At 71.8% G+C, this 57,671-nt stretch carries 48 protein-coding genes and 1 pseudogene (2 of these 49 only partly in view); 15 read left to right on the top strand and 34 right to left on the bottom strand.

Annotated features, from left to right (window positions below; translation table 11 throughout):
* The 7 genes and pseudogenes from ACIBG4_RS06575 to ACIBG4_RS06545 form a co-directional block, all read right to left on the bottom strand.
* Positions 1–6,032: the 5' portion of a LamG-like jellyroll fold domain-containing protein gene (locus ACIBG4_RS06575; RefSeq protein WP_397200971.1), read on the bottom strand. Its footprint begins 1,276 nt before the window's first position; the window shows 6,032 of its 7,308 coding nt (coding positions 1–6,032); the start codon lies at positions 6,030–6,032; the stop codon falls past the left edge of the window.
* A gap of 548 nt (positions 6,033–6,580) precedes the next feature.
* Positions 6,581–6,781: pseudogene (locus ACIBG4_RS06570) on the bottom strand (mismatch-specific DNA-glycosylase); the annotation flags it as partial.
* A gap of 73 nt (positions 6,782–6,854) precedes the next feature.
* Positions 6,855–8,255, bottom strand: coding sequence for a sugar porter family MFS transporter (locus ACIBG4_RS06565; protein ID WP_397200970.1), 1,401 nt, complete (start codon positions 8,253–8,255; stop codon positions 6,855–6,857).
* 81 nt (positions 8,256–8,336) lie between these two features.
* Complete coding sequence (locus ACIBG4_RS06560; RefSeq protein WP_310710969.1) at positions 8,337–8,936, bottom strand: response regulator transcription factor; 600 nt, start codon at positions 8,934–8,936, stop codon at positions 8,337–8,339.
* Between the two features lie 118 nt (positions 8,937–9,054).
* Positions 9,055–10,245 (bottom strand): sensor histidine kinase, encoded by a 1,191-nt coding sequence (locus ACIBG4_RS06555; protein WP_397200969.1) that lies wholly within the window; start codon positions 10,243–10,245, stop codon positions 9,055–9,057.
* Positions 10,242–11,432 (bottom strand): sensor histidine kinase, encoded by a 1,191-nt coding sequence (locus ACIBG4_RS06550; RefSeq protein ID WP_397200968.1) that lies wholly within the window; start codon positions 11,430–11,432, stop codon positions 10,242–10,244. The genes ACIBG4_RS06555 and ACIBG4_RS06550 overlap by 4 nt, the downstream gene beginning before the upstream one ends.
* Before the next feature lie 109 nt (positions 11,433–11,541).
* On the bottom strand, positions 11,542–12,669 hold the full coding sequence (locus ACIBG4_RS06545) for a hypothetical protein (RefSeq protein WP_397200967.1): 1,128 nt from the start codon (positions 12,667–12,669) through the stop codon (positions 11,542–11,544).
* Between the two features lie 116 nt (positions 12,670–12,785).
* Between ACIBG4_RS06545 and ACIBG4_RS06540 the strand changes: the two genes are divergently transcribed.
* The 3 genes from ACIBG4_RS06540 to ACIBG4_RS06530 are packed head-to-tail and all read left to right on the top strand — an operon-like array spanning position 12,786 to position 17,664.
* Positions 12,786–13,700, top strand: coding sequence for an LLM class F420-dependent oxidoreductase (locus tag ACIBG4_RS06540; protein WP_397200966.1), 915 nt, complete (start codon positions 12,786–12,788; stop codon positions 13,698–13,700).
* Between the two features lie 42 nt (positions 13,701–13,742).
* The gene (locus ACIBG4_RS06535) at positions 13,743–15,221 is read left to right on the top strand and encodes a 3' terminal RNA ribose 2'-O-methyltransferase Hen1 (protein ID WP_397200965.1); all 1,479 of its coding nucleotides are present in this window, start codon (positions 13,743–13,745) and stop codon (positions 15,219–15,221) included.
* Positions 15,205–17,664: a polynucleotide kinase-phosphatase gene (locus ACIBG4_RS06530; RefSeq protein WP_397200964.1), complete on the top strand. Its 2,460-nt coding sequence runs from the start codon at positions 15,205–15,207 to the stop codon at positions 17,662–17,664. Before ACIBG4_RS06535 ends, ACIBG4_RS06530 begins: the two co-directional genes overlap by 17 nt.
* Positions 17,665–17,726: 62 nt before the next feature.
* On the opposite strand, the gene ACIBG4_RS06525 is transcribed toward ACIBG4_RS06530, so the two are convergent.
* The 7 genes from ACIBG4_RS06525 to ACIBG4_RS06495 form a co-directional block, all read right to left on the bottom strand.
* Positions 17,727–18,338 (bottom strand): dihydrofolate reductase family protein, encoded by a 612-nt coding sequence (locus ACIBG4_RS06525; protein WP_397200963.1) that lies wholly within the window; start codon positions 18,336–18,338, stop codon positions 17,727–17,729.
* Between the two features lie 74 nt (positions 18,339–18,412).
* Positions 18,413–19,255 (bottom strand): DUF6597 domain-containing transcriptional factor, encoded by an 843-nt coding sequence (locus ACIBG4_RS06520; protein WP_397200962.1) that lies wholly within the window; start codon positions 19,253–19,255, stop codon positions 18,413–18,415.
* 24 nt (positions 19,256–19,279) lie between these two features.
* Positions 19,280–19,690, bottom strand: coding sequence for a DUF732 domain-containing protein (locus tag ACIBG4_RS06515; protein WP_397200961.1), 411 nt, complete (start codon positions 19,688–19,690; stop codon positions 19,280–19,282).
* A gap of 168 nt (positions 19,691–19,858) precedes the next feature.
* Entirely contained in the window at positions 19,859–20,017 is a 159-nt protein-coding gene (locus tag ACIBG4_RS06510) for a hypothetical protein (protein WP_310710959.1), read from the bottom strand.
* 219 nt (positions 20,018–20,236) lie between these two features.
* Positions 20,237–21,142, bottom strand: coding sequence for a class I SAM-dependent methyltransferase (locus ACIBG4_RS06505; protein ID WP_397200960.1), 906 nt, complete (start codon positions 21,140–21,142; stop codon positions 20,237–20,239).
* A gap of 43 nt (positions 21,143–21,185) precedes the next feature.
* A complete protein-coding gene (locus ACIBG4_RS06500; RefSeq protein ID WP_397200959.1) occupies positions 21,186–21,857 on the bottom strand; it encodes a DUF6461 domain-containing protein in 672 nt (223 codons plus the stop codon).
* Between the two features lie 134 nt (positions 21,858–21,991).
* On the bottom strand, positions 21,992–22,135 hold the full coding sequence (locus ACIBG4_RS06495) for a hypothetical protein (RefSeq protein ID WP_397200958.1): 144 nt from the start codon (positions 22,133–22,135) through the stop codon (positions 21,992–21,994).
* A 124-nt stretch (positions 22,136–22,259) separates the two neighbouring features.
* On the opposite strand from ACIBG4_RS06495, the gene ACIBG4_RS06490 reads away from it, so the two are divergent.
* Positions 22,260–22,904, top strand: a complete 645-nt coding sequence (locus tag ACIBG4_RS06490) for a suppressor of fused domain protein (protein WP_397200957.1) — start codon at positions 22,260–22,262, stop codon at positions 22,902–22,904.
* Between the two features lie 13 nt (positions 22,905–22,917).
* On the opposite strand, the gene ACIBG4_RS06485 is transcribed toward ACIBG4_RS06490, so the two are convergent.
* Positions 22,918–24,180: a class I SAM-dependent RNA methyltransferase gene (locus ACIBG4_RS06485; RefSeq protein WP_397200956.1), complete on the bottom strand. Its 1,263-nt coding sequence runs from the start codon at positions 24,178–24,180 to the stop codon at positions 22,918–22,920.
* 57 nt (positions 24,181–24,237) lie between these two features.
* Positions 24,238–26,280, bottom strand: a complete 2,043-nt coding sequence (locus ACIBG4_RS06480) for an APC family permease (RefSeq protein WP_397200955.1) — start codon at positions 26,278–26,280, stop codon at positions 24,238–24,240.
* Positions 26,281–26,381: 101 nt separating this feature from the next.
* Here ACIBG4_RS06480 and ACIBG4_RS06475 point away from each other — a divergent pair, with 101 nt between their 5' ends.
* Together ACIBG4_RS06475 and ACIBG4_RS06470 are read left to right on the top strand one after the other, a co-directional pair.
* A complete protein-coding gene (locus tag ACIBG4_RS06475; RefSeq protein WP_310710948.1) occupies positions 26,382–27,047 on the top strand; it encodes a TrkA family potassium uptake protein in 666 nt (221 codons plus the stop codon).
* Positions 27,047–27,706: a TrkA family potassium uptake protein gene (locus ACIBG4_RS06470; RefSeq protein ID WP_310710947.1), complete on the top strand. Its 660-nt coding sequence runs from the start codon at positions 27,047–27,049 to the stop codon at positions 27,704–27,706. Before ACIBG4_RS06475 ends, ACIBG4_RS06470 begins: the two co-directional genes overlap by 1 nt.
* 60 nt (positions 27,707–27,766) lie before the next feature.
* On the opposite strand, the gene ACIBG4_RS06465 is transcribed toward ACIBG4_RS06470, so the two are convergent.
* From ACIBG4_RS06465 to valS, 6 genes are all read right to left on the bottom strand, one after another.
* Positions 27,767–28,432, bottom strand: a complete 666-nt coding sequence (locus ACIBG4_RS06465) for a DUF3159 domain-containing protein (RefSeq protein WP_397200954.1) — start codon at positions 28,430–28,432, stop codon at positions 27,767–27,769.
* Between the two features lie 4 nt (positions 28,433–28,436).
* Positions 28,437–28,820, bottom strand: coding sequence for an OB-fold nucleic acid binding domain-containing protein (locus ACIBG4_RS06460; RefSeq protein ID WP_310710945.1), 384 nt, complete (start codon positions 28,818–28,820; stop codon positions 28,437–28,439).
* A 29-nt stretch (positions 28,821–28,849) separates the two neighbouring features.
* Positions 28,850–29,491 carry a DUF3710 domain-containing protein gene (locus ACIBG4_RS06455; protein WP_397200953.1) on the bottom strand — a complete coding sequence of 214 codons (642 nt, stop codon included), beginning with the start codon at positions 29,489–29,491 and terminating at the stop codon, positions 28,850–28,852.
* 56 nt (positions 29,492–29,547) lie between these two features.
* Positions 29,548–29,979 (bottom strand): dUTP diphosphatase, encoded by a 432-nt coding sequence (gene dut / locus ACIBG4_RS06450; RefSeq protein ID WP_310711011.1) that lies wholly within the window; start codon positions 29,977–29,979, stop codon positions 29,548–29,550.
* A 226-nt stretch (positions 29,980–30,205) separates the two neighbouring features.
* Positions 30,206–31,441, bottom strand: coding sequence for an AI-2E family transporter (locus tag ACIBG4_RS06445; RefSeq protein ID WP_397200952.1), 1,236 nt, complete (start codon positions 31,439–31,441; stop codon positions 30,206–30,208).
* Between the two features lie 81 nt (positions 31,442–31,522).
* Positions 31,523–34,042 (bottom strand): valine--tRNA ligase, encoded by a 2,520-nt coding sequence (gene valS / locus ACIBG4_RS06440; RefSeq protein ID WP_397200951.1) that lies wholly within the window; start codon positions 34,040–34,042, stop codon positions 31,523–31,525.
* A 79-nt stretch (positions 34,043–34,121) separates the two neighbouring features.
* Here valS and ACIBG4_RS06435 point away from each other — a divergent pair, with 79 nt between their 5' ends.
* On the top strand, positions 34,122–34,406 hold the full coding sequence (locus ACIBG4_RS06435) for a DUF4235 domain-containing protein (protein WP_310710941.1): 285 nt from the start codon (positions 34,122–34,124) through the stop codon (positions 34,404–34,406).
* Here ACIBG4_RS06435 and ACIBG4_RS06430 read toward each other — a convergent pair.
* Together ACIBG4_RS06430 and paaN are read right to left on the bottom strand one after the other, a co-directional pair.
* Entirely contained in the window at positions 34,339–35,772 is a 1,434-nt protein-coding gene (locus ACIBG4_RS06430; protein ID WP_397200950.1) for a trehalose-6-phosphate synthase, read from the bottom strand. The genes ACIBG4_RS06435 and ACIBG4_RS06430 overlap by 68 nt on opposite strands.
* A 228-nt stretch (positions 35,773–36,000) precedes the next feature.
* Complete coding sequence (paaN, locus tag ACIBG4_RS06425; protein ID WP_397200949.1) at positions 36,001–37,653, bottom strand: phenylacetic acid degradation protein PaaN; 1,653 nt, start codon at positions 37,651–37,653, stop codon at positions 36,001–36,003.
* 142 nt (positions 37,654–37,795) lie between these two features.
* On the opposite strand from paaN, the gene ACIBG4_RS06420 reads away from it, so the two are divergent.
* Positions 37,796–38,470, top strand: a complete 675-nt coding sequence (locus ACIBG4_RS06420) for a TetR/AcrR family transcriptional regulator (protein ID WP_397200947.1) — start codon at positions 37,796–37,798, stop codon at positions 38,468–38,470.
* Here ACIBG4_RS06420 and ACIBG4_RS06415 read toward each other — a convergent pair.
* From ACIBG4_RS06415 to ACIBG4_RS06395, 5 genes are all read right to left on the bottom strand, one after another.
* Positions 38,467–38,844: a nuclear transport factor 2 family protein gene (locus ACIBG4_RS06415; protein ID WP_397200946.1), complete on the bottom strand. Its 378-nt coding sequence runs from the start codon at positions 38,842–38,844 to the stop codon at positions 38,467–38,469. The two genes, ACIBG4_RS06420 and ACIBG4_RS06415, sit on opposite strands and share 4 nt — an antisense overlap.
* An 84-nt stretch (positions 38,845–38,928) precedes the next feature.
* Complete coding sequence (locus ACIBG4_RS06410; RefSeq protein ID WP_355440644.1) at positions 38,929–39,801, bottom strand: hypothetical protein; 873 nt, start codon at positions 39,799–39,801, stop codon at positions 38,929–38,931.
* A gap of 88 nt (positions 39,802–39,889) precedes the next feature.
* Positions 39,890–40,189 (bottom strand): DUF4193 domain-containing protein, encoded by a 300-nt coding sequence (locus ACIBG4_RS06405; RefSeq protein ID WP_020542847.1) that lies wholly within the window; start codon positions 40,187–40,189, stop codon positions 39,890–39,892.
* A gap of 283 nt (positions 40,190–40,472) precedes the next feature.
* On the bottom strand, positions 40,473–41,741 hold the full coding sequence (locus tag ACIBG4_RS06400; protein ID WP_397201238.1) for a sensor histidine kinase: 1,269 nt from the start codon (positions 41,739–41,741) through the stop codon (positions 40,473–40,475).
* A 121-nt stretch (positions 41,742–41,862) separates the two neighbouring features.
* Positions 41,863–42,516 (bottom strand): response regulator transcription factor, encoded by a 654-nt coding sequence (locus tag ACIBG4_RS06395; protein ID WP_397200945.1) that lies wholly within the window; start codon positions 42,514–42,516, stop codon positions 41,863–41,865.
* Between the two features lie 229 nt (positions 42,517–42,745).
* Here ACIBG4_RS06395 and ACIBG4_RS06390 point away from each other — a divergent pair, with 229 nt between their 5' ends.
* On the top strand, positions 42,746–42,910 hold the full coding sequence (locus tag ACIBG4_RS06390; RefSeq protein WP_310710934.1) for a hypothetical protein: 165 nt from the start codon (positions 42,746–42,748) through the stop codon (positions 42,908–42,910).
* 126 nt (positions 42,911–43,036) lie between these two features.
* Here the strand turns inward: ACIBG4_RS06390 and ACIBG4_RS06385 are convergent, their stop codons facing one another.
* Together ACIBG4_RS06385 and ACIBG4_RS06380 are read right to left on the bottom strand one after the other, a co-directional pair.
* The gene (locus ACIBG4_RS06385) at positions 43,037–43,825 is read right to left on the bottom strand and encodes an inositol monophosphatase family protein (RefSeq protein ID WP_355440639.1); all 789 of its coding nucleotides are present in this window, start codon (positions 43,823–43,825) and stop codon (positions 43,037–43,039) included.
* Positions 43,825–45,825 carry an alpha/beta fold hydrolase gene (locus ACIBG4_RS06380; protein ID WP_397200944.1) on the bottom strand — a complete coding sequence of 667 codons (2,001 nt, stop codon included), beginning with the start codon at positions 45,823–45,825 and terminating at the stop codon, positions 43,825–43,827. Before ACIBG4_RS06380 ends, ACIBG4_RS06385 begins: the two co-directional genes overlap by 1 nt.
* Before the next feature lie 99 nt (positions 45,826–45,924).
* On the opposite strand from ACIBG4_RS06380, the gene ACIBG4_RS06375 reads away from it, so the two are divergent.
* The gene (locus tag ACIBG4_RS06375; protein ID WP_397200943.1) at positions 45,925–46,887 is read left to right on the top strand and encodes a ferrochelatase; all 963 of its coding nucleotides are present in this window, start codon (positions 45,925–45,927) and stop codon (positions 46,885–46,887) included.
* On the opposite strand, the gene ACIBG4_RS06370 is transcribed toward ACIBG4_RS06375, so the two are convergent.
* Entirely contained in the window at positions 46,878–48,077 is a 1,200-nt protein-coding gene (locus ACIBG4_RS06370) for a lytic murein transglycosylase (protein ID WP_397200942.1), read from the bottom strand. The two genes, ACIBG4_RS06375 and ACIBG4_RS06370, sit on opposite strands and share 10 nt — an antisense overlap.
* Positions 48,078–48,171: 94 nt before the next feature.
* Here ACIBG4_RS06370 and ACIBG4_RS06365 point away from each other — a divergent pair, with 94 nt between their 5' ends.
* Genes ACIBG4_RS06365 through ACIBG4_RS06355 form a run of 3 tightly spaced genes read left to right on the top strand, consistent with a single transcriptional unit; the run spans position 48,172 to position 51,518 of the window.
* On the top strand, positions 48,172–49,374 hold the full coding sequence (locus tag ACIBG4_RS06365) for an MFS transporter (protein ID WP_397200941.1): 1,203 nt from the start codon (positions 48,172–48,174) through the stop codon (positions 49,372–49,374).
* Between the two features lie 53 nt (positions 49,375–49,427).
* Positions 49,428–50,195, top strand: coding sequence for a polysaccharide deacetylase family protein (locus tag ACIBG4_RS06360; protein ID WP_355452768.1), 768 nt, complete (start codon positions 49,428–49,430; stop codon positions 50,193–50,195).
* Positions 50,196–50,237: 42 nt separating this feature from the next.
* A complete protein-coding gene (locus ACIBG4_RS06355) occupies positions 50,238–51,518 on the top strand; it encodes a D-arabinono-1,4-lactone oxidase (RefSeq protein WP_397200940.1) in 1,281 nt (426 codons plus the stop codon).
* A gap of 28 nt (positions 51,519–51,546) precedes the next feature.
* Here the strand turns inward: ACIBG4_RS06355 and ACIBG4_RS06350 are convergent, their stop codons facing one another.
* Entirely contained in the window at positions 51,547–52,656 is a 1,110-nt protein-coding gene (locus ACIBG4_RS06350) for a hypothetical protein (protein ID WP_397200939.1), read from the bottom strand.
* A gap of 344 nt (positions 52,657–53,000) precedes the next feature.
* Here ACIBG4_RS06350 and ACIBG4_RS06345 point away from each other — a divergent pair, with 344 nt between their 5' ends.
* Positions 53,001–54,026, top strand: a complete 1,026-nt coding sequence (locus tag ACIBG4_RS06345; RefSeq protein ID WP_397201237.1) for a protease inhibitor I9 family protein — start codon at positions 53,001–53,003, stop codon at positions 54,024–54,026.
* A gap of 161 nt (positions 54,027–54,187) precedes the next feature.
* Positions 54,188–57,052 carry a septation protein SepH gene (sepH, locus tag ACIBG4_RS06340; RefSeq protein WP_397200938.1) on the top strand — a complete coding sequence of 955 codons (2,865 nt, stop codon included), beginning with the start codon at positions 54,188–54,190 and terminating at the stop codon, positions 57,050–57,052.
* A 71-nt stretch (positions 57,053–57,123) separates the two neighbouring features.
* On the opposite strand, the gene ACIBG4_RS06335 is transcribed toward sepH, so the two are convergent.
* Positions 57,124–57,671, bottom strand: partial view of a PH domain-containing protein gene (locus ACIBG4_RS06335; protein WP_397200937.1) — the 3' portion only. 1,087 nt of this gene lie beyond the right edge of the window; only the last 548 of its 1,635 coding nucleotides appear in the window; its start codon lies beyond the right edge, outside the window — the gene reads right to left on this strand; the stop codon is at positions 57,124–57,126.

Genomic DNA, 57,671 nt, shown 5'->3' with positions numbered 1-57,671 from the left:
CCGGTCTGGGCAGTGACGATGCCGAACGGGTCGTAGGCGGTAGAGGTCTGCAGGCTGGTGATAAAGGTTGCTACCAGGTCGCCGTGCAGGTCGCTCAGCGCCGCCACCGCCGCACCGGTGCCCTCCTTCAAGCCCAGCAAGCCACCGCTGACGTCACGGGCGTACTTAGCCTGGACAGTGCCACCGCTGTCGCTGATCGCGGCCAGGTCATTGCCGAGCCCTGCGTAGGAGAAGGTCTGCTTGACGGTGCCGCTGATGCGGGAAGTGACGCGGTCGAGGGAGTCGTAGCTGTAGAGGCTGTCGCCGTCGGCGATGAGGCGGTCGAAGGCGTCGAAGGTGAGCTGAGTCGTCGCACCCTTCTTGGTCTCCGTGGCCAAGGTGCCGCGCGGCGTATAGGTGTACGTCGACCCGTCGCCTGAGGTGAGGCGGTTACGTTCGTCGTAGGTGTAGGTCTTGTCGCCAGCCTTGGTGCGGTTGCCGGCCGCGTCCCACTCGTACAAGGTCTTCGCGCCGCCGGGGGCGGTCCATGAGGTGAGCCGTCCGGCGTGGTCGTAGCCGTAGGTGTTGGTGCCCGCCCCGGCCAGGCCGGCGGTGGTCTTGGTGGTGAGGTTGTCGTCCTTGTCCCACCCGTATGTGATCTGCGCCAGCTGAGCGCCCGTACTCAACTTGAGGGTGTGGGTCTCGAGGCGGTCCATGTCGTCATAGGTGAAGACCTGGGTGTCGGCGCTGGTGGTGCCGACCTTGGCGGTCATCGTCTTGATCCGGTTGGCCTGGTCGTAGTCGTAGGTGATCTTACGAGCGGTGACCGGGTCGGTCGCGGTCCACAGACGGCCTGCGTTGTCCCAGGTGAAGGTGGCTGTGCCTGCCGCGTCCACGCGCTGGGTCGGGTTGCCCAGCTCGTCGTAGGAGTAGCCGGTCTGCTGGGCGGCGCCTCGCTTGATCGACAACGGGAGGGTGCGGTCGTTGTAGTCGACGGTCAGGTCGCCGATCGTGGTCTGCCGGCCTGCCAGGTCGTAGCCGAAGCTGCGCTCGGCACTGGCCGCCCCGCCACCGCCGCCGGTCTCCTTGGTCAGCCGGCCGAGATGGTCGAAGGTGCGGTCGATGCGCACCCCGCCCGGCTGGATCAGCGCGGTCGGATTGCCGGCCCCGTCGTAGACAGCGGTCCAGGTGCGGTCGGCCGCGTCTGGGTGGGCGGTGGTGGACGGCTCGGTCACCGTCTCGACCAGGCCGAGGGTGTTGTAGGTGGTCCAGGTGGCGTTGCCCCGCCCGTCGGTCAGGCGGGTGCGGGAGCCGGTGGCGTCGTAACCGAACGACGTGCTGATGGTCTCGCCGTCCTTGACCGGCTCGATCAGGCCGGTGAGCCGGTTGAGCGCGTCGAAGGTCTGCTTGGTGACGTGCCCCTCGCCGGAGGTGAGGGTGGTGGGGTTGCCCGCCGGGTCGTAGCCGGTGCTCATCGTGCGCAGCACCGTCGCGCCCTTCAGGTCCTTGACAGCGATCTTGCGGCCGGCCAGGTCGTACTCGGCCAGCGTCGCCGTGGTGAGCGCCACGTTGGTGCTCCTGGTGAGCCGGCCTGCCGGGTCGTAGTTCATTGTCGTGGTGTTGGCGGCCGGGTCGATCTGCTCGGTCACCTCACCGGCCGCGTTCACCTTGTACGTGGTGGCCCGGTTGCCCGGCGCCACCGTCTTGGTCAGGCGGCCGGCATCGTCATACTCCAGCTTCGTGGTGTACGCCGCTGCCGATGGCTTGCGCTCCACCTGCGTCTCGGTGATCTTCCGCCCGAGGTCGTCGTAAGTCGCCTCAGTCCGGGCACCGGTCGGGTCCACGGCCGCGCGCTGCTCGCCGGCCAGGTCGTACTCGGCCACCCACCGGCCCGGCGTCTCACCCTCCGGCGCCGGGTCCGTCACCCGCACCTGACGACCGAGCTGGTCGTACTCGAAGGTGCTGGTGTAGCCGCGCGGATCGGTGGTTCGGATCAGCTGTCCGGCCTTGTCATAGCCGTGCGCGGTCGTCGGTGTGATCGTCGTCCCGCCCGGTGGCGTGTACGGTGGGGCGGTCTTGCTCGCCAGACGGCCCGCCTTGTCGAACGTCGACGTGACCGTACGACCCTCGGCATCCCGCTCATGGGTCGTGGCACCGAACGTGTCATAGCCGTAGCGGGCCGACGGGCGGACGTCGCTGGACGAGCCGGCCTTGTCCACCTTCACTTTCGGCCCTGTGGTCTCCACCAACTGGCCGAGCGCGTCGTAGCGCAGCGTCGAGGTAAACGCGGCCTTGTCCTCCCCAGTCGCATTGCCTCGCGGGTCCGTGGCCGCGATGACGAGGCCGCGGTCGTCATAGTCAGAGGTGGAGACGAGGTCGTCGGCGCCGTTCTCCACGGTCGTCTTTGTGGCCAGGTTCATCTTGTCGTAGACGTACTCGGTCACCTCCGTGCGCGATGTGCCAGCGCCGGTCAGCGTCTTGCGCAGCACATTGCCATTCGCGTCGTACACGAACGCGGTCTTGCGAGCGAGCTTGTCCGGGTCCAGGATCTGATCGATGAGCCGGCTGGCGGCGTCGTAATCATAGATCGTGGTGGTGAGGCCGCCGCCGGTGGTCTGCTCGACCAGGTTGCCGGCCGCGTCGTACTCATGCGCCTCAAGGACGACGTCGCCGGTCGTGGTGGCGCCGTTCAGCTTGGCGTCGTCGGCGATCTTCTGCTTGAGCCGGTTGTCCATCCAGTACACGTTGGTGGTCTTGCGCCCCATCGCATCGACGGTGGAGGTGAGTCTCCCGGCGGGGTCGTAGCCGCGGGACTCCAGCACCACGTCCTTGGCTGGCTGCGGATTGACCGGACTGTCCGTCCATCCCTTCAGCGTGCGCGTCGCCAGCTCCCCGCGATCGGTGTAGCCATTCTCGATGACAGCGCCACGGGCGTCGGTGACGCGGGTCACCCACCCGCGCTGGTTCCAGTCCTGCCGGACAACGCCGCCCTCGGGGTCGGTGATGGAGTCCTGGCGGCCGTGAGTGTCGTAGGTGTAGGTGGTGGTCCGTTCGGCGTCGCCGCCGGTCAGGTCGGTGACCTTCTCACTCAGCTTGTTGCCGTCCAGGTCATAGCCGAAGGTCGTCTGCTTGGTGTGCGTGACCCCCGAGATCTCGTTCTTCACTCCTGGCTCCGTCTGCGTCACCAGTCGGCTCAGCCCGTCGTAGGCGAAGGTCATCTTCACCCCGTCCGGATGCGCCTGCGACACCTGTGTGGAGGCCGACAGGCGGCCGATCGCGTCATACTCCAGCTTCGTCACCAGCCCCGCCGGGTTGGTCTGCTCCGCCAGGTCACCCGCCGCCGTGTACCGATACGTCCACGAGTTACTGCGCGCGTCGGTCTTCTTCGCCACCAGACCAGCCGGCGTCGTCCCTCCGCCGACAGCAGGCTCCGTGCCGTCGGTGTAGGCGACCGAAGCGGAGCGGCCGTTCGGGAAGTCCGCCGTAGCCGGGGTGATCAGCTTGGTCTGCTCTCCGAAACTGTTGTACTCCGCCACGGTGGCGTAGGTGTTGTCAGTGTCGCTGGCCGAGCGGCCGTCGCGATAGGCGATCAGCTGGTCGTTGCGCGGGTCGAAGGAGTCGCTGACGTTGAGGTAGTAGGTCCAGAACTCGATCGCGCACTCCCCCGGTGCGCGGCAGTACTGACGGCCCAGGGTGTTTCCGCGCTTGTCCTGATAGATCTCATTCGCGATGTCGTTGCGGTCGATGACCTTGGTCAGGAAGCCCGCCTGGTCGTACTCGTACCAGGTGGTCTTGTCGAGCTGGTCGGTCTCGCCGCGGATGCGGTAGCCGCGCCAGGCGTCATACAGGTACTTGAGCGTCTTGTTGCCCGGGTCGGTGACGGTGACCTGCGCCTCGCCGTACTCCTGCTGGACAGAGATCGGGCCGATCTTCCACGTACCGCCGTGGTTGTCGACGTGCGTGGCGATCCGGTCGCTCTTGTCGTCGTAGGTGTTGGACGCCCACACCCGCCCGGACGGCAGCGTGATCTTCGACAGCTTGTACGGAGCACCACCACGCGCCGCGTAGTGCCCCGCCACTTCGGCGGGGGTCAGCGGTGCTCCGTACACCGCCACCTCGTCAATCGAGCCCTGGAACGGGAACGCCTGCGACGTGGACGGAACCGCTGGCGACTTGGCCGGATCGGTGACACCGTTGCCGACGCTGGCGAACTTCCGCCAGGCCGTCACCTGCCCGGTCATCGTGCCGACCTGCTGGCCGTCCAGGAGCAGCGTCTGGTTCGCGCCCGAGACGGTCAGCACCACGTGATGCCACTGGTCGTTGTTGACCGGCTGCTCGGAGGTGATGGGCGCGGTGACCGCGTCCAGGGAGCCGCGCAGCTTGCCGTCGGTGCCGACGTAGACCATCGCCCCCTTGGCGATGCCGCTGCTCTCACCGGTGCCGGCGGCCAGAATCACACCCGACTGGCTGGTCTTGAACCACGCCTCCACCGACATCTGGTCACCCAGACGCGCGATCGTGTGCGACGGCAGCTTGACCACCGCACCCGGACCGAACTTGGCCGCGGTGTCCGACGTCCCCGCCAGCGCACCCTGCTGAGCCAGCGTCACACCCTGATAGGTGGCATCTCCGCCGCTCGTGCCCACGTCCTCGGCCGTCGTCCCGGTCGCCTCACCCAGCCGCCAGTATCCGACCGGATCGGTGTTGAGCACGCCGCTGCGATACAGCGACCCGCTGCCGTACTCGATGCTGGTGCAGTTCGGCGCCGCCACCGGCGCGCACACCTGCGTCAGCCGGTTGTCCTCATAACCGTAGGTCCACGTCAGCGGCTTGCCGTCGACGGCGTCGCTGGACACCGTCTGGACGTGATTGCCCGTCCAGGTGAACGTCAGCGACCTGCCGCCCACCCCGGTCACCTTCGCCAGCTTGCCGTCACTGCCGTAAGTCAGGTCCTGGCTGCGGTTGCGCTGGTCGGTCAGCTTGGTCAGCCGGCCCTGGTCGTCGAACAGGTAGCTGGTGGCCTGCTTGTCCATCAGCTTCCAAGTGCCGCCGCTCTGCTGCGCCAGCGTGGCGTACATGCCCGGCGGCGGCTGGAACGAGCCATCCCCGTTCGCCCGGAAGCGCACCTGACGCCCATCCGGATACGTCACCAACGCCGACGTCGCCCCGCCGCGGACCTCCTTGAGGAGCTTCATGTCCCACCGCGTCGACCACCCCGCGCCGAAGATCCCATCGGTGCGCGGGTCCATGCTGTTGTAAGTCCGCACCACCGACAACGGCGCCCCCGCCGTGGCCACCGACAGATCAGTGAACGACGTCGTGTAGTTACCGGACTGCTGATCGAACTCCTGGCCGCTGGTACCCGACCGCCCCAGCCACGACGTGACCGCAGGCTGGCGCACACCTGTGGTGAACGTCAGCACCGGCGAGGTGGTGGTCGAGCTGTCCAGGTTGTCCCGGGCGGTCACCTGCCACCAGTACTGCTTGCCCCACGCCAGCTTGCCCGCCGGAACGCTCCAGTAGTTGCGGTTGCTCGCCATATAGCCCGATGACGTACATCCCGTGCCGGACATCGACTTGTCGTCACAGATCGTGAACGAGTACGACACCAACGCGCCGTAGGAACTCTGTCCCCACGCCCGCAACACCGGCGTCAAAGAGTCGACCAGCTCACCATTACGGGGGTAGATGTCGTCGAATACCGGCACCGACAGCACCGCGCTATCAGCGGACTCGGCATTCCGCACACCCGCCGGCAGAGCACCCTTGGTCGCTTCCGAGGTCGTCGCCGTGGACGACTGCGTCAACCGCTGCTCAGCCGGAACCGTCCCCTTCGGAGCAGCAACCTGCCCCTTCCAACCATCCGCCGGATCCGACACCGCCGCCAGCTGCGTCGCGGGCACCAAAGACGGCACACCCTGCGCCGACCCCGACATCTGCCGAGGAAGAACCGGAGCCATCCCAGCATCAACAGCCAAGGCCACCTGCGCGGCAACCGTCGCCGACGCCGGCAACGCCTGTAACGCGACCAACCCCGGCAGCACCCCTGCCACCACGACAACCGACCGCGCAGCCGAACGAGCCCACGACAGACTACGGCGCATGCGTCACCACACTCCGAACCACAACAAACGGCGACCAAAGGACACTGGACGTCGCTCTCCGCCGCGGCATGCAGGTGCCTAGCCAGGTGGCTCGGAGCCCGATCACTATCTGACGATCAAGGTAGATAGATCGTGATCCGCGCAGCAAGAGGGCAAAGGTCACAAACCGGAAACCGGCCCTGTCGGGCGCGTAACCCTCCGTAGGGAACCGGCCGGCCAGCACTGCTACAGGAGGAAGCTTGACAGGGCATCCCACCAGGGCCTCTGGACCACTGAGGGTGCCCCTGCTCAGCAGTACCTACGGGACGCGGCTTCGCTCCTCGCTCGCCTCCCGACCGTCTCGGCTGAGTGAGCGAGTACTGCCCGAGACCTCGCACCTCCAGAACGATGAGCGCCATGGGCCAAGCTCATGTGACTTGCCCTGTGAGCCGCCACGCTCCTCAAGCAGTAGCCCAGGTCAGCGCTGACGACGCCGCGCTGGCGCGCTACTGCTTCTTCGTGATGCCCAGCCCGTACGACGGGAGCAGGTGCTGTTCCGACGGGGACAGGAGGCGGGGGGTGAAGCCGGACAGGTGGAGGGCGGGCCAGAAGCGGTTGCCGGGGCGGGCGAAGTGGTGACCGGTGGCCTCCGACATGAGGCCGGGGTTGATGCCGCAGAACAGCACGTCCAGCGAGGGCCCGAGCACGTCGTCGATCACGCCCTGGAGGGTAGCCGATCGGGAGGGTGCACGAGCCGCCCGAGCGGTGAGGGGCGGCTTCCCTCCGGAACGGTCAGCCCATCTCCTCCAGTTTGCGGCCCTTGGTCTCCTTGACCCACTTGGCGACGAAGAGGAAGGACAGGACCGCGAAGAACGAGTACATCGCGTACGTCATCGGCAGGTTCCACTCCGCCAGGGACGGGAACGACACCGTGATCGCCCAGTTCGCGATCCACTGGGCCGCGGCGGCCACGCCCAGGGCGGCGGCGCGGATGCGGTTGGGGAACATCTCGCCCAGCAGCACCCAGACCACGACGCCCCACGACAGGGCGAAGAAGAGCACGAACACGTTGGCCGCGATCAGCGCGATGACGCCCTGGGCGCCCGGCAGCGAGACGGCGCCGTTCACCGTGCGGGCGGAGCTGAACGCCCAGGCGGCGGTGCCCAGCGAGATCGCCATGCCGGCCGAGCCGATGAGCAGCAGCGGCTTGCGTCCGATCCGGTCCACGAGGGCGATCGCGATGAACGTGCCGACGATGTTGATCACCGAGCTGGAGAAGCTGATCAGCAGGGAGTTGGCCTGCGTGATGCCGACCGACTGCCACAGCACCGACGAGTAGTAGAAGATCACGTTGATGCCGACGAACTGCTGGAAGACCGACAGGACGATGCCGACCCACACGATCGGCAACAGCCCGGCCGCGGGACCGCGCAGGTCCTTCATGGTGGGCCGGGCCTCGGTGCGCAGCACGTGCTGGATCTCGTGGACCCTGTCGTCCAGGTTGATCTCGTCGCCCTCGACCTCCCGCAGCACCCGCCGGGCCTGTTCGGTGCGGCCCGCCATGATCAGGTAGCGGGGAGACTCGGGGATCGTCGAGGCGAACAGCAGGTAGAGCAGGGCCGGGACGACACAGGCTCCCAGCATCCACTGCCAGGCCTGGAGCCCCCACAGATGGTTGTTCACGTTGCCGCCGGCCAGCCGGGCGAACATGTAGTTGACGAGCTGCGACACCGCGATGCCGAGCACGATCGCGAGCTGCTGGAAGGACCCCAGCCGCCCCCGGTAGGCAGGCGGCGCCACCTCCGCGATGTACGCCGGCCCGAGCACGGAGGCCATGCCGATGGCGACACCCGCCAGGAACCGCCACGCGCCGAGGTCCCAGACGCTGAACGGCAGCATCTGCCCGATGGAGCTGATCGCGAACAGGATGGCCGCCACCTGCATCGTCCGCGTACGGCCCCAACGGTCGGCCAGGTTGCCGCCCACCCAGGCGCCGGCGGCCGAGCCGAGCAGCGCGATGGCCACCACGATGCCGATCTCCACGGCGCCGACGGCGAAGAACTTCTGGATGCCGACGACCGCGCCGTTGATCACCGCGCTGTCGTAACCGAACAGGAACCCACCTATGGCCGCTGCGGCCGTGATGAAGACGACATGTCCCAGGTTCTCCTGGTGAGCGGGCTGAGCAGCCATGCGGTCCCTCCTTATGAGACCGGCATCTACCCCTCAGAAAGCACCTATATCGTCGGGCTTACGCAATCTTGACGTGCGGGCTCACAGCCAGCCCATGCGCTGTGCCGTGCGGATGGCTTCCAGCCGGTTCTGCGCGTTGAGCTTGGTCATCGCGCTCGACAGGTAGTTGCGCACCGTGCCCTCGGTCAGGTGCAGCTCCGCCGCGATCCGCGCGATCGTCGCGCCGTCGCCGGCCAGCCGCAGCGCGTCGCGCTCCCGGTCGGTGAGCGGGCTGTCGCCCGCGGCCATCGCGGCGGCGGCCAGCTCCGCGTCGAGGTAGCGCCCGCCCGACTGGACCTTGCGGATGGCCATGGCCAGCTCCTCGGCGGAGGCGTCCTTGCCGAGGAAGCCGCTGACGCCGGCCGCCATCGCCCGCCGCAGGTACCCGGGCCGTCCCAGGCTGGTCAGGATGACGATCTTGCACTGGGAGCTGATCTGCTCGGCGGCGCTCAGGCCGTCCATGCCGGGCATCTCGATGTCGAGCACGGCCACGTCGGGGCGATGCTCGGTGACGGCGGCCAGCACCTCGTCACCCCGGCCGACCTGGGCGATCACCTCGATGCCGTCCTCCAGGTCGAGCAGCGCGGCCAGGGCGCCGCGGATCAGGTGCTCGTCGTCGGCCAGCAGCACACGCGTCGTCATGCCGCGTCCCCTCTCCGGCGACCGTCCCCGGACACGAACGATCGACCGTCCCCGGACACGAACGATCGACCGTCGCCGGACACGAACGATCCCCCGCCGTTCCCCGGCGCGGAGGCGGTCACGCGGGCACCGCCGCGCGCAGGACGTACGCGCCCTCGCGGGTGGGCGCCGCCTGGAGCGTGCCGCCCGCGGCGATGACTCGCCGTGACAGGCCGCCGAGCCCGTCCGGCGCGTGGTCGCCCACCGGGCCGGTCACCCCGTCATTGGACATCTCCAGCACCCCATCCTTGATCGTTATCGAGCAGCGCTCGGCCTTGCTGTGCTTGAGCACGTTCGTGGCGCCCTCCCGGACGACGGTCGCCAGGAGCGTACGGGTCTCGGGCCCGAGTGCGGCGGTGTCCGCATCGACGGCGCAGCGCACGCCCGCCGCCTCCAGGACCGCGCGCACGCCGGCGAGCACCTCGTCGAGGTCCAGCGTCCGATAGCTCTGTACGGCCAGGCGCACCTCGCGCAGCGCCTGCCGGGCGGTGTCCCGCACCTCGTACATGCGGGCCGCCGCGGCCTCCGGGTCCGACCGGAGCAGCTCCTCGGCCCGCTCGGCTCCGGCCGAGATGCCGGACAGACTCTGCCCGAGCAGGTCGTTCAGGTCGCGGGCGAACCTCAGCCGCTCCTCGGAGACGGCCAGCCTGGCCCTGGCCTCCTGGCCCTCGTGGGCCGCCTTGGCCAGCCGCCACAGCCACAGGTTCACGCCGACGCAGCCCACGATGAGCACGGTGAGCACCGTCTGGAGGAGGACCACGGGCCAGAGCACGCCCCCCGTGATCAGCGCGAGGTAGACGCTCACGACGACGATGGACGCGGCGGACGCCGCGACGACGGTGCGCTTGCGGGTGAACGGCGCCAGCATGCCGAGCCACAGAGCGGGCCCCCAGAGCAGCGCGGCCGGCGACAGCACGAGCGCGATCACGCCGGAGACCCACAGGACGGCCGTCGGCCGGCTGCCGCCCCTGACCGCGAGCCGGAACGTCCGGCAGGCGAGAACCAGCAGGACGGCCAGCAGCACACCGGCCCCCACCGCCAGCGGCGCCGGGAACCCCTGCTCCCAGATCGCGTACAGCGAGAAGAAGCCGCTCAGGGACGTGAGGTGGAGGAAGTCGATCGAGTAGACGATGAGCCACCGGACCTTGTCGAGCTTCGTCGCCCGCCTGAACCTGAGGACCTTGTCGAGGTTCGTCGCCCGCCAGATCCGGAGGACCGTGTCTGGTTTCGTCCCCCGCCTGTCCTGGAACCGGCCCGCTCGCCCGCTCATGCCCGCACCGCCGCCCTCAGCACGAACTCGCCGCCGTGATCCGGGCCGGCCGCGAACGTCCCGCCCGCGGCGGCCATCCGCTCGGACAGCCCGCGCAGGCCGCTACCGCCGCGCTCCCCGCCCGCCCGGCTCCTCGCCTCCCCGACGGTCTCCAGCGGGTACGCGGCCGTGGGCGCCGGGACGCGTACGCCGTCGTTGCGCATCTCCAGGGCGCCGTCGCGGATCGTGATCGAGCACCGGGTGGCCGTGCTGTGCTTGAGGATGTTCGTGGCGCCCTCGCGGACCGCCCAGGCGAGCAGCGCGCGGGCCGCGGGCGACAGGTCGGCGGTGGCGGCGTCGATCACGCAGCGGGCGCCGGCCGCCTCCAGCGCCGCCCGTACCCCGTGGAGCTCCTCGTCCAGGTCGAGCGTCCGGTAGCCGTCCACGGCGACCTGCACCTCGGCCAGCGCCTCCGCGGCCAGCCTGCGTACGTCGGCCATCTCCCGCTCCGCCTTGCCGGCCCCGGCGTCCGAGCGGGTGGCGAGCTTGGCGGCCAGCTCGCTCTTCAGGGAGATCACCGAGAGGCTGTGCCCGAGCAGGTCGTGCAGGTCCCGCGCGAACCGCAGCCGCTCCTCCGACACGGCCAGGCTCGCCTTGGCCTCCTGGCTGTCGTGCGCGTCCCTGATCGTCCACCACAGCCAGCGCCACAACCACAGGGCGACGGACATCGCCACGGCCATGGTCCCCTGCACGAGCAGCACCGGCTGCCACGGCTGGTGCGTGATCACCACGACGGCGGTCACGGTCAGCCCGAGCACGACGGCGCCGGTGCAGATGCCCGCCCACATCGGCAGGTACAGCACCGCGCCCGACAGCCACAGGTACATCACCATGGCCCAGGCCCCGTCGCTCGTACCGGTGCCCGATGCGGGGGGCAGCAGGGCCACCGCGCCCGCCGCCAGCAGGCCGGCCACGACGAGCTTGGCTGTCGGCCGCTGCCGGGTGTCGAAGGCCTCGCGCAGCAGGAACGGGTAGAGCGCGCACGATCCGAGCAGGCAGACGCCGACGACGACGGCGTGCGGGACGGTCATCTTTCGCTCAACGGTCATCGCCGCGATCATGGCAATGAACGAGAGCGCCAGCAGGGCGACCGTGCCGTCCATCCAGTGGACGAGGATCTTCCGCGCCGTGCGCGCCTGGCCCGCCACCGCCTCTCCCCCTCGCCGGCTACGTCGTCGTCGCTTCGCCGAAATCCTATAGTTCGGGCGGGAGTATGCCAGTGGGGTCGCTCAAGGGGATTCGTCCCGGCGGGGTCGTTCAGGCGAGGGTGTGCCAGAGGACGCGGGCCACGGCCGGTTCGGGCTCGGCGCCGCGCAGGGACAGCCAGGCCAGGTCGTTGCGGGCCACGAACGCGGCCAGCGCACGCGCGTCGGTCTCGTTCAGGTCGGCGGCGGCGCCCAGGACGGGCGTGAGCGCGACCCGGTGCCACGCGTCGGCCGGGCCGTCCAGGCCCTGGATCTCGGCGACCTGCCGCACGGCGGCGCGCACGGCCGAGGCGACGCGGCGCAGCCTGCCCGGGGGCGCTCCGGACGGCTCGATCGGGGACAGCAGGTTGACGGTGGCGACGTCGGCGCCGTGCGCGCGCGTGAGGCGCAGCATCGCGACGTCACGCTCGGCCAGGCCGTCCGACCGGAGCGGCAGCGTGAACGTCACGGGCAGCCGCCGCTCGCGCTGCAGCAGGGCCAGGGCGCGCGCCCGCCGGATCACCACGGCCCGGTCGGCGCCGTCGCCCGACCCGCCGTCGCCCGACCCGCCATCGCCCGACCCGCCATCGCCCGGCTCGCCGTCGCGTGCCTCGACGGCGCTCGGCTCGATGTCGAGGTACGCGGCGCCGAGGCGGGCGACGACGTCTCCGTAGGCGGCGGCCAGGCTCTCGGGTGTGGCGCAGGTGGCCGCGAGCTCACGGCCCCGGGACCCGCCGAGTACGACGCCCGCACCACCCCCTTCCTCCCGTAACGCCCGAATGCCCGCGACGAGCGCCCCGTCCGTGTTCGTCAACGGGGTGGCCGATGAGGAGGTGGTCCAGGCGGAGGCGCAGGCGCCGGGGCCGGCGACCAGGTGGCCGAGGGCGTACCAGCGCGTTCCCGTCAGCCGCGCGTCGGCGGCGAGGTCGAAGCCGGGGTCGCGGCCGGGCTCGGCGAAGCGGACGAAGGACGCGGGACCAGCCGTGGCGGCTCCGGGGACGTCGGGAGGCCGGGGCCGGGCGAGCGCCGGCGAGGTGGCGGCCGGGACGAGGTCGGGCATGGCGCGGGCCGGCAACAGCGTGAGCGACACCCCGGTCGCGGCCGCCAGGCCCAGGGCGGCGAGAAGCGCCAGCGGGCGCGGAAGCGTGCCGGCCTCCCGCCCGCGCCGGGACCGCCCTCCGGACCACCGCGAACCAGACATGCGCCACCCCGAGTCGTCGGCCGATCACACAGAGCGTTGACGCGACGCTAGCAAGCCCGGGGGCAGCACCGGGGGTGTTCTCCGGATGCTGTCCGGTCCATGCCGATAATGGCGGTATGAAGTTGCGGATCTTCACGGAGCCCCAGGAGGGCGCGACCTATACCGACCTGCTCGCCGTCGCCCAGGCCACCGAGCGGCTGGGCTTCGACGCCTTCTTCAGGTCGGACCACTACCAGCGCATCGGCGCCGGCGATCCGGGGCCCGGCTCCACGGACGCGTGGATCACGCTGGCCGGTCTGGCGAGGGAGACCTCCAGGATCAGGCTGGGCACGCTGGTGACGCCGGCCACGTTCCGGCTGCCGGGGCCGCTGGCGATCAGCGTCGCGCAGGTCGACCGGATGAGCGGCGGCCGGGTCGAGCTGGGCCTCGGCACCGGCTGGTACGACGGCGAGCACGCGGCGTACGGCATCCCGTTCCCGCCGGTGAGTGAGCGGTTCGGCCGGTTCGAGGAGCAGCTGGAGATCATCCGGGGTCTCTGGACCGCCGAGGGGCCATACTCGTTCGAGGGCGCCTACTACCGGCTGGCCGACTCGCCCGCGCTGCCCAAGCCGGCGCAGCGCCCGCGCCCGCCGATCATCATCGGCGGGGTCGGCGCCAAGCGGACGCCCCGGCTGGCGGCGACGTACGCCGACGAGTACAACGTGCCGTTCCACACCCCGGCCGAGACGGGGGCGGCGTTCGACCGGGTACGGCGGGCGGCCGACGAGGCCGGGCGCACGCTCATCCTGTCGGCGGCGCAGACCGTGTGCGTCGGCCGTGACCGGGCCGAGCTGGAGCGGCGCGCCGCGGCGATCGGCACGGGTCTGGACGAGCTGCGCGAGAAGGGGCTCGCCGGCACCCCGGCCGAGGTTCTGGACAAACTGGGCGCGCTGGCGGAGCTGGGGGCCGAGCGGGTGTACCTCCAGGTGATGGACCTGGCCGACTCGGACCACCTGGAGCTGATCGCCGCCGAGGTGCTGCCGCACGTGTAAACGCCGTGGCGCGCTTTCACCCGGTTGCGACACACTTGGCGCGTGCTGCTGACGATCTCGACGACCGCGAGACCGGCGACAGACCTGGGCTTCCTGCTGCACAAGCATCCCGACCGGGTGCAGGAGTTCGGGCAGTCGTCCGGCAAGGCGACGGTGTTCTACCCGGAGGCGGGCGAGGAGCGCTGCACCGCCGCCCTCCTCCTGGAGGTCGACCCGGTGACGCTGGCCCGCTCGCGCGGGAAGGGCTCGCCGGACTTCAGCCTGTCGCAGTACGTCAACGACCGGCCCTACGCCGCCTCGTCCCTGCTCGCTGTCGCTCTCGCCGACGTGTTCCGCACGGCGCGGGCGGGGCGGTGCGCGGCCCGGCCGGAGCTGGCGGCCGGGCCGCTGCCGCTGGAGATCCGGCTGCCGGCGCTGCCCTGCCGGGGCGGCCCCGACCTGGCGCGACGGCTGTTCGAGCCGCTCGGCTGGGAGGTGTCGGCGCAGACGGTGCCGCTGGACGAGGGGTTCCCGGAGTGGGGCGACTCGCGGTACGTGACGCTCGCCCTCACCGGGAGCGTCCGGCTGGCCGACGCGCTCAACCACCTGTACGTGCTGCTGCCGGTGCTCGACGACGCCAAGCACTACTGGATCGCGCCGGACGAGGTGGACAAGCTCATCCGGGCCGGTGAGGGCTGGCTGGGGACGCACCCGGAGCGGGGGCTGATCACGCGGCGTTACCTGGGCCGCCGCCGGGCGCTGGCCCGTACGGCGCTGGCGCGGCTGGCGGAGCTGGGCGACGAGACGGAGGAGGCGCTGGAGCCGGCCGTACCGGAGGAGGGGCCGACCGCGACGCCGGCCCCGGACGGCGAGCAGCCGGACGCCACCGTCCAGGAAGAGCAGCAGGAGCAGGCTCCGGCGGAGGCCGCCGGGCCGCGGTCGCTCAGCGGGAAGCGGCGGGAGGCCGTGCTGCTGACCCTGGAGGAGCTGGGCGCGACCAGCGTCATCGACCTCGGCTGCGGCCAGGGCGAGCTGGTCGGCGAGCTGCTGGCCAGGCCCCGGTTCGCCCGAGTCGGCGGCATGGACGTCTCCCCCATGGCCCTGACCGTCGCGGCGCGCAAGCTGAAGCTGGAGCGGATGCCCGCCGCCAGGCGCGAGCGGCTGACCCTGTTCCAGGGCGCCCTGACGTACACCGACAAGCGGCTGGCCGGCTACGACGCGGCCGTGCTCATGGAGGTGGTCGAGCACGTCGACCCGCCGCGCCTGGCGGCGCTGGAGCGGGTCGTGTTCGGTCACGCCCGGCCCCGGCACGTGCTCGTCACCACCCCGAACATCGAGTACAACGTGCGCTACGAGTTCCTGACCGGACTGCGCCACCCCGACCACCGGTTCGAGTGGACCCGGGCCGAGTTCGCCGCGTGGGCCGCCGAGGTGGCCGGCCGGTACGGCTACACCGTCGACCTGCGGCCCGTGGGCGAGGACGACCCCGAGGTCGGCCCGCCGACGCAGATGGGAGTGTTCACCCGTGATCAGCGTTCCTGAGCTGTCCCTGGTGGTGCTGGTCGGCGTGTCCGGCAGCGGGAAGTCGACGTTCGCCGCCCGGCACTTCAAGCCGACGCAGGTCATCTCGTCCGACTACTGCCGCGGCCTGGTCTCCGACGACGAGAACGACCAGTCCGCCACGTCGGAGGCGTTCGCGCTGCTCCACCACATCGTCGGCGTGCGCCTGTCGCGCGGCCTGCTCACCGTGGTCGACGCGACGAACGTGCAGTACGGCGCCCGCAAGGCCCTCATCGACCTGGCCAAGCGGCACGACGTGCTGGCCGACGCCATCGTGCTGGACGTGCCCGAGGAGACGGCCATCCAGCGCAACGCCACCCGTCCCGACCGTGACTTCGGGGCCGGCGTGGTGATCCGGCAGCGCAAGGAGCTGCGCCGGTCGCTGTCCAAGATCTCCAGGGACGGCTTCCGCAAGGTCCACGTGCTGCGCGGCCTCGACGCCGTCGAGAGCGCCACCGTGACGTACGAGAAGTCGTGGTCGGACAAGCGTGAGCTGACCGGGCCGTTCGACATCATCGGCGACGTGCACGGCTGCCGCGCCGAGCTGGAGGAGCTGCTCGCGCGGCTCGGCTGGCAGGGGGTACGGCACCCGGAGGGGCGGACGGCGGTGTTCGTCGGCGACCTGGTGGACCGCGGCCCCGACACTCCGGGCGTGCTGCGGCTGGTCATGGACATGGTCGAGGCGGGCACGGCGCTGTGCGTGGCCGGCAACCACGAGCAGAAGCTGGTGCGCGCGCTCAACGGCCGCAACGTCAGGACGACGCACGGCCTCCAGGAGTCGCTGGACCAGCTCGCCGCCGAGCCGCCGGAGTTCGCGGAGCGGGCGCGGGCGTTCATGGACGGGCTGATCAGCCACTACCGGCTCGACGGCGGCCGGCTCGTCGTCGCGCACGCGGGCCTGAAGGAGGCGTACCACGGGCGCGCGTCCGGCCGGGTCCGTTCCTTCGCCCTGTACGGCGAGACGACCGGCGAGACCGACGAGTACGGCCTGCCGGTGCGCTACCCGTGGGCCGACGACTACCGGGGCCGGGCCATGGTCGTCTACGGCCACACCCCGACCGTACGGCCCGAGTGGGTCAACAACACGATCTGCCTCGACACGGGCTGCGTGTTCGGCGGCGAGCTGACGGCGCTGCGCTACCCGGAGCGGGAGCTGGTGCAGGTGCCGGCCCGGAAGGTCTGGTATGAGCCGGTCAAGCCGCTCGGCGTCCCCGCGCGCGAGCCGAACACGCTGAGCGTCGACGACGTGCGGGGCACCCGGTACGTCGAGACGCGCTTCGGCGCGCGGGTCAAGGTGATGGAGGAGAACGCCGCGGCCGCGCTGGAGGTGATGAGCCGGTTCGCGGTGGACCCGCGCTGGCTCGTGTACCTGCCGCCGACGATGGCGCCGCCGGAGACGTCCACGCTGGACGGCTACCTGGAGCACCCGGCCGAGGCGTTCGCGGAGTTCGCCGCCGCCGGAGTGGGCGAGGTCGTGTGCGAGGAGAAGCACATGGGCTCGCGGGCCGTGGCCGTCCTGGCGAGGACGCCGGAGGTGGCACGGGACAGGTTCGGCGTCACCGACGGCAGCACGGGGGCCGTCTACACACGTACCGGCCGCCCGTTCTTCCACGACAACGGGCCGCTCGTCGAGGGGCTGCGGGAGGCGTGCGCGCCGCTGTGGGCGGAGCTCGGCTCCGACTGGGTGGTGCTCGACTGCGAGTTGCTGCCCTGGTCGGCCAAGGCTGGCGAGCTGATCAGGACGCAGTACGCCTCGGTGGGCGCGGCGGCGCGGGTGGCACTGCCCGAGGCCGTGTCGGCGCTCGAAGCGGCGGCCGGGCGCGGGGCGGATGTGGGCGGACTGTTGTCCCGCACCCGGCGCCGCTCCACCAACGCTGCCCTGTTCCGCGACGCCTACGCCCGCTACTGCTGGCCGGTCGACGGGCTGGACGGGGTACGGGTGGCGCCGTTCCAGATCCTCGCCTGCGAGGGGCGGGCCACGGCGCTGGAGCCGCACGCCTGGCACCTGTCCACGCTGGCGCTGCTGGACTCGCCGCTGATCACGCACACGCGCCACCTGTTCGTGTCGCTGGACTCGGCGCAGTCGCGCGCCGAGGCGGTGGCCTGGTGGGAGTCGCTGACGGCGGCCGGGGGCGAGGGCATGGTGGTCAAGCCGGCCGCGTACACGCCGGGCCGGGTCCAGCCGGGGGTGAAGGTGCGGGGCCGCGAGTACCTGCGCATCATCTACGGGCCGGACTACACGGAGTCGCTGGACGTGCTGCGCAGGCGCTTCCTGGGCAAGAAGCGGGCGATGGCGCTGCGGGAGTACGCGCTGGGGCTGGAGTCGCTGGCCCGGCTGTGCGAGGGCGAGGCGGCCTGGCGCGTCCACGAGCCGGTCTTCGCCGTCCTGGCCCTGGAGTCGGAGCCGGCGGACCCCCGCCTGTAGGCCGGGCGGCGCCCGGGTCGAGCCGCCTGGTGAAGTCGGGTCGGCCGTGGGCGCCCACCGGCCTATCGGCGGACCTTGAACTTCAGGTGCAGCACCCGGTCGCCCTGGATGACCACGTGCGGATCCTCCAGCAGATGCTGCCCCTCGATGCTGCCGAAGAAGCGTTTGCCCGACCCGAACACCACCGGCACCACGTCCATCGCCACCTCGTCCACGAGACCGGCCGCGAGGATCTGGCCGCCTACTTCGCCGGCGTTCACACCGATGGTCCACTCCCCGGCGAGCTCCTGGGCCTTGTCGATCGCTGCCGTCACGTCATCGACGAAATGGTACGACGCCTCGGGGTGCCAGCCCTCGGGCTTGGGCCGGTGGGACACCACGACCACGTGGTCGCCCGCGGGCGGCTTGCCCTCCCAGCCGTTCACCAGGTCGAACAGGGTGCGGCCCATCACGATCACACCGATCGACTCCCACATCGGCCGGACGTACTCCGCCGACGCGCGTGAGACCTTGAGGCGGCTTCCCGTTCCGGAATGGTCGTACTCCTGGTCGCCGCCTTCGGTGATCGGGGTGTCCCCGCTGAAGTACCAGTCGTGGAGGGTTCCGACGTCGTCCTTCTCGTCGGCGATGAAGCCGTCCACCGACACCACGTTGTGCATGATCACTGTGCCCACGGGTCCTCCTGGAGTCGTCCTGCGCGTTCGCCTCCGATCCTGTCGTGCCGGGGGGCGGCCGGGCTTGTAAAAAATCAATCAGCGGGCATCGGGCCGCTGTCCGGCGGGAACCCTCGCTCGGCGGGGAATCGGCGCCGCAGGTCCAGGTATTCCGTGGGGGTGTGACCGGTGAAGTCCTTGAACTCCTTGCTGAAGTGGGCCTGGTCGAAGTAGCCCGCCGTCTGGGCGAGCTCCGACCAGTCGACCGGACGCAGGGGGTCCACGGAAAGGATCAGCCGCGCGAAGCGGTAGATCCGCGCCACCCGCTTGGGGGTGATCCCGACATGGGACTTGAACTGCGTGGCCAGGTGAGTGCCGCTCACCCCGGCGGCGTCGGTCAGCGCACCGACCGGGAGCGCGCCGTGGGAGGTCGCCAACCGGCCGCCCGCGTGCTGGACCAGGTCGAGACCGCGCGACGGCGCCTCGGCCAGTCGCGACCGCAGCTCCTCCTCCATCACCCGCAGGGTCTCGGTGGCCGATGCGCTGTCGCCGAGCCGGTTGCGGATCCGGTCCGAGGACCGTCGCCAGACGGCGCCGACCGGCACCCATCGGTCCCGCAGCTCGGTCGCCGGCATGTCGACGAACGGCGAAAGACCCCAAGGCTTGAAGTGCACCCCGACGAGCCGCACCCGTGCGGGGTACTCAAGGAGGAAACGCCTGGTCCGTACACCCATGAACCACCCGTCGGTGAGCACTGCCGGCGGCGCCGAAGGGTCGCGATCCCACAGACGGGCGGGTTCGCCCAGGTTGACGAACAGGTGTGCGGACGGCATCGGCGGGACGTTCATCCGGGGGTGGCGCGGCACCCCGGTCAGGCAGTAGATGTCGTCGATGAACCGGTCGAGCGGCGGGGCGGGCACCCGGCCGACGTATTCCATGGACTCAGTGTGGCGGACGAGAGCTCACTTCGCGAAGGAGGTCGCCGGTGGGGGGCACCACTCCTTGACCGCCTCCACGATCTCGGCGGCCTGCTCCCGGGTCACGTCGGTGAAGCGCTCCTGGGCGTCGCTCACCAGCTCCTCCCCCGGTTTGCCGTCCAGGATGTCGCGGCAGGTGGCGCGGGCCCGGCTCAGCGCCGCGCCCTCCTCGGGCGCCAGCCACGGGGCGATCCGCTCAAGGCGCTGCAGGTACGCCTGGTCAGGCCCGGCCGTCTCGGGGACGAGGCTCGTCACGGCCAGGACGACGCTCACGCCGGCCACGAGCGCCGCGCCCGCCACCGCGAGGACCCGCGTCCTGCGTTGTCCTCCACCCGTCTCAGCGGGTTCGGAAACCTGCGGTTCCGGCGTCTCGGAGGGGGTCGGCTGACGGCGCATGTGGCGCACCGTACGCCCCACATGACCACCGCCATCCGCTTTTCCGCCGAATAGATGACCGAAACAGGGCGGAAAGGCCACCCCTAACCCGGCGGGGAGTCACGGGCGCAGGCAGGCGGAAGCCCCCGCCGCGTGGGCGGCGGGGGCTCCGGAAGGTGGTCCTTGGCGTCAGGCCGCGGACTCCGTGACCTCGGCCTCCAGCGGCGTGACCGCGGCGATCAGGTCGGCGAAGTCCTTGCGCGGGACCTCCAGCACCACGTCCGGCCTGTCGACGTGGTGGATCTCGACGTGGTCGTTGAGCCTTCGCGCGACGACACGGTTGCTCATTCGTGCTCCTTCCGAGGGGAGACTGCCTGCCTGTGGCCGTGCCCGGGGTCTACGCGGGAGACGTTCGCAGCCGCCCGCGCCGCCCCGTTCCGTAAGGGCCCGGCCACCGGGAGTCAGCTTGCCATCCGGGCCGATGGCGGGCGGCCCGCACATGCAGGGCCGGGTAGAGACATGCCCGTCCTGGTGGGCCATCTATGCGCCTCGGGAGAAACTCGCGGCTCAGTCTCCCGCCGGGGACAGCTGGAAGTGCCAGACCACCATCGCCGGCACGTCGCCATGCGCGGCCCTCGCGGCCTCGGGCACCAGGTCCGTCAGGGACCACGGCCACACGTCCCAGGTCTCCAGCGCCTGCGCCGTGGACGGCGTCTCTACCGGCCGCGGGTGCTCCGCTTCCGGCAGGCGGGGCTCCTCGCAGCGGCGCACCTGCAGCCCCGCCGCCAGGGCGGCGCGCAGGTAGTCGCCGACGGGGTGCCGGTAGGTGGCTATCCGCCCCGGCTGCCCGTCCTCCCGCCGTACGGGCGGAACGAAGCCCCGGGCGACTCCCTCGGGATGCATGTCGGAGACCACCAGGTGTCCTCCCGGGCGCAGCACCCTGGCGAACTCGGCCATCACCGGCCGCAGCGACGGGACATGCGTCAGCGCCAGGGAGCAGACCACGAGGTCCACGGCGTCGTCCGGCACCGGCAGGCTCAGCAGGTCCCCGACCAGGAACTCCCCCTGCGGGACCCGGTCCCGTGCCCGCGCGAGCATGTCGGGCGAGCCGTCCACGCCGATGACCTGATGGCCGCGCCCGGCCAGGGACGCCGCCACCCGGCCGGTGCCGCACGCGGCGTCCAGGGCGACGCCCGCCGGAAGCGCGTCGAGGATCTGCCCGACGACGGGCTCATCGATGGCGAACAGCCCGTTGGGCCCGTCATAGGTGCGCGACCAGATGCGATAGCCCTCCACCGCGTCCACCCGCGCGACCTCCACGCCCGCGTCCGCCAGCGCCTCGTCGTCGAGCAGCCGGCGGATCTCGGCGACGCGCGCCTCGACGAAGCCGCGGTCGGACTGGCCGGTGAACGAGCGCAACAGGGCGACGCCTTCGATGCCGAGCAGGTACGCCAGAGGGTCTTCGTAGATCACGCCGCGACCCTAACGACACCCACCCCGGGAGCGCCATCCGATTTCAGGTGCCCTGTACCGGGCCCACCAGGAGCGGACCCGTCAGTATGTCCGGTGTGAGCACGATGCCGGTGATCCTCGCCGCCAGGTGGAACGACCGCGCGATCGCGGTGGCGTAGAGGTCGTTCCAGTCCTCGTCTCCGGTCGCCGGCTTCAGGGGGAGGCCGACCTCGCGCAGGAGCTCGTTGAGCCGGTCCGGATCACAGCCCGACCGCATGTCCGGCATGTACGGGTTGAAACTGGTGACGGTCTCCCCGTCGAGCGCGTAGGCGACATGGTGGTTGGCGTAGTCGTGACGGAGAACGGCCACCACCTCGCCGTCCGAGGAGAGCGTGGCCAGGGTGTCTCTCATGGCGGCCTCCCAACCGAAGAGTTCGAGGGCCACGCACCAGTCCCCCGCCTGGACTACTCCCACGTGTCCACCGCCCAGCGCGCCGCCGTACCTGTCGCCGAACTCGAACGCCGCATGGCCGTACTCGTCCAGGCTCATCTCCCGTCCCTGCGGCAGCCCTTGAGGCGTCCCCTGCCGCGCCTCCGGCTTCGCGAAGCGGCGCAGCACCTCGGCTGGTTCAAGCCCACGGAGAAAGGAAACGCAGAAGATCTCGTCGAACAGGTTGTCCTCGTGCCCCGCCGGAACCGCCAGCCAGCGGAACGGGGCGAGGGGGTCGGTCGCCATCGCCACTCTCTGATCGTTGCAGCGATGATGCCGAACAGCACCGACAAACCGGCCACGCGCCTGGGTGTCCACCCCGGACATGCCGAGGGCGTCAAGATCTCCCTCGCCTGGTGCACGGGCGCTGCTGCCGATGGCTATCGCCAGGCCGGGTCGGGCGGCACGTTGCCGAGGATGAGCAGCGTCACCGCGATGGCGATCACCATGAGGACCACGACACGCGTGGACACGGCTACCGGCCGGTTGTCGGCCCGGGTCATCTCCAGCCATCGCTTGATCATGACTGGATGCTGTCTCATTTCCTGACCCAGAGCAAGATCGGGTCGATCCCCGGAGAGGCGACGCCGGATGCCCGACTTGGTCCTGATGCCACGAAGTTGGAGACTCGCCAGTAATGTTCGGTCGGTGATCGATACTGCGCAACCGATCAATGGTTGGGATGCCATCAACGCTGTGCTCCGTGAGCACTACGGCCGCGACACTCCATGGCCAGACTGGGCGCCGGAACGCCCCTACTCTCTAGGCGGCCCTGACCCCCTGGACGCCATTCGCAACTACGACCACGACGACCCACGCCCTCACTGGCACATGGTCGGCTGCGGCTTGTCAGAGTTGTACGACAAGACCAGCGACATAGCCGAGCTGTCGGGCTGGGGCATCGAGTTCAGCCTGCGCGTGGCCAAGGACCCCGAAGACGCCGGACCTCCGATGTGGGCGGCCGTCATCCTCCAGCAACTGGCCAGATACGTGATCGTCCAACGCCCCTTCTCCCCCGGGCACACCATCCACGTCGCGCCCGGTTTCTTCAACGACCATCCAGGCCAGCCTGAGAACACCCCGACAGAGCTCGCGGCCCTGGCCTTCGCTGTCGACCCGGAACTGGGCACCATCGAGACGCCGAACGGCGCGCTCACGTTCCTTCAGGTCGCGGCGTTGACAGAGGCGGAGTACGCCGCCGCCCAGGGCGGCAACGCGCTGGCTGTCCTGGCCCGGATCGAGCAGGACGTTCCCCTTCACATCGTTGACCGCGGCCGCCCCAGCGTGCTGTGACGTCGGCCAGAGGCTAGACCGCCTTCTTGGCCAGCAGGGCCACGCACTCCACATGGTGGGTCATCGGGAAGGCGTCGAAGGCGCGCAGGTCCGTGAGGCCGTAGCCGCGCTCGTCCAGCCAGGCCAGGTCGCGGGCCAGGGTGGCCGGGTCGCAGGAGACGTAGACGATGCGTGGCGCCTCCAGGCTCGCGACGCGGTCCACCACCTCGCGGCCGAGGCCGGCGCGGGGCGGGTCCACCACGACCACGTCGGCGCGTTCGATCTGGAAGCGGTCCAGGGCCTCCTCGACCCGGCCCCGCTCCACGCGCGCCTGCGGGAGGTCGCGGAGGTTGGCGCGGGCGTCGCGGACCGCCGCCGCGTCCGACTCCAGGCCGAAGACGGCTCCCTCCGGTCCCACCGCCTCGGCCAGGCCGGCGGCGAACAGGCCCACCCCGCAGTAGAGGTCGAGCGCCCACTCCCCCGGCTCCGGGGCGGCGAAGGTCAGGACCGCGTCCAGCAGCGTCTCCGCGGCGCCGGGGTGGACCTGCCAGAAGCCGCTGCCCGACACCCGGAACTCCCGGTCGCCGACCCGTTCGCGCAGCACGCCCGAGCCGTGGCGCGGCACCGTGCGGCCCTTGCCCTGGTCGAGCAGGATCGAGGTCGGCGCGTCGAGGTCGGGCACGGGCACCGTGCGGCGCGGGCGCGGCTTGACCACCACGGCGCGGTCGCCGCCCGCTGAGGCGATCACCTCGACGCCCGCCGCCCCGGGCCACTCACGCAGCTCCGCGCCGACCGCCTCCACCTCCGGGTGGGCGATCAGGCACGCGTCGACGGGCTGGATGTCGTGGGAGCGGTGCTTGCGGAAGCCCGGCGCCCCGTCCGGTCGTACGGCGAGCTGGACACGGGTGCGCCAGCCGAGGCCGTCGGGCGCGCCCGGCACCTCCTCCACCACGACCTTCCGGTCGATGCCGGCGAGCCTGCGCAACTGCTCGGCCACCACCTCGGCCTTGAGCGCGCGCTGGGCCTCCAGGGTGGCGTGCTGCCAGTCGCAGCCGCCGCACCGGCCGGGGCCGGCGTAGGGGCAGGGTGGCACGACGCGGTCGGGTGAGGGCTCCAGGATCTCCACGGCGTCGGCACGAAGGAAGCGGGAGGTCTCCTCGGTCACGGCGGCGACGACGCGCTCGCCCGGCAGCGCGTGCCGGACGAACACCACGCGCCCTTCGTGCCGGGCGACGCACCAGCCTCCGTGCGCGACCGGGCCGACCGTGAGCTCCAAAGATGCCTGTTCCACTTCCACATCGACACCCTATGCCCCGCCCGCGCGGGTCCCGCACGTCGAAGGCCCCGCCGGCCGTCAGCCGGTCTGGATCTCCTTGTCCTTGGCGGGGTCGTCCCAGGAGCGCCGCACCGAGCCAGGAGCGTACGGCTCCGGGCGGCCCTTGAGCCGGTCGGAGGAGTGGAGCTGCCACGGCACGCTCGTCACCATCACGCCGGGCTTGAACAGCAGCCGGGCCTTCAGCCGCAGCGCGCTCTGGTTGTGCAGCAGGTGCTCCCACCAGTGCCCGACCACGTACTCGGGGATGAAGACCGTCACCACGTCGCGCGGCGAACGGCGGCGCAGCGTCTTGACGTAGTCGAGGATCGGCTGGGTGATCTCCCGGTACGGCGAGTCGAGCATCTTGAGCGGCACCGGGATGCCGCGGCGCTCCCACTCGTCCTGGAGCTGGCGCGCCTCGGGGCCCTCCACGCCCACGCTGACGGCCTCCAGCGTGGACGGCCGGGTGGCGCGGGCGTAGGCGAGGGCCCGCATGGTGGGCTTGTGGATCTTGGAGACGAGCACGATGGCGTGGTTGCGCGCGGGCAGCATCGACGCGTCGTACTCGCCGGTGATCTCCAGCTCGGCCGCCACGTTGTCGTAGTGCCGGCGGATGCCCTTCATCATGAGGAACAGGACCGGCATCGCCAGGCACACGATCCACGCGCCGACCAGGAACTTGGTGAGCAGCACGACGACGAGCACGATGCCGGTCATGACGCCGCCGAAGAAGTTGATGGTGCGCGAGCGGTGCATCCGGTGGCGGACCTGCGGGTCGGTCTCGGTCTTCAGGTGGCGCGTCCAGTGGATGACCATGCCGGTCTGGCTGAGGGTGAAGGAGACGAAGACGCCGACGATGTAGAGGTTCAGCAGGCGGCTGACGTCGGCCTGGAACCCCCACAGCAGCAGGCAGGCGCCGAGGGCGAGGAGGACGATGCCGTTGGAGAACGCGAGACGGTCGCCGCGGGTGTGCAGCTGGCGCGGCAGGTAGCGGTCCTGGGCCAGGATCGCGCCGAGCACCGGGAAGCCGTTGAAGGCGGTGTTGGCGGCCAGGAACAGGATGAGGGCCGTCACCGCGGAGATCACCACGAACGGCGCCGAGCCGCCGCCGAAGACCGCGTCGGCCACCTGGGAGATGATCGGCTGCTGGTAGTAGCCGGGGCCGACGGGCGTCCCGTCGGGCCTGAGCAGGTCGGTCGCCACCACGGACGGCTCGGCCACCTTCACCCCGGAGGCCAGGCCGAGCGCGATGATGCCGCCGAACATGGTGATCGCGACCAGGCCCATCATGAGCAGGGTGGTCGCGGCGTTCTTGCTCTTGGGCTTGCGGAAGGCCGGCACGCCGTTGCTGATGGCCTCGACGCCGGTCAGCGCCGCGCAGCCGGAGGAGAACGCCCGCAGCACGAGGAACGCGGCGGCGAACCCCGCCAGGTCGCTCTGCTCCGGGACGATGTCGAAGTCGGCGCTGGGCGCGTGCAGCTGGTCGCCGAGCACCAGCAGCCGGAACCCGCCCCACAGGACGAGGCCGATCACCGCGGCCATGAACGCGTACGTCGGGACGGCGAAGGCGGCGCCCGACTCGCGCAGGCCGCGCAGGTTGACCACGGTGAGCAGGATGACGATGGTGATGGCGACCGCGGGCTTGTTCTCGGCGACGAACGGGATGGTGGCGCCCACGTAGTCGACGCCGTTGGCCACGGACACGGCCACGGTCAGCACGTAGTCGACCATGAGGGCGCTGGCCACGGTGAGCCCGGCGTTCTTCCCGAGGTTGGTGGTGGCCACCTCGTAGTCGCCGCCGCCGCTGGGATAGGCGTGGACGTTCTGCCGGTACGACGCGACGACCGTCAGCATGACCAGCACCACGGCGAGCGCGATCCACGGGCTGTAGGTGTAGAACGAGACACCGGCCAGCGAGAGGATGACGAGGATCTCCTGCGGCGCGTACGCCACGGAGGACAGGGCGTCGCTGGCGAACACCGGCAGCGCGATGCGCTTGGGCAGCAGCTGCTCGTGCAGTTGCCCGCTCCGCAGCGCCCGGCCTACCAGGACGCGTTTCAGAAGATCTGTCACCTTCGCCACGTAACCAGAGCCTAGTCCCCGATTCGGCCACGCAGCCGAGCGCTCCCCTATCAGGCCATACTGGTGTCGAGCAACCGGCCGACCGCGAGATGCGGGGGAGTATGCATATAGTGATCATGGGATGCGGGCGGGTCGGATCGACCCTGGCTCACATTCTCGAAGACGGCGGCCATTCGGTCGCGATCATCGACCGCGATCCGCAGGCGTTCCGCCGGCTGCGGGCGGGGTTCCGCGGCCGGCGGGTGACGGGCATCGGCTTCGACCGCGACGTACTCACCGACGCCGGCATCGAGTCCGCCACCGCGTACGTGGCCGTCTCCAGCGGGGACAACTCCAACATCATCTCGGCCCGGGTGGCCCGGGAGACGTTCGGCGTGGACAACGTCGTGGCCCGGATCTACGACCCTCGCCGGGCCGAGGTCTACCAGCGGCTGGGCATCCCCACGGTGGCCACCGTGCGCTGGACGGCCGACCAGATCCTGCGGCGCATCCTGCCGGAGGGGGCCGAGCCGCTGTGGCGCGACCCGACCGGCCGGGTCGTCCTGGCCGAGGTGCCCGTCCACCCGTCCTGGGTCGGCACGCGCGCCGTCGACCTGGAGCCCAGGGCGAGGTGCCGGGCCGCGTTCATCAACCGGATGGGCGAGTCGCTGGTCGTCGCCGACGACACGGTGCTCCAGGAGGGCGACATCCTGCACGTCATCGCCGCCGAGAACGACATGGACCGGATCAACAAGGTGCTCGCCGCCGCACCGGAGAAGGACGACTGATGCGCGTCGCGATCGCGGGGGCCGGGGCCGTGGGCCGGTCCATCGCCGCCGAGCTGCTGGAGAACGGGCACGAGATTCTCCTCATCGACGTGGATCCCAAGGCCATCAAGATCGACAGCGTGCCGCGGGCGGAGTGGCTGCTGGCCGACGCCTGCGAGATCGCCTCGCTGGACGAGGCGGGCCTGAACAACTGCCACGTGGTCGTCGCCTCCACCGGCGACGACAAGGTCAACCTGGTGGTGTCGCTGCTGGCCAAGACCGAGTACGGCGTGCCGAGGGTGGTCGCCCGGATCAACCATCCCAACAACGAGTGGCTGTTCAACGAGTCGTGGGGCGTGGACGTGGCCGTCTCGACGCCGCGCCTGCTGAGCGCGCTCGTCGAGGAGGCGGTCAGCGTCGGCGACCTGGTGCGGCTGCTGACGTTCCGCCAGGGGCAGGCCAACCTGGTGGAGCTCACGCTCGCCGAGGACGCGCCGGTGGTGGGCCAGCGGGCCGGCTCGGTGCCGTGGCCGGCCGACTCGGCGCTCGTGGCGATCCTGCGCGAGGGCAGCGTGCTGGTGCCCTCCGACGACGACCCGCTGGAGGCGGGCGACGAGCTGCTGTTCGTCGCCACCCAGGAGGTCGAGCAGGAGCTCGCCCACCTGTTGTCGCAGCACTGACCCGGTCCCGCCGACACGGGCGGGACCGGGCCTTACGGCTTGTCGTGGGGTGGGGGCGGGTCAGACCGGGGCGACGGGGTTGATCGGGGTGCGGCCGCGGCCGAGGACCCAGATCATGGCGGTCAGGGCCGCGATCTGCAGCGGCCACCCCATGGCGATCTTGGTGACGCCCAGCGCCGCCACCGCCTCGTCGCCACCGAACAGGTAGACCGGAAGCTGCACCGCCACCCGCACCACGCACGGGATCATGAGCAGCCACGTCAGCCGGGAGCAGAGCCGGACGACGCCCGGGTCCTTGCGCCACCCCGTCGGGTCGCCGGTCACCGAGCCGATGAGGAACCCGACCACGGGCCAGCGGGCGACGACGGACAGCAGCATGGCCACCGCGTAGGCGCCGTTCCACAGAATGCCCGGCAGGAAGTAGTCCTTGGCGTCGCCGGTGCGGCTGGCGAAGAAGGCGCCGATCGCGATGCCGATCAGGCTGTTGATGACGAACTGCGGCGTCGAGCGCTGCAGGACCCGCGCGAGCAGCAGCAGCACCGACAGCGAGACGCTGACGATGAGCGACAGCTTCAGCTCCTCGGTGGAGATCCAGGCCAGCGTGAACGCCGCCGTCGGCACCGCCGCCTCGATGATGCCCCGCACACCGCCGAACGCCTTGGAGAGCTGGGCTCGAACGGCTGACTCCACGGTGTCGTGGGCGGCGTCTCCGGCCTCGGCCTTCACCTGATCAACTCCCTGGGCGCAGCTCGTAGCGCGGATTGAACATCACCTTGCGGCCGTCCTGCATGCTCACCAGGCCCTCGGCCTTGACGATCCGGCCGGGCTCGATGCCCGCGATCTTGCGGCGGCCGAGCCAGACCAGGTCGATCACGTCGGACCCGTCGTACAGCTCCGCCTCGAGCGCGGGGGCTCCTCCCCTCGGCCGCAGCGTCACCGTACGTAGCGTACCGGCTACACAGAACCGGCGTCTGCCGCCACACGAGGCGATCGGCGTCGCGCCCGTCTGCTCGGCGTCCTGGCGCAGCATCTGCGCCTCGATCTCGGACTGGGGTGAGGCCAGCCGACTGAAGAACCCGCGCAACCCCCGTTTGGGAGTCCCTGCCGTAGTCATGATGAAACAGCCTATGCGATGGGAGGCCGTCAGCGAATCTCGCTGATCTCAGGTCCGCGCCGGAACGGGTTGAGGCCCGTCCGGTCCTCGTCCGGGCCGCCGTGCTCGTTGGGGCGGCGCAGCGCGATCGGCTCCTCGCGCGCCATCGGCTCGGTGCCGCGGACGACGACGACGTCGCGCAGGAAGTCGAGGAACGGCGCGGCGAGGGCCTCGTCGGCGGCGGCCGGGCCGTGGACGACGGCGAGCAGGAACCAGCGGGGCCCGTCGACCCCGAGGTAGCGCGCCTGGCGGGTCTGGCCGTCGGCGGTGATCTCGCCGCTCAGCTCGGCGCCGAACGGTCCCTCGCGCTCCTGGAGGGACGGCACCTGCTGGGTGATCTTGGTCCTGACCTCGTCCCACAGCCCCATGGACCGGGGCGCGGCCAGCGCCTGGAGCTGGAGCGTGCTGTCGTCGTGGATGACGACGACACCGATGTGCTGGTCGCCGACGGAGGCCAGACGTACATCGAAGTCGGGGTTGTGCGGCAGCAGCAGGCCACCGAGGTCGACCCGGTCGTGCTCGGGGTGGGGCTCGTCGGAGTCCCACGGACCGGACTCGCGCATGGGCTCGGCCGGGGCCTTGGCCGAGTCGGCCGGCCCCTGCGGATGCTCGCGACGACGGCGTCGGAACACGTCTCTCACTCTCCCTGGTCAGTGCTCTGTGAACCCTGTCGGCGGCCGGACCCCGGTCAGCGCCCCGTCGAGCCGAACCCGCCCGCGCCCCGCGCCGACCCCGGCAGCTCCGCCACCTCGCGGAAGGCCGCCCGCTCGACCCGCTGGACGACGAGCTGGGCGATGCGGTCGCCGCGCCGCACCCGGAACGGCTCCCTGGCGTCGGTGTTGATCATCGTCACCTTGATCTCGCCCCGGTAGCCGGCGTCGACCGTGCCGGGCGCGTTGACCAGGGTGACGCCGTGCCGGGAGGCCAGGCCGGAGCGCGGGTGGACGAACGCGGCGTAGCCGTCGGGCAGCGCGATGGCGACGCCGGTCGGCACCACCGCGCGCTCGCCGGGCGCGAGCTCGGCGTCGCATGCGGCGCGCAGGTCGGCGCCCGCGTCGCCCGGATGGGCGTACGAGGGTGCCGGCAGGCCGGGGTCGAGCCGCTGGATGAGGATCTCCAGCGGGGCCTCGGCCGGGGCGTCCGTGGGCGTTCCGGGCCGGAGCCCCGCCGCGTCGCGGTCGGTCGCGGTCACGGGTTCACCTCGTCGTGGTGCTCCGGGGCGCCGATGCGCCCCTCAGCCTCAAGGTACGCCCTCCGGAGAGTGATCCGGTCACACCCGGTGCCCGGGTGGAGTGTCGTGCGGGGCCATGAGGCCGGTGGAGCGGTACGGGTCACGAGTGACGAGATTACTCGCTGTCGGCCGGCCTTTCGCCGCCTGGCGCTCCCGCCGCGGCGGGGGTGCCGCCGGGAAGCGCCCGCACCGGCTCGGGACGCTCGCCGTCGCCGGTCGGCTCTCCCGCGCCACCGTCCTCGCCGGGCGGCTCTCCCCCGGCGTCGTCCTCGTCCGCGTGCTCTCCCGGTGGCAGGGCCGGTGGGTCGTGCCGCAGCTCGGGCAGCGCCCGGTAGATCACCGCCGCGACCGGGACGGCGACCGCCGCCCCGGCGATGCCGCCGAGGATGCCGCCCACGGCCAGGACGAGGATGATGGCCAGCGGGTGGAAGTTGAGGGCCCGGCCGACGATGAGCGGCTGGAGCACATGGTTCTCCAGCTGCTGCTCGACCACGAGGACGCCGACGAAGATCAGGGCGTAGACGGGGCCCTTGGCGCCCAGCGTGACGAGCGTGGCGACCGTGCCGGCGAAGAAGATGCCGACGATGGGGATGAAGCTGGCGAAGAAGATGAGCACGGCCAGCGGCGCCCACAGCGGCACGCCCATGCCGGCCAGCACGATGCCCATGATGAGGCCGTGGACGGCGGCGACGGCCACGGTGCCCTGCACGTAGTGCGAGAGCGTGGTCCACGCCGCGCGGCCCGCCCGGTCGACGCGCGGCGCCATCTCGCCGAAGGCCCGCAGGAACCACGACCAGATCCGGTCGCCGTCCTTCAGCAGGAAGAACGTGACGAACAGCAGCAGCACGATCGAGGCGAGCACCTCGAAGGCGACGGCGCCCGCGGTCAGCACCGTGCCGGTGATGGCGCTGCGCTGGGTGTTGACCATGTTCGCGATCTCGTCGACGTAGTCGGTGATCTGCGCCTGCTTGAGGTGCAGCGGGCCGGTGATGAGCCACTTCTGCACCTCGCGCGAGGTCGCCTGGACCTGCTGGACGAGGTTGGGGAACTCCTCCGTGGCGCGGGCGCCGACCAGCCAGCCGGTGCCGGCGAGCACGGCCAGCGCGACCAGCATGGTGATCCAGGTGGCGTAGATGGGCCGCATCCCGGCCTCGCGCAGGCTCCTGGCCAGGGGGAACAGCAGCGCCGTCAGCAGGAGGGCGACCGCCACGGGCAGGGCGACGAAGCTGAGCCGCCCGACGCCCTGCGCGAAGAAGTAGACCACCACGCCGACGAGGATCAGGCACCCCGACCATGCGGCCATCTTGGCCAGCACGGGAGGCACGAGCTTGGTGGGGCGGTCTCTCAGCACATCCCCAGACTGGCACGTCCGGCGCCGGGATGCGCGCCCTTAAAACGATCGGGCGCACCCGGCGCCGGGACACCAGGGACGTCAGGCGGTCTCGGTGAGGGCGACCTCCACCGCGAACTCGGGCCCGTCCCGCAGGACGAACTCCTCGACGTTGCCCGCCCCGCACAGGTCGTCCTGCGCGAGCCGGACGAGCCCGGCCTCGGGTCCGGACACCGTGAGGCGGGACACCTCGGCGCGCATGGACAGCTTGGCCTCCGACTTGGCCTTGCGCACGCGCCGGAGCACCTCGGAGGCCACGGTCAGCACGGCCGGGTCGCCGGTCCCGCGCTCGACGGCCGGCCAGGCGGAGCGGTGGACGGAGCCGGGCCGCCACCACGACCACACCTCCTCGGTGACGAACGGCAGGAAGGGCGCGAACAGCCGCAGCAGCGCGTCGAGCGCGAGCCGCAGGGCCGCGTGGGCGGAGGCGGCGGCCGCGCCGGACTCGTAGGCGCGGGCCTTGACCAGCTCCAGGTAGTCGTCGCAGAACGACCAGAAGAACCGCTCGGCCGCCTCCAGGGCCCTGGTGTAGTCGTAGTCCTCGAACGCCCGGGTGGCCTCGTCCACCACGTCGGCCAGCCCGGCCAGCATGGACAGGTCGAGCGGCTCGGTCACCTCGGCGTCGGCCTCGGGGAAGCCGAGCACGAACTTCGAGGCGTTGAGGATCTTGATGGCGAGCCGCCGCCCGACCTTGATCTGCCCGGTGTCGAACGCGGTGTCGGTGCCGGGCCGCCCGCTGGCCGCCCAGTAGCGGACCGCGTCGGAGCCGTACTCCTCCAGCAGCCCGAGCGGCGTCGTGACGTTGCCCTTGGACTTGGACATCTTCTTGCGGTCGGGGTCGAGGATCCACCCGGAGATGGACACGTCGCTCCACGGCAGCGTGCCGAACTCCTGGTGGGCCCGCACGACGGTGGAGAACAGCCAGGTGCGGATGATCTCGTGGGCCTGCGGGCGCAGGTCCATCGGGAAGACCCGCGCGAACAGGTCGGGGTCGCGCTCCCACCCGCCCGCGATCTCCGGCGTGAGGGAGGAGGTGGCCCAGGTGTCCATGACGTCCGGGTCGCCGACGAACCCGCCGGGCTTGCCCCGCTGGTCCTCGGTGTAGCCCTCGGGGACCTGCGACGACGGGTCCACCGGCAGCAGGTCCTCGGGCGGCAGCAGCGGCCGGGTGTGGTCGGGCTCGCCGGCGTCGTCCAGCGGGTACCAGACGGGGAACGGCACGCCGAAGAAGCGCTGCCGGGAGATCAGCCAGTCGCCGGCCAGGCCCTGCACCCAGTTGTCGTAGCGGACCCGCATGTGCGGCGGGTGCCAGCTCAGCTCCGAGCCCCGGCCGAGCAGCCGCTCACGCAGCTCAGCGTCGCGCCCGCCGTTGCGGATGTACCACTGGCGGGTGGTGACGATTTCCAGGGGCCGGTCGCCCTTCTCGTAGAACTTGACCGTGCGCTGGACCGGCCGCGGCTCGCCGTCGAGGTCGCCGGCCTCGCGCAGCAGCTCCACGGTGCGCTCGCGGGCGCTGTGGACGGTCTTTCCGGCCAGCTGCTCGTACGGCTCGCGCTCGGCGCCCTCCGGGGGCTCGGGCAGCAGCCGCCCGTCACGGCCGATGACGGGCCGGGTGGGCAGCCCGAGCTCGCGCCACCAGGTGACGTCGGTCAGGTCGCCGAACGTGCAGATCATCGCGATGCCGGAGCCCTTGTCGGGCTCGGCGAGGTGGTGGGCGAGGACCGGCACCTCGACGCCGAACAGCGGCGACAGCGCCGACGTGCCGAACAGCGGCTGGTAGCGCTCGTCGTCGGGGTGGGCGACCAGCGCCACGCAGGCGGGGATCAGCTCGGGCCGGGTGGTCTCGATCCAGATGGGCCCCTTCTCTCCGTAGAAGGAGATCCGGTGGAACGCGCCCGGCCACTCGCGGTCCTCCAGCTCGGCCTGGGCGACGGCGGTGCGGAAGGTGACGTCCCACAGCGTCGGCGCCTCGGCCATGTACGCCTCACCGCGGGCGAGGTTGCGCAGGAACGCCCGCTGGGAGGCGGCCCGCGCGGCGCCGTCGATGGTGGCGTACGTCATCGACCAGTCGACCGACAGCCCGAGGCGGCGCCACAGGTCCTCGAACGCCTTCTCGTCCTCGATGGTCAGCCGCTCGCACAGCTCGATGAAGTTGCCCCGCGAGATCGGCACCTGCCGCTTGGGGTCGGGCTTGGCGGGAGGTGTGAAGTCGCGGTCGTAGGGCACCGAGGGGTCACAGCGGACGCCGAAGTGGTTCTGCACGCGGCGCTCGGTGGGCAGGCCGTTGTCGTCCCAGCCCATGGGGTAGAACACCTCACGCCCGCGCATCCGCTGGAAGCGGGCGATGGTGTCGGTGTGGGTGTAGGAGAAGACGTGACCCACGTGCAGCGAGCCGGAGACGGTCGGAGGGGGCGTGTCGATCGAGTAGATCTGCTCACGCGTCTTCGACCGGTCGAAGCGGTAGGTGCCCTCCTGCTCCCAGCGGGCTACCCATACCTGCTCCAAGCCGTCGAGAGACGGTTTTTCCGGCATGGCGGCATGGCGTAGTCGCTGTTGAGTCATGCCTCCATATGGTACGGCTTCGCGGGTCACGCCAGCGTTGCAGACTAGGGTTCGTTACAGAGGGGAAGGAGACGTCCGTATGGCAGATGAGAGGCCGGACCTGGCCTGGCGGGTCATCGGCGGGCTGATGGGACTGGCGACCGCGTGGGTGGCGCGCAAGGCCCTCGGGTTCGTCTGGGTGAAGGCGACGGGCAAGGAGCCGCCTGTCGATCCCGACTCCCCCGAGGTCGGCATGGGCGAGGCCATCGGCTACGCGGTGCTCATGGGCGTCGGCATGTCGGTGGCGCAGATCGTGGTCAATCGGACTGCCAAGAAGCGCTATGAGGCGTGGCGGTCGGTGAAGCAGGTGACTCGAGTGCCGTGAGGAACTCGCTCGCCCAGCGGTCCACGTCGTAGGTGGCGACCCGGCGGCGCATCGTGCGCATCCGCCGGGACAGCTCGTGCGGCGTGGCCCGCATGGCGGAGATCATCTGCCGCTTGACGTCCTCTATGTCGTACGGGTTGACCAGGTACGCCTGCCGCAGCTCGTCCGCCGCCCCGGTGAACTCGCTGAGCACGAGCGCGCCGTGCAGGTCCTGGTGGCAGGAGACGTACTCCTTGGCGACGAGGTTCATGCCGTCGCGCAGGGGCGTGACGACCATGACGTCGGCGGCCAGGTAGAGCGCGGCCAGCTCCTCGCGGCCGTACGACTGGTGGAAGTACTGGATGGGCTGCAGGCCGAGCATCGCGTGCTCGCCGTTGATCCGGCCCACCTGGAGCTCGATGTCGTCGCGCAGCCGCTTGTACTCCTCGACCCGCTCCCGGCTGGGCGTGGCGATCTGCACGAACACCGCCTCGTTGGGGGCGAGCGTCCCCTCCTTGAGCAGCTCGCCGAACGCCTCCAGGCGCTGGCCGATGCCCTTGGTGTAGTCGAGGCGGTCCACGCCGAGCAGCATGTGCTCGGGGTCGCCGAGCTCGGCCCGGATCTCCTTGGCGCGCTGGATGATGTGCGGCTCGCGCACCAGCGAGTCGAGCTCGCCGAAGTCGACGGAGATCGGGAACGCCTGCGTGGTGACGGTCCGGTCCTCCACGAAGATCTCGTTCCCCTTGTACGGCAGGCCGAGCAGGCGGCGGCAGAGCCGGCGGAAGTTGGCGGCGCCGCCGGGCAGCTGGAAGCCGACGAGGTCGGCCCCGAGCAGACCCTCGACGAGCTCCTTGCGCCAGGGCAGCCGCCAGAACAGCTCGACCGGCGGGAACGGGATGTGCAGGAAGAAGCCGATCCGCAGGTCGGGCCGGAGCTTGCGGAGCATGGCGGGCACGAGCTGGAGCTGGTAGTCCTGCACCCAGACGACGGCGCCCTCGTCGGCGGCCTCGGCCGCGGCGACGGCGAAGCGCTCGTTGACGGCGCGGTAGGCCTCCCAGGTCTCCCGGTCGAAGACCGGCGGCGCGACCACGTCGTGGTAGAGCGGCCAGAGCGTGGCGTTGGAGAAGCCCTCGTAGTACAGCTCGACCTCGCGGGCCGACAGCGGCACCGGGATGAGGCTCATGCCGCCCTGTTCCAGGGGCTCCAGTTTCTCGTCGGGGGCGCCGTGCCACCCGAGCCAGGCTCCGTGACGGCGCTGCATCACCGGCGCGATGGCGGTCACGAGCCCGCCGGGGCTCCTGCGCCACGAGGCCGTTCCGTCGGGCTCGACCGTGCGATCCACCGGCAACCGGTTGGCGACGATCAGGAACGAGCTACGGCCACTCACCCAAGTCCTCCTAGGCTCACCTGTGCGGGAGCCGCGACACACGGCTTCCGGCGCCCGCCGCCGAGCCTCGCCGCCGCATCACCGCCCTCGCGCCGGGAGCGTGCGTCGCCGCGAGCTCGCGTACGGAACGGCGCCCTTAGACCCTGCCCAGGACCTGCGAAAACAAACGTGAATGCCGCATATCACACACAACGGACGTTTCCCATTTATCCGGGCAACGGGCGGCGTTCACCCCCCGGCCGGGCGGCGGGACTGGACCATGTGGAAGCGGCCGGCGACAAAGGACGGGTCCGTGAGCGAGGCCGTGGCCGCCGGGTTGGCCCCCGTGCCGTGGTAGTCGCTGAAGGCCGCCGACTGGTTGACGAACACTCCCCCCTCCAGGTTGCACGACAGGTTGACCCCCGCCTCCAGGGCCGCCCGCTCGGCCCGCGCCAGCACCTCGGGCGACGTCGAGTACACCGCCGCCGTGAGCGCCCCCCGCGCGGCGGTCACCCGGCGCAGCAGGCCCAGGCTCTCCTCCGTCGAGGCCGTGGGCACGACGAACGCGATCGGCCCGAAGTGCTCCCGCCCGTACACGTCCTCACGGCCGGCGTCCACGCGGACGATCACGGGCGTGCGCACGACCGCGTCGGGGAAGGCCGGGTGCTTGAGCGCCCGGGACTCCAGCACCACCTCGCCCAGCGACGGCGCGGCCTCCAGACGGGCCAGCACGTCCGGGTTGACGATCGCGCCGGTGAGCTCCACCGCGCGCGCCTCGTCGCCCAGCAGCCGTCCGACGGCCCCGGCGAGTCCCGCCGCCACCTCCTCGAAGCTCTTGTGCCCCTCGTCGGTCTCGATGCCGCCGGCGGGGATGAGGATGTTCTGCGGGGTGGTGCACATCTGCCCGCTGTAGAGCGACAGCGAGAACGCCAGGTTGCCGAGCATGCCGCGGAAGGAGCCGGCCGAGTCGACGACGACCGTGTTGACCCCGGCCTTCTCGGTGTGGACGAGCGCCTGGCGGGCGTTGGCCTCCAGCCACTGGCCGAACTCGGTGGACCCGGTGAAGTCCACGATCCGCACGCCGGGATGGGTGGCGAGGGTCACGGCCAGGCCCTGGCCCTCCTCCACGGCCAGCGACACCAGCGCCGGGTCGAAGCCGGCCTCGGCGAGCACCTCGCGGGCGATGCCCACGGTGATCGCCAGGGGCAGGATCGCCCGCGGGTGCGGCTTGACGATCACCGGGTTGCCGGTGACCAGCGACGCGAACAGCCCCGGGTAGGCGTTCCAGGTCGGGAAGGTGTTGCAGCCGATCACCACCGCGACGCCGCGCGGCACGGCCGTGAAGGTCTTGGTCATGACCAGCGGGTCGCCCTTGGCCGGCTTCTCCCAGCGGGCCGAGGCGGCCGAGGCGGTCATGGCGGCGTGGCCGTACGCGATGGCCTCCAGCGCGCGGTCCTGCGCGTGCGGCCCGCCGGCCTGGAAGGCCATCACGAACGCCTGCCCGGTGGTGTGCTGCACCGCGTGCGCGAGCTCGAACGAGCGCTGGTTGATCCGGTGGACGATCTCCACGCAGGCGAGCGCGCGGGCGTCGGGCCCGGCGTCGCGCCAGGCCGGCAGGGCGGCCTTGGCCGCCTCGACGAGCAGCCCGGCGTCCGGCTCGGGGTAGGTGACGCCGAGGTCGAGCCCGTACGGCGAGCGCTCGGCGCCGACCCACCCGCCGGTGCCCGGCTGGTCCAGCTCGAACGGCTTGCCCAGGTGGGCCTCGAACGCGGCCTTGCCCCGCTCGGCCGCCCCCTCGCCGTAGACCCGCGGTGAGGGGGACTCCGGGTAGGCGCTCCAGTAGCCCCGGCCGGCGATGGCCGCGAGGGCCCGGTCGAGAGTCTCGCGATGCTGGTCGAACATGCTTTTCCGACCTCTCTTGCCGCGGTTCGGGCAGACGCTGACGTGTTTACCGAACATTCGGTCAGTTGACAAGCGAGACATCCGGGCGGGGGCAGAAGCGGGTGGTCCGCAACCGAGATACGCGACTGGGGATAATGGCGCCATGGCCGTACAACCTCGCCAGGGCAGGCGGGGGCACGATCCCGAGTCCGTCCTGGCGATCGCCGTGGACGTCTTCAACGAGCGCGGCTACGACGGCACCAGCATGGAGGACCTGGCCAGGGCGCTGGGGGTCACGAAGTCGGCCATCTACCACCACGTGGCGGGCAAGGAGCAGCTGCTCGCGCTGGCGCTCGACCGGGCGCTGGACGGCCTGTCGGAGCTGGTCGCCGACGAGCGGGCCGGCTCCGGGCCGGCGATCGAGCGCCTGGAGTGGGTGGTGCGGGAGAGTGTCCGCATCCTGGTGGACCGCCTGCCGTACGTGACGCTGCTGCTGCGCGTGCGGGGCAACAGCGCGACCGAGCGGCGGGCGCTGGAGCGGCGGCGCGCCTTCGACGCCTTCGTCAGCCATCTGGTGAAGGAGGCGGCGGCCGAGGGCGCGATCCGGCCCGACCTGGACCCGGTGCTGGTGACGCGGCTGCTGTTCGGGGCGGTCAACTCGATCACCGAGTGGTACCGCCCGGCGCGCGGCGGCTCCGCGGAGGACCTGGCGGACACGCTGGTGCGGATGACCTTCGGCGGCCTGCGCGGCGGCGGGAACCGGGTGCCTGTGATCGCCCAGCTGGTGCAGGCCGACGACGGTTCAGGACAAGGACGGCGCCAGAGAAGGATGACTTAGGAAGCGGACGGCTCGATCTCCCCCGCGAAGACGATGATCTGGTCGATGAGGCTCCGCCGCAGATGGACGACGTCCGTTCCCGCCAGGTGGGGACCTCCATCCGGCGTGGTGAAGACCCACTGGTACCGGGCCCACTCGTCAGGCATGTCCACCGCCGAGCAGCGCACCATCGTGCCGGTCCCCGCCGGGTGGCTCCGGATGTCCAGCACGAACCGCTCGACAGCCTCGATCCCTTGGCTGCGGCCCAACGGCCCCCAGAAGACCACGTCCGAGGTCAGGGCCTGGGAGAGCAGCGCAGTCACATAGCTGTCGTCCGAGGCGTTGAACGCGGAGATGAACGTGTCGATCGCGGACCGCGCGGTCTCTTCCTGCATATGCCAGTAATACCAGTCGCTTCGCGAAACGCGGCCGGTCCGTGAGCCGTCTCCCGATCACGGTGAACCATCCCGGTCACAGCACTAGCGGCCGATCCCGCGCTGGGGCGGCGGAGGGGGCAGCTTGCCGCGCAGGTCGTCGCGGATGGCCTGGCCGAGCTTCTTGGTGGCCATGCGGTTGAGCGTGCCCCCGGCCACGGCGCCGGTGAGGAACGGGCCGAGCGTGGTCAGGTGGCGGCCGAGCGTGCGCATGAGGCGGTTGCGCAGAGCCGTCTTGGTGGCCGCGCCGAGCGCGAGGGTGACGGACGCGGGGGCGAGGGGGTCGATCCCGCGCTGCCTGGCCCATGCGGCGGTGAACGCGGCGGCGCGCTGCGGGCCGGTGCCCTGGACGCGCACGCCGTAGACCTCGTGCAGCTCGGCGAGGAGCTTGACCTCGATGGCGGCCACCACGATGGTCTCGGCCACGAGCTGGGCCGGGGCCGACAGAAGGAGGGGCGGCGCGGCGAACTCGGCCGCGGCGAGCGCTCCGCCGATGGCGCCGACCGTCATGGTGGCCTTCTGGGCGGTGCGGATGAGGTCGTCGGCGAGCTGCTCGCCGGTCAGGCCATGGTGGTGCTCGGAGAGAGTGTGGAGGTCGCGGATGGGGATGCGGGGCGCGATGCTGAGGAAGATGTCGGCCAGCCAGCGGCCCCGCCCGGTGCCCTCGGCGCGCGCCTTCCACTGGCCGGAGCTCAGGCTGCGGGCTAGACGGCCGAGCAGCCTGCGCCGCTCGGCCGGCTCCAGCTGGCCGGGCTCGGTGAGCTTGCCGACGAGCTCGCCGACCTCCGAATCGGTGCCGGCGAGCTCGTCGTCCGGCCGCGGGTCCCGGTCCTGCCGGTCCCCGTCCTGCCGGTGTCGGTCGTCCTTGTGGTCGTGCGGCTCGTCGCTGTCTCGCTGATGCCTGTCCGGTCGGGCCACGCGGAAGCCTCCGTCCTCTGGTCGCGACAGCTCGTTGCCCAGGCGGCGTCGTTCCATGCCGCCGCGGGCGAGCTGTCTCGCTCCGTGGTCAGGCCGCGCACTCCCGGCAGACCTGCTGGCCGTTCTTCTCGGAGGCCAGCTGGCTGCGGTGGTGCACGAGGAAACACCGCGAGCAGGTGAACTCGTCGGCCTGGCGCGGGATCACCCGCAGGCTGAGTTCTTCGTTGGACAGATCCGCGCCGGGCAGCTCCAGCGATTCGGCGAGATCGGTCTCGTCGATGTCGATGCTGCCGGACGACTTGTCGGTGCGCCTGGCCTGCAGCTCCTGCAGGCTGTCCTCACCGAGGTCGTCGTCTGTCTTGCGCGGGCTGTCGTAGTCGGTAGCCATGGTGCTACTCCATCCCCCTCATCCATATGTCTTCGCGCTCGTCGCGCGTCTTCTAACGTCTGGCAGGTGTGTCTTGTGCCCGCTCCGGTGGGGAGATTGTGCATCGGTACCCCGGTTGAACGAACACTGAACCTCCCAACACGTCAGGGCCTTCTGCCATCGGCAATGGTTAGCCAAATATGGCCAAACCCACAGCCTGGCGTCCCGCACCACCGTGTTCGACGGCACATCCAACCACATGTGCGGCAAGAACGAGACGCCCCCACCCGACCAACACGCCGGATCAGCGACTCGGAAGCCGGATGGTCACCACAAGTCCTCCGCCCTCTCGTGGCACGGCGGTCACGTTGCCGCCGTGAGCCTGCACCACGGCGCGCACGATGGACAGTCCGAGGCCGGCCCCCTTGGCCGAGTCCACGCGGTCCGCGTGGAGCCTTCTGAACGGCTCGAAAAGGCTGTTGACCTCGTACGCCGGGACGTGCTGTCCCGTGTTGGCCACCTGAACAACCAAGGCCCCGTCCACCATTCCCGTCCGGATCCAGACTTTTCCGTTCTCGGGGGCGTTGTACTTGACGGCGTTCTCCAGCAGGTTGCTCACGGAGCGTTCCAGGAGCACCGGGTCGCCCACGGTCGGCGCGCTCACCAGCTCGGTCGTGATCGTGACCCCGTGCTCCTCGGCGAACGGCGTCACCTGCTCGACGGCGGACGTGGCCACGTCCTTGACGTCCAGCGGCTTGCGCACCGCCAGCTCCCGCTCGCTGCGCGCCAGCAGCAGCAGGCCCTCGATGAGCTTCTCGTTGCGGGCGTTGACCTCCAGGAGGGTACGGCCCAGCGCCTTGAGGTCCTCCGACGCCTCCGGATCGGACAGGGCGATCTCCAGCACCGTCCGGTTGATGGTCAGCGGGGTGCGCAGCTCGTGGGAGGCGTTGGCCACGAACCGGCGCTGGGTGTCGAAGGCGACGTTGAGCCGCGTGAGCATGGCGTCGAAGGTGTCGGCCAGCTCCTTCAGCTCGTCGTCGGGGCCCCGCAGGTCGATGCGCTGGTGGGCGAGGTTGCTCTCCGACAGCTTGCGGGCCGTGGTCGTCATCTGGGTCACCGGGCGCAGCGCCCGGTCGGCGACGAAGTAGCCGAGGATGAGGGCCAGGATGCCCACGCCCACCAGGGCGAGCACGGAGCTGCTCAGCAGGACGTCGCGCGCCGTCTGCACGGCCTGCTGCTGCGCGATGCCCCACCGGCGCTGCGTGATGGCGGCGTCGATCGGATCGACGCCGCTCAGGTCCAGCGGCAGCCACGCCTCGTCGATGGCCCGCCCGACGATCGCGTAGATGGAGAACAGCAGCACGCCGGCCGCCACCAGGAACAGCGCGCTGTAGGTGAGGGTGAGCCGCCAGCGGATGCTGACCCTGCCGGGCAGCTCCCGCACCAGCTCGCGCGCCGACCGCTGGACGGGCGCGTAGCTGGGCGGCGGCGGGCCGTCCCAGACCGGCGGGCCGCTCGGCGGCGGCGCCTCGTTCGGCCGGGTGGCCTTGCGCTCCGAATGCGGGCTGATCATGGGGTGCGTGGGCACCGGATTCTCGCGCCGCTCCTGCCTCTCGGTCACACAGCCCCCTCCGCCGGGCCCCTCGCCCGCCCCTGCACCGGCCCTGTGACGACACCGCCCGGGAGGGCACGGCTCACAGCTTGTACCCCACCCCGGGCACGGTCTCGATCACCTGCGGGTCGCCCAGCTTCTTGCGCAACGTCATCATGGTGACCCGCACCACGTTGGTGAACGGGTCGATGTTCTCGTCCCATGCCTTGTCCAGCAGGTCCTCCTGGCTGACGACGGCGCCCTCGGCGCGCATCAGCTCCTCCAGGACCGCGAACTCCTTCTTGGTGAGCATGATCTCCCGGCCGTCGCGCTCGACCAGCCGCTTGCCCGGGTCGAGGCGGATGCCGGCCCGCTCCAGCACCGGCGGCAGCGCCGGGGCCGAGCGGCGGCCGAGCGCCCGCACCCGGGCGACCAGCTCGATGAACACGAACGGCTTGGCGAGGTAGTCGTCGGCCCCCAGGCCCAGCCCCTCCACCTTGTCGTCCACGTCGCCCGAGGCCGTGAGCATGAGAATCCGCGAGGCCGAGCGCTGCTCCACCAGGCGGCGGCACACCTCGTCACCGTGGACGACCGGCAGGTCGCGGTCCAGGACGATCACGTCGTAGTCGATGTAGGAGGTGCGTTCCAGCGCGCCGCCGCCGTCGTAGGCGACGTCGACCGCCATGGCCTCGCGCCGCAGGCCGGTCGCGATCGCGTCGGCGAGCACCCGCTCGTCCTCAACCACCAGCACTCGCACGCCCGTGCACCCCTCTCCCATTCTCGGCACTCATTCTGCACACGCCTTCGATAAGCGCACGGTAAGGCATGCGCCGACAACCTGCCGCAACGCCTCCGAGAATTCATGTTTCGGACAGCGAGCGCCCTGGGTATGCCAGCGGGACATCCATCGACGTGCCATGAGGGCACGGCCTCGTATGGGTGCCGCTTCTCCCTGGGAAGCTCGAACCCCGCAGAAAGTAGGTGAGATGGGCGAGTTCACCACGACGATCGAACGCCGCCTCGACCAGGCTTACCAGGGCCTCCAGCAGGCCCGTAGCGCCGGCGACGACTACCTCGCCGACACCCTCACCGCCGAGATCGAGGACCTGCGCCGGCTGGCGGACGATCACGGCATTCCCTTGCCCTGCTGATCAGGCGCGAAACACACCCGCTGATCACGCGTAGGAACGGCCGGGCCCCCTCCTCAAGGGGGTCCGGCCGTTTCACATGTCCACGAGCCCGGCCGTTCCACGCCTGCGCGGGCCGGCCGGGAGCGGTCAGGCGTCGCGTTCGGGGTCGAGCGGCGCGAGCAGGTCGTGCAGCTCCTCGAACAGCCCCGGCGCCGCGCACAGCAGCAGCTCGGAAGAGGCCGGCTTGCCGTTCAGGCCCGCCACCCGCGCCCCCGCCTCCGCGGCGATCAGCCCGGCCGCCGCGTAGTCCCAACGGTTGACGCCCCGCTCGTAGTAGCCGTCCACGCGGCCCGCCGCCACCGAGCAGAGGTCCGCCGCGCACGAGCCGCCGCGCCTGATGTCGCGCACCCGGGGCAGCACTTCGGCCAGCACCCTCCCCTGGACGGCTCGCCGCCGGGCGTCGTAGCCGAACCCGGTGGAGACCAGCGCCTGCGCCAGCGGCACCCCGGTGTTGCAGCGCAGCCGCTCGGCGCCCAGCCAGGCACCCTCGCCGAGCGCCGCGGTGAACACCTCGCCCCGCGGCACCACGTTGACGACGCCGGCGACGACCTGGCCGTCCACCTCGACCGCGATCGACACCGCCCACTCCGGCAGGCCGTACAGGAAGTTGACGGTGCCGTCGATGGGATCGACGATCCAGCGCACGCCGGAGTCACCGCCCGCCTCGCCGCCCTCCTCGCCCAGGACGCGGTCGCCCGGCCTGGCCTCCTGGATGCGGGCGCGGATCAGCCGCTCCGACGCCGTGTCGAGCGTGGTGACCACGTCGGTGGGGCTGGACTTCGTCTCGACGACCTCGGACATCGTCGGCCGCTTGGCGAGCAGCATGTCGCCCGCCTCGCGCGCGATCTCCTCGGCCAGCCGCGCGAACTCGTTCATCACGCCACCGACTCCGGCCGCTTCCACTCCTCGCCCAGCACGTGCTGGGCCAGGAACGCCAGGACGGTCTCGTACCAGGCGACGGCGTTGCCGGGCTTGAGGATCCAGTGGTTCTCGTCGGGGAAGTAGAGGAACTTCGCCTCGACCTCGGTGCGCTGGAGGTCCCACCACAGGCGCAGCGCCTCGCCGATCGGCACCCGGTAGTCCTTGTCGCCGTGGATGACGAGCATCGGGGTGCGGATCTCGCCCAGCGACAGGTGCGGCGACAGCTTGGCGTAGCGCTCGGAGCCGGCCGGGCCCAACTCGCGCTGCCAGTACATGGCGGCGTCGGTCGTGCCGACGAACTGCTCGAGGTTCCACAGGGAGGCGTGGGTGACGATCGCCTTGTAGCGGTCGCTGTGGCCGGCGATCCAGTTGGCCATGTAGCCGCCGTAGGAGCCGCCCATCGCGGCGGTCCGCCCGGCGTCGATGTCGTCCCTGGCCACGGCGGCGTCCACGATCACGTCGAGGTCGGCCATCGTGCGCGGACCCCAGTCGCCCCAGCCGCGGTCGATCATGGCCTGGCCGTAGCCGGTGGACATGCACGGGTCGGGCATGAGGACCGCGTAGCCGTGCGCCGCCATGATCCACGACTGCCAGCGCCACTGCCAGTCGTTCCAGGACCCGAGCGGGCCGCCGTGGATGAACACCACCAGCGGCGCGGGGTCGTCGGCGGAGGCGCCCTCCGGCAGGACGAGCCAGCCGCGGATCGGCACGCCGTCGTCGGCGGTGGCGGAGATCTCGGTGAGCGTGCCGGGCAGCTCGGGGCGGGGCGCGGGCGAGGGCAGGGCGGCGATCTCGGCCGCCGCGCCGCCCTGCGCCGTGTCGATGCGCACCGGGCCGGGCACGATGCCGACCCCGCTGCGCAGCGCGTACAGGAACCGGCCGTCGGGCGAGGCGTTGAGCCCGAGGTAGGAGGCGTCGTCCTCGGTGACCCGGACGGGCTCCGCGGGGTCCTCGCCGGCCGCGACGCGGAAGACGGGGCGGCGGCCCTGGTGGTCGGCCGCGACGTAGACGGCCGAGGAGTCGGGCGCCCACTCCACGTCCATGTGGAACAGCAGGTCGGGCGCGTACACGCGGCCCTCGCCGGTGGCCAGGTCGCCGATCCACAGCTCGGAGCGGGCCGGCACGTCGAGCGCGGTGAGCCGTTCACGGGAGCAGGCGACGCGGGCGCCGTCGGGCGAGACCGCGATCGGGCCGCCGAAGTCGTGGGCGTCGTCGCCGAACAGCACGCGCCGCTCGCCGGTGGCCACGTCGATCGCGACCAGCTCGGTACGCACCTCGCCGCGCGGCAGCGGAACCCGCCAGGTCGTCACCAGCGTCGCGCCGTCGGGCGTCAGGTCGAACGTGGCGTCGCGCAGCGCCTCGCCCGGGTCGGGCGTCAGGTCGCGCACGTCCTCCAGGCGGTCGGCGCCGAGCCGGGCGGCGAACAGCCGGGTGCGGCCGGGGCCCAGGTCGTGGTCCCAGTAGCGCACCGGGTAGCCCTCGTGCAGGATCGCGCTGATGCCGGCGTCCTTGCGCGCCTTGCGGCGCTCCTCCTCGGCCGCCTCCTCGCCGCCGAGCACGTCGGAGGCGAACACCACGACGTCGCCCGCCGTGCGGAAGGACGAGATGCCGCCGGGCCGCGCGGCCACCTGCCGCGCCTCGCCGCCCGCGCGCGGCAGCAGCCACAGCGCCGGCACCTCCTCTCCGGCGTCCTTGGCCGTGGTGTCCGGGCGGGCGGAGGTGAACAGCACGTCCCCCGCGCGGGTGAACGCGGCCGCGCTCTCGCCCTTGGACGACCGCGTCAGGCGGTACGGCTCACCGTCGACGGGGACCGCCCAGAGCGCCGTGCCGAACGACTTGCCGTCGGGGTTGAGCGACTGCACGACGGACACGAGCCGGGATCCGTCCGGCGCGAGCTTCAGCGAGAGAACCCGAGGGATGGCCACGTAATCACGTATGTCGTTGAATGCGCTCACCCGATCGAACCTACCTGTTCATGACCGCACCACGTGCGGCGGCTCGGTCACTCACATCCCTCGCGGGGGGCCGCGCGCACTCCGGCATAGGGTTGGCACGTGGGGAACTACGACGCGCTTCTGGTCCTGTCCTTCGGCGGCCCCGAGGGTCCCGACGACGTCATGCCGTTCCTGGAGAACGTCGTGCGGGGCCGCGGCGTGCCGCGCGAGCGGCTGCTGGCGGTGGCCGAGCACTACCTGGGCTTCGGCGGGGTCAGCCCGATCAACCAGCAGAACCGCGACCTGGTCGAGGCGCTGCGCCCGGTGGCGGGCGTGCCGGTGTACTGGGGCAACCGCAACTGGCACCCGTTCGGCGAGGACACGGTGCGGCGGATGAAGGAGGACGGCGTCCGCAGGGCGGCGGTGTTCGCCACCTCGGCGTTCGCCGGCTACTCCAGCTGCCGCCAGTACTACGAGGACATCGAGCGCATCTCCCTCGAAGACGGCCCCGAGCTGGTCAAGATGCGGCACTACGGCGACCATCCCGGTTTCGTCGAGGCGATGACCGACCACACCCGGCAGGCCCTCGACCGGCTGGGCCGCGACGACGCCCGCCTGGTGTTCACGGCGCACAGCGTCCCGCTGAGCATGGCCCGCACCGCCGGCCCCGAGGGCGGCCTGTACGAGGCGCAGCTGCGCCGCTCCGCCGAGCTGGTCAACCGGGCGCTGGGCCGCACGCAGCCGTGGGACCTGGTGTGGCAGTCGCGCAGCGGCCCGCCGCAGGTGCCGTGGCTGGAGCCCGACGTGTGCGACCACCTGCGCAAGGTCGACGCCCCGGCGGTGGTGCTGGTGCCGATCGGGTTCGTCTCCGACCACATGGAGGTCGTCTACGACCTGGACACCGAGGCCCGGCAGGTGGCCGCCGAGCTGGGGCTGCCGATGGAGCGGGCGGCGACGGCCGGCACCCATCCCGCGTTCGTGCGGATGGTGCGCGAGCTGATGGACGAGCCGGAGCCGGTGCCGTGCCCGCTGACCTGCTGCCCCTCCCCGGTCCGGCCAGCATCGGCCCGGGCTCAGGTGTAGGCGCGGGCGTAGCCCTCGGCGACGCCCATGACCTTGTTCACGTAGTCCCAGGAGTGGTTGTAGAACCAGATCGCCTTGCGCAGCTTCTCGCCGCCCTTGCCGGCGCCGTTCGCGCACAGGTAGTTGGCGGCTCCTGGCACCGCGTCGTACGGGCTCCAGATGTCGGCCTTGCCGTCGGCGTCGCCGTCCACGCCGTACACCTTCCAGGTGGCGGGCATGAACTGCATCGGGCCGAGCGCCCCGGCGCTGGACGGCCCGTTGTTGCGGCCGTGTGAGCTCTCGACCTGGCCGATGGCCGCCAGCACCGTCCAGGACAGGCCGGGGCAGCGGGTGGCCGACTGCTTGTACAGGTCCAGGTAGCTGGCGGGGCGGCCCCTTGCCGGAGCGGTGGGGGCGGCGGTCGCGGCCGTGGCCGGGGCCTGGGGCTTCTTCTTCTCCCGGGCCTTCTCGGGAACGAGGGACACGACCTGGGTGCCGGCGCCGAGCAGCCGGCGCACGCGGGCCTGGCTGATCGCGCCGCCCTTGCCGTGCAGCAGCACCGCGACGCCGCGCGCCATCCGCAGCTCCTGGCCGCGGCCGGCGCTCACCAGGCCGTCCACGCCGCGCAGGCCGAGCGCGGCCGACGCCGCGACGCGCAGCCGCGGGCCGCCGTCCACCTGGTACTCGGCGCCCAGCACGAGCCCCAGCCGGCGGGTCGCGGCGGCGTCGGCCACCAACTCGCCGCGCGCCAGCGCGCTCCAGACGCCGGGGTGCTCGGCGACGGCCTTCGGCGTCCACGACCGGAAGGCGGCCGGCTCGACCGCCAGCAGGTTGAGCGAGGTGCCCGACACCCGGACGGCGCCCGCGTCCACGACGACGACCTTCTGCACGTTCCTGACCTTGGCCAGGGCCAGGCGGGCGCTCTTCGGCACCTCGCCGCGGGCGATGGCGATCATGCTGGGCGGGGTGACGGTGACGCCCGGCCCGCCGGCCGCCGGCTCGGCGTCGTTCCTGGCCGGCGCGGTGGTGGGTACGAGCTGGTCGAGCCGTATCTGCTGGCGCTCCCCGAGCTGGGCCCGCCGCACCGGCTGCCGGGCCGCGTCGTGCGGGTCGCCGCCCAGCAGGACGGCCACTCCCCCGCCGAGCGCCGTCATGACGGCCACGGCCGCCGCCACGAGGAGCACGGACCGTAAGGAGGGAAGACCGGACACGCGGGACACGTTAGCCGAATCGGCGAGAAAATCCGGTGCCGAACGGACATCGGCCATGACAAGGTGAACGGGCAGCGACAAGGGGGGGCATCAGGTGGTCGGGCCGTACCGGGGGTTGTTCGACGGGCCGGGCGTCAAGGGGTTCGTGCTGGCCGCGTTCATCGGCCGGATGCCGATGTCCATGCTGGGCATCGGCATCGTGCTGCTGATCTCTGCGCTCAGCGGCTCGTACGCCACCGCCGGCGCCGTGGCCGCCACCACGAACGTCTCCTTCGCGGTCGCCGCCCCGCTGACCGGGCGGCTCGTGGACCGGTTCGGCCAGGGCCGGATCATCGTCCCGTTCGCCTCGCTGAACGCGCTCGCGCTGGCCACCCTCATGCTCAGCGCCGGCCTCGGCCTGCCCCAGTGGACGCTGTACGTCTCGGCGCTGCTGGTCGGCGCCACGTCGCTGTCGCTCGGCTCGATGGTGCGGGCCCGCTGGTCGGCGCTGCACGGCGGCTCGTCCCGGCTGCACACCGCGTTCGCGTTCGAGTCGGTGGCCGACGAAGTGATCTTCGTCACGGGCCCGGCCCTGGTGACCATCCTGGCCACCGAGATCAACCCGTACGCGGGGCTGACCGTGGCGCTGGTGTGCATGCTCGGCGGGTCGCTGGCGCTGGCCGCGCAGCGGCGCACGCAGCCGCCCGTGCAGTCCTCCCGGGGCGGCGGCGGCACGCCCATCCTCATCCCCGGCATCGCCCTGCTGGCCTGCGTCTACCTGGGGCTGGGCACGGTGTTCGGCTCGGTGGACCTGATCACCGTGGCGTTCGCCGAGGAGCACGGCGTGAAGGGGGCGGCCGGGTTCCTGCTGGCCGCGTTCGCGGGCGGGTCGATGGTGTCGGGGCTGTGGTTCGGGTCGCGGCACTGGCGGATCTCGCTGCGGGGACGGTTCCTGCGGGCGCTCGTGGTGTTCGTGGCGGGGCTGACGCCGATCATGTTCATCGGCGACACGTTCGTCATGGCGGGCGCGCTGTTCCTGGCCGGGCTGGCGATCTCGCCGACGCTCATCACCGGCTTCTCGCTGACCGAGCGGCTGGTGCCTCCGTCGCTGCTCACGGAGGGTATGGCGTGGATCTCCACGTCCATCGGGTTCGGGGTGGCGCTCGGCGCGTGGGCCGGCGGGCGGCTCACCGAGGCGGTCGGCGCGTCCAGCGCGTACGCCCTCCCGCTCGCCGCCGCGGCCCTCGCCGCGGTCGTGGGCGCCGGAGGTTCGGGTTTGCTGAGACTTCCCGAAGCGGCTTCACCGGCCGAGAGTTGATCCGATACCGTCGGGACATCCCTCGCAACACCCATCACATTGGATGCTTCGTTATGTCCCGACAAAAGAGTTCACTTCTGGCCATCGCGGCTGTAACGGTCGCCCTGATCCCGGCACCTGCGCTGGCCGCAACCCCGACCCCCACGCCCAAGCCGACGGCCGCCGCCGCGAAGACGGCCGCCAAGAAGGCGCCCGTGGACTGCGAGCAGGTCAAGTGCATCGCGCTGACCTTCGACGACGGTCCCGGCAAGTACGCGGGCACGCTGCTCGACACGCTGAAGAAGTACGACGCCAAGGCGACGTTCTTCCTGGAGGGCCAGTACGTCAAGGCCCGTCCGGCTTACGTCAAGCGCATGGCCAAGGAGGGCCACGAGCTCGGCAACCACAGCTACACGCACCCCGACTTCACCAAGCTCGAACCGGCGGCCATCCGGAACGAGATCCAGAAGACGCAGGACGAGGTGAAGAAGGCGGCGGGCGTCGAGCCCAAGCTGCTGCGCCCGCCGTACGGGCTGGCCGACATCCAGGTGTCCGAGGTCGCGGCGGAGTTCGACATGCCGATCATCCTGTGGACGGCCGGCTCCCGCGACTGGGACACCAAGAACGTGGACGCCATCCACAAGCAGACGCTCGCCGTGGCCCAGCAGGACAGCATCATCCTCATGCACGACTGGGTCAAGCAGACCGTCGACGGGATGCCGGCCCTCATCAAGACCCTGCAGGCCAAGGGCTTCCACCTCGTCACGGTGTCCGACGTCGTGAAGCGGCAGAACCTCGAGCCCGGCGACGCCTTCCCGCTTCCTGAGGGCTGGCAGAACTGAGTATCGTTCGCGTTTGACGGAACGAGCCTCGAAGGGGCGTCCATGGTCTTCACGAACTGGGCCGGCAACCAGTCGATCAGCCCCTCCGAGGTACGCGCGCCCGCCTCGGCCGACGAGGTCGCGCGCGCGGTGCGCGACGCCGCCGCCTCCGGGCGGCGCGTCCGCATGGTCGGCACGGGCCACTCCTTCACCGGGGTGGCCCTCACCGACGGCCTCCTGCTCCGCCCCACGGCGCTGACCGGCGTCCGCTCGCTCGACGGCGACCGCGTCACCGTGCTGGCCGGCACGCCGCTCAAGGACCTCAACGAGCTGCTGCACGAGCGCGGCCTGGCCCTGGCCAACATGGGCGACATCACCGAGCAGACCGTCGCCGGCGCCATCCAGACCGGCACCCACGGCACCGGCCGCGACAGCGGCGGCCTCGCCGACCAGGTGACCGAGCTGGAGCTGGTCCTCGCCGACGGATCCCTGACCACGGCGGTCCCCGGTGACGACCTGTTCGACGCGGCCCGGGTCGGGCTCGGGGCGCTCGGGGTGCTGACCGCCGTGACGTTCCGGGTGGAGCCCGCGTTCCTGCTGCGCAACCGGCGCCGGCGCGCCACCCTCACCGGCATCCTCGACACGCTCGACGGGCTCACCGCCGGCAACGAGCACCTCGACTTCTTCTGGCTGCCCCACACCGACGCCTGCCTGGTCAAGACCAACAACCGCGACCCCGGCCCGCCGAGCCCGCCCGGCGCCTTCAAGCACTGGCTGGACAACGTGTTCCTGGAGAACACCCTCTTCGGCGCGGCCTGCGCCACCGGTGCCCGCTTCCCCGCGCTCATCCCGCGCATCAACACGGTCAGCGCGGCGGCGCTCGGCGACTCCGAGGCGGTCGACGCCTCCTACCGGGTCTTCACCTCCCGGCGCGACGTGCGTTTCCTGGAGATGGAGTACGCGGTGCCCCGCGAGCACCTCGCCCAGGCCCTGCGCGAGACGCGTGACCTGGTCGAACGCATGGACTGGAAGATCACCTTCCCGGTGGAGGTCCGGGTGTCGCCGCCCGGCGACGCGTGGCTCTCGACGGCGTACGGGCGGGCGACGGGGTACGTGGCGTGCCACATGTACCGGCCGACGCCCCATCCCGCGTACTTCGAGGGGGTGGAGGAGATCATGGTGCGGCTGGGCGGGCGACCGCACTGGGGCAAGATGCACACGCGGGACGCGTCGTACCTCAAGGGTGTCTACCCGCGCTTCGCGGACTTCCTGGCGCTGAGGGACCGGCTCGACCCGGACCGCCTGTTCGCCAACGCGTACCTCGACCGGGTCCTCGGCGCCTGACGCCCTCCTCCCTCACTGGGTCAGGACGTCACTGCGGCAGGACGTCGCTGTCGGGCTGCGGCTCCTCCTCCACCACGTCCGGCTCGACGGTCTCCTCCGGCGGCGCGGTGGTGGCGGCCTCGGTCGGCCGGGCCGACCGGGTGTGCGTGCGCGTGGCCGTGGGGGCCGGCGTGGGCGTGGCCGTCGGCGTGCTCGTGCCCCGGCTCCGGGAGGGCGTCGGCGTGGGGCTCAGGGTGGGGCTCGGCGAGGCGGTCCGCGGCGGGGCGGCGGTCTCGGGCTCGCCGGAGAACGGCGTGCTGACCTGCGGCGCGGGATCGTGGGACGACTCCTCGCGGCGTACCGTCGGGTGCTTCGGCGCGGAGGCGGGCACCTGGCCGGTGAGCTGCTCGTGGACCGTCGCACGGGTGACGCCCTGGTAGGCCAGGATGCTGCCCATGCTCACCCCGAACGCCAGTCCCGCGGCGGCGGCCACCTTTCCCCAGGCCGGCATCCTGCCTCGGGAGCCGCCGCGGTCGGCGACGGACGGTACAGCGGGCGCGAGCGCGGTCACGGCGGCCAACGGCGCGGTACGGTCACCGGCCTGAGCGGGGAACGGGGCGGTGACCGGCGGCATCACGACCGTCGCGTCCACCTCACCCGCTTGTTCCCGCCCCGTCACCGGCGGTTCCGTCACCGGCGGTTCCGTCACCGGTGGCTCGGTCACCAGCGGCTCCGTCACCGGCGAACTGACCAACGGCGGGCTGGCCACCTGCGGGCTGGTCACCGGCGGGCCGGCCACCGGCGGTGCGGTGACCGGGACACCGGTGAGTGTGCGCGTGTGGTCCGGCGCGGCGGCGCCGACCGTGGCGTGGGCCGCGGTGGCGAGGGCCCCCTGGGCCTCGTCCTCCTCCGCGCCGTGCTCCCGCACCTGCCACCGCCGGGCGACCACCGTACGCCGGATGACCTGATCGCCCGTCCGCTTGAGGTAGTGCGTGTAGACGGCGGTGCCGACCGTGCTGGCCACGCTCATCACCGCGGCGCCTATCACCGTTCCCGCCACCCCGAGGTAGGACGCCGCCACCGCGGCCGTCACCGCCGCGAGGGCGCTTCCCCCGATCTGCGGCACGCTCAGCTCGAACTTCTGCTGCTCGCCGCCCATCCCCCGGATCAGTCCCCTCTCGTCATGCGCAAGGTAAAGAGCTTTCTCGTGAATAGACGCGAGGGCGTGTCCTGTTGTTCCTGTGACCCGTGTGACAGGCAGCCTCATAGCTCGTGCTCCGACGATCCGGCCTGCGCTTCGTGCGCGTCCCCTCCGCGTACGTTCGGGTCGCGCGCGTTCCTTCCGTGCGCGCCCCCTTCGCAAGCGCCTCCCTCACGCGCTCCTCCTCCACGCGTATCTCCTCCACGCGTGTCTCCTCCACGCGCTCCTTCTCCACGCCTGTCTCCTCCGCGCGGGCCTCCGCGCCGGCCTCCGCCCGCTCTCGCGGCGAAGGGCTGCGCGTGATGTCGGCCCTGCGCGTACCGTCCGCCCTGCGGGTCCCCTCGGTGTACGTAGCCACCGCGGTGGCCACGGCCGCGGCCACCGTGGCCTCCCTGGCCATGACGCCCGCCTCCGGGCTCGCCGCCCGGCCGATCGTCGCCGAGAGCACCCGGCCGTACCTCGTCACCGCCCGCGACCGGGCCGCCGCGCGCGACCTCGTCGGCGAGGTGCGGTGGAGGGTGCGGCGTTACTACACGGCGGCGCTGCCGGGGTTCGCGACGTGGCTCAGCGCCGCCGAGGTGGACGAGCTGCGGGCCGACCCGCGTGTGCGGGCCGTCGAGCCGGACCTGCCGACCCGCCCGCTTCGCGACCGCCGGGCCGTCCCGAGCGGTGTCGCCTCCGCGGGGGACGTCGCCGTGGGTGGCGGGGTGACCGTGTACGTGGTGGACAGCGGGCTCGACGCCGGGCGGGAGGAGTTCGGGGACCGGGCCTGGCACGCGTTCGACGCCACGGGCGGAACCGGGGACGACTGCACGGGACACGGCACACGCGCGGCCCGCCTGGCCGCGGGCCGGGAGCACGGGGTGGCGCCACGGGCCGGCATCGCCTCGGTACGGGTGCTGGGCTGCGGCGCGACCGGGAGCCTCTCGGACACGGTCGCCGGACTCGACTGGGTTCGGCGGCACGCCCGCAGGCCCGCCGTCGCACTCCTCGGCGTCACCGTCGCACCCCCCGCCGTCCCGAACGCCGGCGCACCGGCACGGATGGCTGCCGCGAAGGCGCGTACCACCGGCTCGCCCGCGCTCGACACGGCCGTGCGGCGGCTCGCGCGCTCCGGAGTGCCCGTGACGGCAGGCCCGCGACAGGCCGAAGCGGCCATCCGGAACCTGCGCCCACGCGATCCGGAACCCCGAGAAAGAGACCTCCACGACCTGGGGCTCCACCCAGCCACCTGGCCGTTCACTCCCACGTCTTGGCCGAAGTGGACGGCAGGAACGGTCGCGATTCGCCAGAATCCGTCGAGGGCTCTCCGGACCGGTGGGGTCTGAAAAGGATGGAAACGACAAATGTGACCGGCGTCACATCGCCCCGGGGCTATCCCAGGAAGGCGATGTTCGGACATGCCGGGTACGGTGCTGGCAGGCAACCGGCACACGCGAGAGACTCAAGGGTCCGGGGGAAGAATGGCGACGCTGACGAAGGGACTCGCATGCAGGAGCTCCGACTCGTCGCGGTAAGTGAGGACGGCACCTATCTCGTGCTGGCGACTGCCGGGCGAGGCACCCGCTTCACACTTCCCGTGGACGACCGGCTCCGTGCTGCCGTCCGCGGCAACTTCTCCCGTCTCGGCCAGTACGAGATCGAAGTGGAGAGCCCGTTGCGCCCCAAGGAGATCCAGGCGCGCATTCGCGCCGGAGAGACCGCGGAGGAGATCGCCGCGACCGCCGGCATCCCGGTCGAACGCGTCCGCTGGTTCGAGGGGCCGGTGCTCCAGGAACGCGAGTACGTCGCCCAGCAGGCGCAGCGCGTCGCCGTGCGGATGCCCGGTGAGTCCTCGTCCGGTCCCACCCTCGGCGAGCTGGTCGCGGAGCGGCTCACGCGCCGCGGCGTGCCCACCGACGAGATCGACTGGGACTCCGCCAAACGCGACGACGGGCTCTGGCGGGTCAAGCTCGGCTACGTGTGGAACGGTCACACGCGTCACGCCGAATGGCTCTTCGACCCGCGCCGCCGCCACGTGGCGCCCCACGACGACGAGGCGCTGCGCCTGTCGTCGGCCGACTTCGACCCGAGCCCTCCGGTGGAGGACACGACGGTCACGCCGTTCACGCCGCGGGTCGCCAAGCTGCAGCCGGTGCCGCCGCTCACCTCGGACCCGGTGCCGTTCCCGTCGGTGGTGCGGCGGGACCCGGAGTCCGAGGAGCCCGCCGTGGGCTTCCAGTCTCCGGCGCGCGGCGCTGAGTCCATCTACACGCGCCCGCCCACCGACTTCGGCTACGACCGTTCCTCCACGTCCGCGTCTTCTCCGGGGGCGTCTTCTCCGGGGGCGTCTGCTGCGGGCACGTCTGCTGCGGGGACGTCTGCTCCAGGCACGACGGGTGGAGGCTCGGCGGATCGCGACCCGGCGAGTGACCCGGCGGCGGAGCACGGGGCCGCGGGCGCGAGCGGCGGTGCCGCCGCCGACCGCGCGGCCGCGCAGGCACGCCCCGGCGACGCCTCGCGCCGTGGCGCCTCTCCGGCCTGGCTGCCGGACTTCGGGCAGGCACGTACGGGCGACCGCGCCACCGGACACGACGCGGAGGCGTACTACGCCCCGTCCACGCGCGACACCACACACCAGTCCCAGCCGCGTCCCGCGGACCCGGCCCCGGACCAGACCCCCGCCGCTCCGGCCGACCAGCCGACCCCGGCGTTCCCGCCGGCACCTCCGGCCGACCAGCCGACCCCGGCGTTCCCGCCTGCCACCGCGTTCCCGCCTGCCATCACGTATCCGTCGGATGCGGGCTTGACGCCCGAGGCCGCCCCCTCGGAGCCCACCGAGACGGAGCCGGCACCCACCGCCGCCGCCCAGGACACCGCCGAACAGACGACAGCCACAGCCGCTCCTGACCAGGCGACGCCCACGGCGTCTCTTGAGCAGGCGACGCCCACGGCAGCCCTTGAGCAGGCGACGCCCACGGCAGCCCTTGAGCCGGCGACGCCCACGGCCCCGCAGGACACCGCCGCCCCGGCCTCTCCGGAGGACGCTCAGTCCGTGACGACCCAGCCCTCCACCCAGGAGGAGCCCACGCCCGTCACCCCGGCCACGCCGGCACCGGTCGCCGACGAGCAGCCGACGGACGGCGACGTCCCCGCGCCCGCGCAGGCGACGACCTCCGAAGGGCCGCACACCACGACCTCCGAGGCCGCGCCGCCCACGAGCTCCGAGGCGGCGCAGACCGCGACCGCGCAGACCGAGCCGTCAGTCACGGCACAGCCCGAGACCGTCCCGGACGCCGCCACGCACCCCGCCACCGAGCCCGCCGGGACGCCCGCCACGCAGCCCGCCACCGAGCCCACCGACGCGCCCGCCACCGAGGCTGCCAGTGCTCCCGTCACGGAGCCCACCAGCCCGCCCGCCGACGCGCCCGTCGCGGAGCCGGAGCCGGTGGCGGAGCCCGTCGCCGAGACGCCCCCGGTCGACACGGCGGTCGTCAGCGATGCCGCCACCGAGACCGGTGACCAGGCAGTGGCCGCCACGGCGGCCCCCGCCTCGTCTCCGGCCGCCGAGCCCGCGAAGCCCGGCGAGCCGACGAACACCGAGCCCGCGAAGGCAAGCGAGCCTACGAACACCGACCCCGCCAAGACCAGCGAGCCTACGAACACCGAACCGGCGAAGACCGAGCCCGCGAACACCGGCGAGCCCATGAAGACCGAGCCCGTGAAGGCCGACGAGCCCGACGCGGACGCCGCCTCCGGAACGCCGGCGCAGACCACGGCGGTCCCCGAGGAGTCCAAGCCGCCCGTTCCCAAGCCGAAGCCCGCCCCGGCCCCGGTCCCAGTCGCGGTCCCGGCGGCGAGCGTTCCGGCCGGCAGATCAGGAGGCGACGCCCCGGCCCAGGAGGACACGGCCGAGACCGCCCCGTCCGAGGATGAGCCGTCGAAGAGCCGGCAGCCCGTCGCCGGGACGCCCGAGAGCGACACCTCCAAGAGCGACGCAACCGAGACCGACACGCCCAGGGAAGAGACCACCTCCAAGGCCGAGGCAGCCAAGGAGGAGCCCGCCGGGCGCGAGACCGCCGAGGACGAGCCAGCCAACGACACTCAGGCCAAGGACGGGCAGACCCAGGACGGGCAGACCCAGGACCCGCCGGCCAAGGGCGACGAGCCCAAGCCCGAGCCCAAACCCGAGCCCAAGCCCGACACCCGCAACGACAAGGGCAAGCGCGGACCGGCCAAGGACGGCCCACCCGTGCCTGTGCCGTCGCCGCCGCCCGCGCCGGCGGCCCGGCAGGCGCGCAAGGGTTCGCGGGGCCGTCGCGCCTCGGTGCCCACCTGGGACGAGATCATGTTCGGCGCCCGCCGCCAGGACTGACGGAGAAGGCGACATCCTGGGCGACGCCTACGCCACGGCGTCCCCAGGACCGTCCCCGCCACGCCTACCCGTCACCTGGACCCGTCGCCGTCGCCGGGCGCGTCAACGGCACCGCCGGATGCGGCCGGACCCGGCGCGGCGGCCCCGGCCAGGAAGGGCGCCAGCCAGTCCGGTGTCACCTCGGCCGGCAGCCCGGTGGCCTGGGCCCGGGACACGTCCACCGCCGCGTAGCCGCCCTTCCCGGCCCCGACCCCGGCGATCAGCGTGAACACGCCGGCCCGCCGCTGGAACCACGTCTGCCTGATGCGCCAGCCCACCACCGCGCGCCGTTCGACCACCGCCTGCGCCCGCCGGACCGAGCCCGAGCGCACCGCCAGCCGTACCCCGTCGTAACCGTGGCCGAGCGAGTGGTAGCGGTCGATCCCCAGCGGCACCCCCAGGCCGGCCAGCAGCAGCGCGGGCACGGCAACGAGCAACCACAGCGGCGACCCCGTCACCGCCTCCCCCAGCACCGCCAGGACGGCGAGCGCCGCCCACGGGGAGACGGCGCGGAACAGGCGCCGGTTGCGCGCGATCGGCGGGTGAGGCCGCAGCTCCGCCCGGTAGGGGCCGATGGCGT

Source organism: Nonomuraea sp. NPDC050383 (genome assembly GCF_044459125.1).
Classification (GTDB): Bacteria; Actinomycetota; Actinomycetes; order Streptosporangiales; family Streptosporangiaceae; genus Nonomuraea.
This window is presented reverse-complemented; position numbering and strand designations above follow the sequence as displayed.

Coding starts and splice junctions, on each gene's coding strand:
- ACIBG4_RS06420 (WP_397200947.1), top strand. CDS start 37,796: ATGGCCGTACAACCTCGCCAGGGCAGGCGGGGGCACGATCCCGAGTCC.
- ACIBG4_RS06510 (WP_310710959.1), bottom strand. CDS start 20,017: ATGAGCAACCGTGTCGTCGCGCGAAGGCTCAACGACCACGTCGAGATC.
- ACIBG4_RS06345 (WP_397201237.1), top strand. CDS start 53,001: ATGTCGGCCCTGCGCGTACCGTCCGCCCTGCGGGTCCCCTCGGTGTAC.
- ACIBG4_RS06460 (WP_310710945.1), bottom strand. CDS start 28,820: ATGACTACGGCAGGGACTCCCAAACGGGGGTTGCGCGGGTTCTTCAGT.
- ACIBG4_RS06470 (WP_310710947.1), top strand. CDS start 27,047: ATGCGCGTCGCGATCGCGGGGGCCGGGGCCGTGGGCCGGTCCATCGCC.
- ACIBG4_RS06555 (WP_397200969.1), bottom strand. CDS start 10,245: ATGAGCGGGCGAGCGGGCCGGTTCCAGGACAGGCGGGGGACGAAACCA.
- ACIBG4_RS06515 (WP_397200961.1), bottom strand. CDS start 19,690: ATGCGCCGTCAGCCGACCCCCTCCGAGACGCCGGAACCGCAGGTTTCC.
- ACIBG4_RS06415 (WP_397200946.1), bottom strand. CDS start 38,844: ATGCAGGAAGAGACCGCGCGGTCCGCGATCGACACGTTCATCTCCGCG.
- sepH (WP_397200938.1), top strand. CDS start 54,188: ATGCAGGAGCTCCGACTCGTCGCGGTAAGTGAGGACGGCACCTATCTC.
- ACIBG4_RS06475 (WP_310710948.1), top strand. CDS start 26,382: ATGCATATAGTGATCATGGGATGCGGGCGGGTCGGATCGACCCTGGCT.
- ACIBG4_RS06390 (WP_310710934.1), top strand. CDS start 42,746: ATGGGCGAGTTCACCACGACGATCGAACGCCGCCTCGACCAGGCTTAC.
- ACIBG4_RS06565 (WP_397200970.1), bottom strand. CDS start 8,255: ATGGCTGCTCAGCCCGCTCACCAGGAGAACCTGGGACATGTCGTCTTC.
- ACIBG4_RS06545 (WP_397200967.1), bottom strand. CDS start 12,669: ATGTCTGGTTCGCGGTGGTCCGGAGGGCGGTCCCGGCGCGGGCGGGAG.
- ACIBG4_RS06360 (WP_355452768.1), top strand. CDS start 49,428: ATGTCCCGACAAAAGAGTTCACTTCTGGCCATCGCGGCTGTAACGGTC.
- ACIBG4_RS06385 (WP_355440639.1), bottom strand. CDS start 43,825: ATGAACGAGTTCGCGCGGCTGGCCGAGGAGATCGCGCGCGAGGCGGGC.
- ACIBG4_RS06500 (WP_397200959.1), bottom strand. CDS start 21,857: ATGGCGACCGACCCCCTCGCCCCGTTCCGCTGGCTGGCGGTTCCGGCG.
- ACIBG4_RS06495 (WP_397200958.1), bottom strand. CDS start 22,135: ATGATCAAGCGATGGCTGGAGATGACCCGGGCCGACAACCGGCCGGTA.
- valS (WP_397200951.1), bottom strand. CDS start 34,042: ATGACTCAACAGCGACTACGCCATGCCGCCATGCCGGAAAAACCGTCT.
- ACIBG4_RS06520 (WP_397200962.1), bottom strand. CDS start 19,255: ATGGAATACGTCGGCCGGGTGCCCGCCCCGCCGCTCGACCGGTTCATC.
- ACIBG4_RS06540 (WP_397200966.1), top strand. CDS start 12,786: ATGAAGTTGCGGATCTTCACGGAGCCCCAGGAGGGCGCGACCTATACC.
- ACIBG4_RS06435 (WP_310710941.1), top strand. CDS start 34,122: ATGGCAGATGAGAGGCCGGACCTGGCCTGGCGGGTCATCGGCGGGCTG.
- paaN (WP_397200949.1), bottom strand. CDS start 37,653: ATGTTCGACCAGCATCGCGAGACTCTCGACCGGGCCCTCGCGGCCATC.
- ACIBG4_RS06350 (WP_397200939.1), bottom strand. CDS start 52,656: ATGGGCGGCGAGCAGCAGAAGTTCGAGCTGAGCGTGCCGCAGATCGGG.
- ACIBG4_RS06560 (WP_310710969.1), bottom strand. CDS start 8,936: ATGACGACGCGTGTGCTGCTGGCCGACGACGAGCACCTGATCCGCGGC.
- ACIBG4_RS06355 (WP_397200940.1), top strand. CDS start 50,238: ATGGTCTTCACGAACTGGGCCGGCAACCAGTCGATCAGCCCCTCCGAG.
- ACIBG4_RS06400 (WP_397201238.1), bottom strand. CDS start 41,741: ATGATCAGCCCGCATTCGGAGCGCAAGGCCACCCGGCCGAACGAGGCG.
- ACIBG4_RS06405 (WP_020542847.1), bottom strand. CDS start 40,189: ATGGCTACCGACTACGACAGCCCGCGCAAGACAGACGACGACCTCGGT.